Genomic DNA, 54,760 nt, shown 5'->3' with positions numbered 1-54,760 from the left:
CGCGCATTGCCGGCGCTCCCAGCCGGGTCGTCCACTGCGGCACGTCGCCGGGTTCGAGGCCCGTCGCGGCTCCGTAGATCGTGTCGAGCGTTTCCTGTTCGGCGGCCGAGCCCGTGTACGACACCGGCACGGTGCCGATGATCTGACCGACGTCGTCCGGAACCCCGGAACCTTCGGGGGCCGGGAAGAAGGGGATCGTCTCGGGACCGGGGTTGCGCGACGGCACCTGGTACGAACCGTCGTTGATCGAGCCGCCGGGGTACTGCGGGAACTTCCGGCCGGGCGCGGTGACGTTGTCGTAGCAGGCAGGTCCGCGATCGTCGAGCAGCCGCGGCTCGTCCTGGTTGGGCAGGTACCGGCCCTTCGGATTCGTGAACTGGATGTTGGCGCGCACGCCGGGGAAGGGGTCGTCCGCGGCGAGTACACCCGCGGCGGCGGGCGCCGCGTCGGCGAAGCCCTTCAGCATGCACGGGAACGACGGCGAGTACCGGGCCAGGAGCTGCAACGCCTCCTTCGAGTTCGCGGAGATGCTGATGATCGAGGCGGCGTTGGTCTCGAGCAGACCCGCGGTGGCCGACGTCGCATCGGTCGCGGACACCAGGAGGGTAGCGATCTGGTTCTGCTTCTCGACCACGGTGTTGCCGGTGGTCCGCAGGTTGTTCAGCGCGTTCACCAGGTCCGGCGCCGCCTCTGCGTAGGTCTGGGAGAAGTCGGCGAGACCGCGCAGGTCCTCCTGCAGGGTCGGCAGTTCGGTCCCGACCTCACGGAAGATCTGCTCGAGGTGATCGACGGTCCGGCCGAGAGTTTCACCGCGACCGCTCAGGCCCTGCGCGAGGGCACCGAGCGTGCTGGCGAGATCCTCCGGCGGAATGGCCTGCAGAAGCGGGAGGAGCCCGTCGAGAACCTCACCGAGCTCGACCGTCTGTTCGCTGGTGTCCTGGACCAGGATGTCGCCGCTGGCGAGCGGGCGAGCGGGGTCGTCGGGCAGCAGCAGCGAGACGTAGCGCTCGCCGAACAGCGTCTTCGGCAGCAGCTGGGCCGTCGCGTTGGCCGGGATCAGCTCGGCCTTGTCCGGGTCGATCGCCAGGTGCGCGGTGACCTCGCCGTTCTCGACCGACGTCGAGCGCACCTCGCCGACGATCATGCCGCGGACCTTGACGTCGGCGTTGTGCGGCAACGCGTTGCCGACGCTGTCGGTCACCAGGTCGACGTCGACGACCTTCTTGAAGGACTTGTTGTACATCGCGATGGTTCCGCCGAGAAACAGGATCAGGACCAGGAAGAACACCAGTCCCAGCACGCGCCGGCGGAGCACCGAGGGTGTCTCGATCATCCGGCCACCCGCACTGTCGTCGTCGTGCCCCAGATCGCGAGGCTCAGGAAGAAGTCGAGTACGGCGATGGTGACGATGGCGGTGCGGACCGCCCGGCCCACCGCGACACCCACACCCGCCGGTCCCCCGCTGGCATGGAAGCCGTAGTAGCAGTGGATGAGGATCAGCACGAACGCGAAGATCAGCACTTTCGCGAACGAATAGAGCACGTCCTCGGGTGGTAGGAACAGATAGAAATAATGGTCGTACGAACCGGACGACTGACCGTTGAACAACGTGCTGATCACCCGTGTCGCGAGGTATGCGGCGAGCAGGCCGATGATGTACAGCGGGATGACGGCGACGAAGCCGGCGATCATCCGGGAGGTGACCAGGAACGGCACCGACGGCACCGCCATCACTTCGAGCGCATCGATCTCCTCGCTGATCCGCATGGCCCCGAGCTGCGCGGTGAAACCACAACCGACGGTCGCGGACAACGCGAGCGCCGCCACGATCGGCGCGATCTCGCGGGTGTTGACGTACGCGGACAGGAAGCCGGTCAGCACGGACGACCCGAGCTGCTCGAGCGCCGCGTAACCCTGCAGGCCGACGACGACACCGGTGAACCCGGACATCATCGCGATGACACCGATGGTGCCGCCGATGACGGCGAGCGCACCGCTACCGAAGGTGACCTCGGCGAGGAGCCGGAGCACCTCCTTGCGGTAATGCACGACCGTCTTCGGAGTCCACGCAACCGCCCGCGCGTAGAACGACATCTGGTCGCCCGCGCGATCCAGGACGTTCAGGGGTGCGCGCAGCACCTTCCTGCCGCGGAGCAGGAAGAGATCTCCGCGGCCCTTGGCAATCGTCATCGGCTCAGGATCCCTTCGCAGGCACGATCTGCAGGTACACCATCGTCAGGATCAGGTTCGCGAAGAACAACAGCAGAAACGTGATGACGACGGTTTGATTGACGGCTTCGCCGACCCCCTTCGGTCCGGGGCCGGGGTGCAGACCCTTGTAGGCGGCGATGACTCCGGCGATGAGACCGAAAACCGCCGCCTTGAGTTCCGCGACGTACAGGTCCGGCAACTGGGCGAGAGCCGAGAACGAGGCCAGGTAGGCGCCCGGGGTTCCGCCCTGCAGGATCACGTTGAAGAAGTAGCCACCGGCGATGCCGACCACCGAGACGAGCCCGTTGAGCAGCACTGCGACGAGGATCATCGCCAGGACACGCGGAACGACGAGTCGCTGGACCGGATCGATGCCCAGGACCCTCATGGCGTCGATCTCCTCGCGGATCGTCCGCGAGCCGAGGTCCGCCGTGACGGCGGACCCGGCTGCGCCGGCGATCAGCAGGGCGGTCACGATCGGACTGCCCTGCTGGATCACCGCGAGCACGCTGGCGGCACCGGTGAACGACTCGGCGCCCAGCTGTTTGATCAGCGATCCGGTCTGGAGGGACACGACGGCCCCGAACGGGATGGCGACCAGAGCGGTCGGCAGGATCGTGACGCTCGCGATGAACCACGCCTGCTCGATGAACTCCCGGAACTGGAACGGGCGGCGGAACGTGTTCCGCACGACGTCGACGAACAGTTCGACGATGTTCCCGGCTTGAGTGAGTGCACCGTGTACCGGACGCACGAGCGAACTGTTACCGACCCCCATCTGGTCTCCTACTTCTGGCCGTACTGCTGATCGAATTCCTCGCGATAGACGGGGATCACCTGCGTGTCGTCCTCACGGACGTCGTATCCCGCCGGCACCGCGGCCGCGACGTGCGCGGCCTCTTCCTGGTCGTAGCTCTGGAGGATGGCGGTCTGCGCGCTCTCCGGCAGGGTGTGCAGGATCTGCCGCACCCGCTCGTGCCGGCGTCCGACGGCCTGCCGCTCGGGCATCCCCGGGGTGGCCTGCATCTGCGGGACGATGCCCTCGACATCGTCCACGCCGCCGGCATGGTGCCCGGCGTCGACGAGCGCCTGCTCGTGCGCCATCTGGGCTTCGTCCTTCTCCTCCGACATACCGATCGGACCGATCATCGTGCCGTTGAGGAACTGCTTGACCACCGGCTCGTCCGAGGTGAGCAGCACCTCGCGCGGCCCGAACATCACCAGCTCGCGACGGAACAGCATGCCGATGTTGTCGGGCACCGTGCGCGCCAGGTTGATGTTGTGGGACACGATCAGGATGGTCGCGTCGATCTCGGCGTTGATGTCGATCAATGTCTGCGAGATGTAGGTGGTGCGCACCGGGTCCAGACCGGAGTCCGGCTCGTCCACCAGGATGATCTGCGGATCGAGCACCAGCGCCCGCGCCAGGCCGGCACGCTTGCGCATACCGCCGGAGATCTCGCCGGGCAGCTTGTCCTCGGCCCCGAGCAGACCGACCAGCTCGAGCTTGTCCATCACGATCTTGCGGATGTCGGACTCGGACTTCTTGGTGTGCTCACGCAGCGGGAACGCCACGTTGTCGTACAGATTCATCGATCCGAACAGCGCGCCGTCCTGGAACAGGACACCGAACAGCTTGCGGATCTCGTAGAGCTCCTTGCTCGAACACTGCAGGATGTCCGTGCCGTCGATGACGATCGATCCCTGCTCCGGGCGGAGCAGACCGATCAGCGATTTCAGGAACACCGACTTACCCGTACCGGAGGGGCCCAGCAGCGCGCTGACCTCACCCGCGGGGAGCGTCAACGTGACGTCCTGCCAGATCCTCTGTGAGCCGAACGACTTCGTGAGCCCCTCGACCGCTACCTCAACTCCCACCGTTACCTCCACACCTCTCCGACACCGGTCCCACCTGTGGGTTGGGTCACTCTATCGCACCGGAGTGGTACCCGTGACACGGAATCCTACCCAAGAGTAAGAAAGGAGGTCAATGCGGGCAACATACCCTGACTTATGCCAGTGACCTGCACTGATACGACGCATGCGACCCTGTCGTCGACAACATATCGCCACTCGTTCGATTCCCGCAGCCCAACCGGCCGGACGGGGTGGAGACACGAAAAAAGGGGCCGCTTTCCGCGGACCTCACGGTCCACGGAAAGCGGCCCCTTCACACTCGAACGCCGGTCACCCGGCGAGCAGCGCAGGAACAGCCGTCATTACTTGACGGTGACCTTGGCGCCGGCCTCCTCGAGCTTCGCCTTGGCGGCGTCGGCAGCGTCCTTGGCGACCTTCTCCAGGATCGGCTTCGGAGCACCCTCGACGAGGTCCTTGGCTTCCTTCAGGCCCAGGCCGGAAACGATCTCGCGGACGACCTTGATGACCTGGATCTTCTTGTCGCCGGCACCCTCGAGGATGACGTCGAACTCGTCCTGCTCGGACTCGGCCTCGGCAGCGGCGGCCGGAGCGCCGGCAGCGGCAACGGCGACCGGAGCAGCAGCGGTGACCTCGAAGGTCTCCTCGAATGCCTTCACGAACTCCGAGAGCTCGAGCAGGGTCAGTTCCTTGAACGCGTCGAGCAGCTCTTCGGTGGTGAGCTTCGCCATGATGGCGGTCCTTCCTGTAAGTCCCTCGTCGCTGATCCGCGACCGTGGGATGGTGCGCGCCGGGGCGCGCGTGGATGTGTCAGTGATTCGCGGTGATGCGGATCAGCTTCAGGCGGCCTCTTCGGCCTTCTTCTCCTGCAGGGCGGCCGCCAGGCGAGCCACCTGCGAAGCAGGAGCGTTGAACAGGCCTGCGGCCTTTGCCAGGTTGCCCTTCATCGCGCCGGCGAGCTTGGCCAACAGCACCTCGCGGGACTCGAGGTCCGCGATCTTGTTGACCTCGTCCACGGACAGCACAGCGCCGTCCATGTACCCGCCCTTGACGACGAGTGCCTTGTTGTCCTTCGCGAAGGCCTTCAGAGCCTTCGCGGCGTCGACGGGCTCACCCGCGATGAACGCGATCGCGGTGGGTCCGACGAACAGATCGTCAAGGCCCTCGACGCCTGCCTCAGCGGCAGCACGCTTGACGAGGGTGTTCTTGGCGACGGAGTAGGTGGCACCCTCTCCGAGAGCGCGTCGCAGCTGGGTAAGACTTCCGACCGACAGACCGCGGTACTCCGTGATCACAGCGGCCGTCGAGTTCTTGAACTGCTCGGTGATCTCCGCGACCGCGGAAACCTTCTCGGGCTTTGCCATACTTCGCCTCCTCTCAGTAACAGTCGTTTTCCCGTCCGTCCCGTGCGGGACGTCCCACTTACGAAAACCGCACGGGCCTGGAAACGACGAACGCCCCGGGCGCAGGGCACACGGGGCGTACAGGAGAAAGCTCACATCCACTGCGCGTTTCCGCGCGAAATGTTCACATCTCCCCTACCTCGTCCTCCTGCGTGGGCCGCCGGATGATTTCCGGACCTTCAACCGAATCCGCACGCGGACCCGGTGACCAACGGTCTTGGGTAGAACATGATCGGGGTGAGATCGACACAATGCCGAACTACGCCGGAAACAGTACCGGACAGAGCCGCGCAAATGCAAAACGGGCCCGAAAACACCGAACGGCCGGCCCGGACCCGAGGTCCGCGCCGGCCGTCGTGCTGCTACGAGCGTGTCGCCGACCTTACTGGTCGGCATCCTCGAGGAGGTTACGCGTACGCGCCGGATCCACCGGGATGCCCGGTCCGGAGGTCGTCGCGATCGTGACCTTCTTGAGGTAGCGGCCCTTCGCGGAGGACGGCTTGGCACGCAGGATCTCGTCCAGCGCAGCCGCGTAGTTCTCCACCAGCTTGGCGTCGTCGAACGAAGCCTTGCCGATCACGAAGTGCAGGTTCGCATTCTTGTCGACGCGGAAGTTGATCTTGCCGCCCTTGATGTCGGTGACAGCCTTCGCGACATCGGGGGTGACCGTGCCGGTCTTCGGGTTCGGCATCAGGCCACGCGGGCCGAGGACACGCGCGATGCGGCCGACCTTGGCCATCTGGTCCGGGGTGGCGATCGCGGCGTCGAAGTCGAGCCAGCCGCCCTGGATCCGCTCGATCAGGTCCTCGGCGCCGACGACATCGGCACCGGCGGCCTCGGCCTCGGCGGCCTTCTCGCCGACCGCGAACACGATGACGCGGGCGGTCTTACCCGTGCCGTGCGGCAGGTTGACCGTGCCGCGGACCATCTGGTCCGCCTTGCGGGGATCCACACCGAGGCGCATCGCGACCTCGACGGTGGCGTCGTAGTTCTTCGACGACGTGTCCTTGGCCAGCTTCGCAGCCGCGAGCGGGCTGTAGAGGGCCGAGGCGTCGATCTTCTCAGCGGCGGCGAGGTACGCCTTGCTGCGCTTTGCCATGTTCTGTCCTAACTTCTCACCGTACGGTGAATGGTTCGGTCGTGGTTGCGGGCCTGGCAGGCCCTCCCACGGGTTCCTGCTGTGGGCGTCAGCCCTCGACCGTGATGCCCATCGAGCGCGCGGTGCCGGCGATGATCTTCGCGGCGGCCTCGACGTCGTTGGCGTTCAGGTCTTCCTGCTTGGTCTTGGCGATCTCGCGCACCTGGTCCATGGTGACCTTGGCGACCTTGGTCTTGTGCGGCTCGCCGGAGCCCTTCTGAACACCCGCGGCCTTGAGCAGCAGCTTCGCCGCCGGCGGGGTCTTCAGCTTGAAGTCGAACGTACGGTCCTCGTAGACCGTGATCTCGACCGGCACGACGTTGCCGCGCTGCGACTCGGTCGCGGCGTTGTAGGCCTTGCAGAACTCCATGATGTTGACGCCGTGCTGACCCAGCGCGGGACCGACCGGCGGCGCCGGGTTGGCCTGACCTGCCTGGATCTGGAGCTTGATGAGCCCGGCAATCTTCTTCTTCTTCGGGGGCATCTCTATTCCTAGTTTCTTGCTCGGTGTGGTTCTTGCGTACTGCTACTGCAAGTTTGGGAGGGGTCGGTCCCCGGAGCCGATCAGATCTTGGAGACCTGGTTGAACGACAGCTCCACGGGGGTCTCGCGACCGAAGATCGACACCAGGACCTTGAGCTTCTGCTGCTCGGCGTTGACCTCGCTGATCGATGCGGGCAGCGTCGCGAACGGTCCGTCCATCACGGTCACGGATTCGCCGACCTCGAAGTCCACCTCGATCGTGGGCTTGGCGGCGGCCACGGTGGCCTCACCGGTCGCCGCGGCACCGGCAGCCGGCTTCTTCTTCGACTGCTGCGGCAGCAGGAACTTGACGACCTCCTTGATCGTCAGCGGCGACGGACGCGAGGTCGCGCCGACGAAGCCGGTGACGCCGGGGGTGTTGCGCACCGCGCCCCACGACTCGTCGTTCAGTTCCATGCGGACGAGGATGTAACCGGGCAGCACCTTGCGATTGACCTGCTTGCGCTGGCCGTTCTTGATCTCGGTGACCTCTTCGGTGGGGACCTCGACCTGGAAGATGTACTCGGCGAGGTCCAGGTTCTGGACGCGGGTCTCCAGGTTGGCCTTCACCTTGTTCTCGTAGCCCGCGTACGAGTGCACGACGTACCAGTCGCCGGGCTCCAGGCGCAGCTGCTTCTCGAGCGCCTCGGCCGGATCGACCTCTGCCTCCGCCTCGACAGGCTCCGCCTCGGCGGTCTCGGACTCGACCGGAGCGTCCTCGACGGTCTCGGTGCCCGCCTCTGCCGACTCCCCGGCCGCTTCCGCGGTCGCGGCGTCGTCGACAAAGACCTCGTCCGAAACGCTCTCCTCGGCCGAAGGCTCGTATGAGTCGTTCTCGGGGGTGCTCACCGGGGCACTTTCCTCTCGTCGATCACAAATTCGCCGGCACGCGTACGTGCCTAGCCGAACAACCAGCTGACGCCCTTCACGAACGCCAGATCAATTCCGAAGATGAATGCGGTCATGACCGCCACAAAGACGACGACGACCGTCGTGTAGGTGACGAGCTGCTTGCGGTTGGGCCAGATGACCTTGCGCAGCTCGGCGATGACCTCGCGGAAGAAGCGTCGCAGACGCTTGAAGATGTTCTCGGGCTTCTTCGCTCCGGACTTTCCCGCGGACGGCTTCGTCGCGACCGCGGATGCCGACCGTCCCGACCCGGCCTCGCTCGGGGATTCGGGGGAACGTCGACCGGAACGCTTGCCACTCGGCCGGGTGACCGAAGAGGAAACATCGGGGGTTGCGTCGGTTGCAGTCCGGCCGTCGCGGGGACCCGGGGTCCCTGCGGTGTCGCCGTCGCGCGTACCGCGCTCCTCGCTCACATCGTTCCTCTCGGTCGCTGGCCGTCCGGGTGCAGGGGCGACAGGACTTGAACCTGCAACCTGCGGTTTTGGAGACCGCTGCTCTGCCAGTTGAGCTACGCCCCTTTGGCCGACCTCGCCGGAATCCGGCGTCTTCCGTCGACCCATCCGTGACCACATGACACGCGCGCTACCCAGTCGGTCTGAACAAGCACCGAAGAGCAGCGCGCTGCGCTATGCGATCCCAGAAGCCTTAGTGTACTTCATAGCCCCGGAACAAACCCAATCCGTCCGGCACTCAGGCCAGTCGGATCGTTGCGGTGGCCCGTCCGAAGATCTTACGCCCCTCGGACTTGGCCACGATCGCGACCACTGCTGTCTTGCTGGTCTCGTCCACCGATTTGATCTTGCCGGTGAACTCCACCTCGGCGGCCTTGTCGGCCTCCACGTATACAGGGCTGGTGAAACGGACGTTGTATTCCGTCACCGCACCCGGGTCCCCGAGCCACTCCGTCACGAAGCCGGCCGCGATGCCCATCGAGAGCATGCCGTGACCGACGACGCCGCGCAACCCGGCGAGTTCTGCAACCTTGTCGCTCCAGTGGATCGGATTGGGATCACCCGACACACCCGCGTAGTTGACGAGGTTGCCCCGGGTCAGCGTGACGACCCGCGTGGGCAGCTCGTCTCCGACCGAAACGTCCTCGAACCTACGAAGCGACATGCATCATCACATCCTTGACCGCGTGGGCGATGTTCGCGTCCACCTCGCCGCCGGTCCGTCCGACCAGCGTCGTCCACGTGGTCAGCACGAGGTTGTCGTGCTGGTCCGTGATGATGTTCTTGGTGGTGATGATGTCGCTGCCGGCAGCCTGACGGAAATCGTCGAGGTACACGTCGCAGAACAGTCGATCACCGACCTGGATCGGGCGATGGAACACGATCCGCTGATCGGTCTGCATGATCTGGCTCAGGTCGTATCCGACGATGATCTCGTCGAACATCTTGCGCTGGGCGATCATGCCGATGATCGAGACGAAGGTCAGCGGCGCGATCAGGCCGTCGTAACCGAGGCCCTTGGCTGCTTCCTCGTCGTGATGAGCCGGATGGGGATCCAGCACGGCGCGTGCATACTCGCGCACCTTCTCCCGGCCGACTTCGTAGAAGTCCTCGACCCGGTAATGGTGCCCGACCATGGACGCTGCGTGGGCTGCGACGTCGAACGGGATCCCGGCCTGTTCGGTCACGTCCACGATGTTCTCTTCACTCACCAATGTGTCCGTCATACGGAAAACCCCCCGCAAATCCACCCGGACGTCTGTGACGTGGGCGGTTCTGCGGAGAGCTCACGCGTCGACGTCGACCTGTTGACTACTTCGACTCGCGGTGTGCCTGGTGGCTGCCGCAGTTCGGGCAGAACTTCTTCAGTTCCAGCCGGTCGGGGTCGTTACGACGGTTCTTCTTGGTGATGTAGTTGCGGTGCTTGCACACCTCGCAGGCCAGGGTGATCTTCGGCCGAACGTCGGTTGAGGAGGCCACGGGATGCCTTCTTTCGCGTAAATCTGATCTGCTGTAGATCAGGTGGTTCATTCAACTTTGGTAGCGATGGCCGGACTTGAACCGGCGACACAACGATTATGAGTCGTTTGCTCTACCAACTGAGCTACACCGCCTCGGTGTCGAGTGCCGTACGAGCAAACCATTCGGCGGCACCACAATCCAGCGAGCCCCCTGACGGAATCGAACCGTCGACCTTTTCCTTACCATGGAAACGCTCTGCCGACTGAGCTAAGGGGGCGTGGCCGCCGTTCGCATCTCTGCTCCCTGCGGCCTCCAAAAGATTACACACACTCGCCCGCAGTACAAAATCAGCAGGTCAGAGCGCATAAATCGGACAATCGCAGGGTTCTCGGCGCGACCGGCGCCGAACTGCCGGCCCCACCCGCGGCGCCGGCCCCTCCCCCCGGTTTCCGGCGCGCTGCAACCTGCTGTGCCACGCGCCGCAGATCCGGCTCCGAAACGGGAGAACGGCCCCCGAAATGCAGAACGGCCCCGATCCGTGAAGATCGGGGCCGTTCCGGTGGCAGGTGTAGGATTCGAACCTACGTAGGCGTAAGCCGACGGATTTACAGTCCGCTCCCATTGGCCGCTCGGGCAACCTGCCTGGTGTGCGATCCGGGACCGTGTCCCTGACGCGTTGGAAGAATACAACGCACACCCCCCTGGAATGCAAACCGGGTGGATACAGGCGGTTGCGAACCGATAGCGTCGGCGTGGAAACCCCGTACACAACCCGATCCGAAGTGGAGTGCCTCGTGGCTGATTCGTCGTTCGATGTGGTGAGCAAGGTCGACCGGCAGGAGGTGGACAACGCTCTGAACCAGGCCGCGAAGGAACTCGCGACCCGCTTCGACTTCCGCAACACCGACGCCTCGATCGAATGGTCCGGTGACGAAGCCATCACCCTCACCGCGAACACCGAGGACCGGCTGCTCGCCGCCCTCGACGTGTTCAAGGAGAAGCTGATCCGCCGCGATCTGTCGCTCAAGTCGTTCGACGCGGGCGAACCGGCGCAGTCCGGCAAGATCTACAAGCTGACCGGCACCCTCGTGCAGGGCATCAGCCAGGAGAACGCGAAGAAGATCTCCAAGCTGATCCGCGACGAGGGACCGAAAGGCATCAAGGCCCAGATCCAGGGCGACGAGCTGCGCGTGTCCGGCAAGAAGCGCGACGACCTGCAGGCCGTGATCGCGCTGCTGAAGAACGCCGACCTGGACGTGGCGCTGCAGTTCGTCAACTACCGCTGAGCCCAGCAGTCCGCCGGACAGCCCGCGGCCTGCGCTGACGCGACTGTTCTCAGCGCAGGCCGGCCAGGCGCTCGAGCCGCTCGATCCGCTCCTCCATCGGCGGATGCGTCGAGAACAGCCGGCCCACCTTCTCACCGGCACGGAACGGGTTGGCGATCATCATGTGCGACTGGGCCGCGATGCGCGGTTCCGGCGGCAACGGTGCCGCCTGGGTTCCGCGTTCGAGCTTGCGCAACGCCGACGCCAGCGCCAGCGGATCGCCCGTCAGCTCCGCGCCCGACTGGTCCGCCTGGTACTCCCGGGACCGCGATACCGCCAGCTTGACCACCGTCGCGGCTATCGGGCCGAGCAGCGACACCAGCAGCAGCGCGAACGGGTTCGAACCTTCCCGGTTCCCGCCGAAGGCACCCGCGAACATCGCGAAATTCGCCAGACCCGAGATCACCGCGGCCATCGCCCCCGCCACCGACGAGATCAGGATGTCGCGGTTGTAGACGTGGGACAGCTCGTGCCCGAGCACCGCCCGCAACTCCCGTTCGTCGAGGATGTCCAGAATCCCGCTGGTGCAGCACACAGCAGCATTGCGCGGGTTCCGGCCGGTCGCGAAGGCGTTGGGGGCGTTGGTGGGGCTGACGTACAGGCGGGGCATCGGCTGGTGCGCCGTCGTCGCGAGTTCCCGCACGATCCGGTAGATCACCGGTGCCTGCACCTCCGTGATCGGCTGCGCATGCATCGCCTTCAAGGCCAGCTTGTCGCTGTTGAAGTACGCGTATGCGTTCATGCCGACGGCGAAGACGATCGACAGGATCAGGATCGTCGGGTTCCGGAACAACGAGCCGATGAACACGATCAGCGCCGACATGCCGATCAGCAGCACGGCCGTCTTCATACCGTTCGCGTATCCGTGCACGTAGCACCCCTTCCCGATCCGAACCCTGTGCCGTTCAACGAACGGGGGCACGCACCGGGTTCCCTGCCGGATTCCGGGCAGGGGGTGGACCCTGCCCGAATTATCCGACCCGGGCGATCGTGTAGTCCACCAAACGGCGCAAAGCGTCGTTCGCCGGACCCTGCGGCAGCGCAGCCAGCTCGGCGTGTGCGCGCTCCGCGTACTCCGCCAGCGTGCGCTTGGCCGCGGCCATCCCCGGGGACCGCACCAGCAGTTCCAGCGCCTCGGCGACGAGATCCTCGTCGACGACGGGCCCGACGAGGATCTCCCGCAGGCGATCCGCGTCCGGTCCGGACTCCCGCAACGCGAACAGCACCGGCAGGGTGTGCACACCCTCACGCAGGTCCGTGCCCGGGGTCTTCCCCGATTCGGTGGACACCGACGCGATGTCGATGATGTCGTCGGCGATCTGGAAGGCCGTCCCGACCGCGTCGCCGAGCCGCTCGAGCCGGGCGATGTGCTCGGCGTCGGCACCGGAGAACGTGCCGCCGAAACGACCGCACGCCGCGATGAGCGAACCCGTCTTCTCCCACACCACGCGCAGATAGTGCTCGATCGGGTCCTGTTCCTGCCGGGCACCGATGGTCTCGCGCATCTGGCCGGTCACCAGCTCGGCGAACGTCTCGGCGATGATCTGCACGGCGGACGGTCCGAGCGTCGACACCAGACGCGACGCGTGGGCGAACAGATAGTCGCCGGCGAGGATCGCGATGCTGTTGCCCCAGCGCGCGTTCGCGCTGGGCGCACCCCGGCGCATCGTCGCCTCGTCCATCACGTCGTCGTGGTACAGCGTCGCGAGGTGCACCAGCTCGACGACGGTCGCCGCGGTCACGATGGACGGGTCCGTCGGATCAGGGCCGAGCTGACCGGTGAGCACCGTGAACAGCGGGCGGAACCGTTTGCCGCCGGCCTTCGCCAGATGCAACGCGGCCTCGGTCAGAAAGTCCTCGCCGTCGGACAGTTCCTGCACGAGCAGGTCCTCGACCCGGGCGAGTCCGTCCCGCACGGTGGCCGCCAGGCCCGGATCGCCGAGATCGACCCCGGCCACCACGGTTCCCGACACCGCGCCGGACGAACCGGCGGTCTGCGCCGCCCCCTCAGTGCTCACGATGAAGTACCCATCCTGTTCTGTCGCCTCGGCTCCACCGTAGTGAACCTAGCCGCTCCCTCGGCCGGCCACCTCGTCGAGGCACCGAACCTACACCTGACAAGATGGGCACGTGGTGGAACAACCCTCCGCGCGCGCGTCGCGCCAGACCGACAGCTCCCTGCCCGAACGCACCGATGTGCTCGTCGTCGGCGCAGGTCCCGCCGGTTCGTCCGCGGCGGCGTGGGCGGCCCGGGACGGGCACGAGGTGCTTCTCGTCGACGCCGCGACCTTCCCGCGCGACAAGACGTGCGGCGACGGGCTGACCCCGCGAGCAGTCGCCGAACTCGACCGGCTCGGGCTCGGCGACTGGCTGCGCACCCACACCGTCAACCGGGGACTCCGCCTCGAAGGGTTCGGGCAGCGACTCGAACTGCCGTGGCCGGACGGGTCCTTTCCCACGCAGGGCAGCGCGGTGCCGCGCACCGAACTCGACGACCGCATCCGCCGCGCCGCCGTCGATGCCGGAGCGCACATGGTCGACGGGGCGAAAGCCGTCTCGGTCGAACGCGACGGCGATCGCATCACCGCTGTGACGATGCACACGTCCGCGGGGCTCCGAACCGTCGCCTGCCGGCAGCTCGTCGTCGCGGACGGTGTCCGCTCGCCCCTCGGCAAGATTCTCGGACGGACCTGGCACCGCGACACCGCCTACGGTGTCGCGGCCCGGTCCTACGCCACCTCTCCGCGCAGCGACGACCCGTGGATCACGTCGCATCTCGAGTTGCGCGACCCCTCCGGCGCCCTGCAGCCCGGATACGGCTGGGTGTTCCCTCTCGGAACCGGCGAAGTCAACATCGGCGTGGGGACCCTCGCGACATCGGCACGACCCGCATCCGGCTCGCTGCGACCGCTCATCGACCTGTACGCCGCGCAGCGCCGCCCCGAATGGGAACTCGGGGAGGTGACACGGGTGGCGTCCGCAATGCTGCCGATGGGCGGTGCCGTCAGCGGCATCGCCGGCCGCAACTGGGCTCTGATCGGGGACGCCGCAGCGTGCGTGAACCCGCTCAACGGCGAAGGAATCGACTACGGCCTCGAAGGCGGACGCCTGGTGGCGCGGGTCCTCGGCTCCGACGACCTCACCCACCTGTGGCCGACCCTGCTGCGCGAACGCTACGGACGCGCATTCTCGGCGGCACGGCGACTCGCGGGCCTGCTCACCGTCCCGCAGTTCCTGCCCGCCACCGGACCGATCGCGATGCGTTCGCGCGCGCTGATGACGGTGGCGGTCCGAGTGATGGGCAACCTCGTCACCGACGCCGACGCCGACCTCGTCGCGCGCGCGTGGCGGACGGGCGGGCGCACCTCCATGCACTGGGACCGCCGGCCCCTGTTCGCCTGACGCGCGCTGTGCAGCGCTCTACCGCACCGCGCTGTGCAGCGCTCTACCGCACCGCGCTGTGCAGCGCTCTACCGCACCGCGCTGTGCAGCGCGACGATCCCGCCGGTGAGGTTGCGCCACCGCACCGACTTCCACCCCGCCGCCTCGATCCGCAACGCCAGGTCCTTCTGGTTCGGCCAGGCACGGATCGACTCGGCCAGATAGACATACGCGTCGGGATTGCTGCTCACCGCGCGGGCCACACGGGGCAACGCCCGCATGAGGTACTCCATGTAGACGGTGCGCAACGGTTCGCGGACCGGAGTGGAGAACTCGGACACCACGAGCCGTCCGCCCGGCTTGGTGACACGCGCGATCTCGCGGAGCCCGGCATCGAAATCGGACACATTGCGCAGCCCGAAGGAGATGGTGGCCGCGTCGAAGACGGCATCGGCGAACGGCAGCTTCATGGCGTCCCCGGCGACCATCGGCACCTGACGGAAACTGCCGGCCTTCAGCATGCCCGTCGAGAAGTCGGTGGCGACGACCCACGCTCCGGAACGCCCCAGTTCCACCGTCGAAACGCCGGTTCCGGCGGCGAGATCCAGGACCCGCTCCCCCGGCTTCAGATCCAGTGCTGCGCGCGTCGCACGTCGCCACCCGCGATCCTGCCCGAACGACAGCACCGTGTTGGTCAGGTCGTAACGCTCGGCGACACCGTCGAACATGGACGCGACCTCGCGCGGATCCTTGTCGAGGGACGCACGCGATCCGTGAGTAGTTGCCACGGTCGAGACGTTACCCGCTACGACCGCCGGCGCAGATACAGCAGTATCGGCGTCGCGATCATCCAGGTGACGACGATCACCGACCCCGCGGGCACGATCGCGACACGCGCATCGCGGCCGGTGACCCGGACGAGGTCGGGTTCGCTGCGCGCGTACTCCACGGCGATGCGTTGCCCCACGGTCAGCCCGGTCGGATAGAGGACACCGAGTTCAGGGTTGTGGGTGACGCCGTCGGGTGTGACGAAGCTGATCGCGGACCGGAGGGAACCGGCCGAGAGCACCTCGGCCGTCGCCGTTCCGGTGTCCGAGCCGATGATCCGGTCGTTGCGCCATGCGCCGAGCACCAGGATCACGGCGAGCACCGAGACGGCGATCGCGACGGCGAGCACGGCTCGGCGGGCCCGGACCGTGGCGGTCGCGCCGGACGCAGCGCCGGACGGGGTGGAGGTCACGCCCGCGACCTCACAGTTGCGCCCGCACGGCCGCGTGGAGTTCACGCAGTCCGGCACGGTCCGTGGCAACCTCGAGCACGCGGATGCCGCCGGCCGGGACGACCGGGTCGGCGAGCGCGGCGGTCAGTGCCGGCAGGTCGACGTGGGTGTGCGGTACCCGGTAGGCGGCGCACAGCGCGGCCAGGTCCATGCCGTGCGGCGTGCCGAAGACGCGTTCGAACACACCGGCGTACTGGGGATCGCCCTGTTCGAGCAGCTCGAAGATGCCGCCGCCGTCGTCGTTCGCGACGACGATCGTCAGGTCGCGGGGACGCGGTTCGGCGGTACCGACCAGCAGCCCGGACGCGTCGTGCAGGAACGTCAGGTCGCCGAGGAGCGCGACGGTCCGGCCCTCCTCGTAGGCGAGGGCTGCGCCGACCGCGGTGGAGACGGTGCCGTCGATCCCCGCGACGCCTCGATTGGAGAGCACGGTCACACCCTGCTTCGGGTAGCTCACCAGCGCGGCGTCCCGCACCGGATTCGAGGCGCCGAGCAGCAGCTGGTCACCGGGCCGAAGAGCGTCGGTGACGGCCGCGGCGACGTGCAGGCCCGTCGGTTTCGGATGCCGGTCGAGCTGGGCGCGCACAGCTTTGTCGGTGTGCGCCGTGAGCCGGCGGCAGCGCTCGAGCCACGCCGGATCGGGGCTGCCGGTGACGACCGCGCGGGTACCCGTGGCCAGGACGTTGCCGGACACATCGGGCCAGCGCGGTCCCGTGGTGAGCGCGTACACCTCGACGGACGGGTCGGCGAGCAACTTCGAGACGGGCCGGTGCAGCGTCGGCCGGCCGGTGACGACGGCCTTGCGGGGCTGGAGCTGCGGCAACGCCATCGGATGCACGGGAATGCCGTGCATCGGGGCGGTGGGTTCGGCGACGGTGGGCAACCCCGCCAGTTCCGGCCGGAACGCCGAGCCGTGCCCGGAGATGACGACGGTGTCGTCGCTGACGTCCAGTTCGAGCGGCACGTCGAGGGTCGCGTGCGTCGTCGTCGTCCATGCGCTGCCGTCGGCGCGTCCTTCCGGCACGGGCCCCTGGACGTGGACGTCGGGTACGAGCGGTTCGCGCAGCGGAATGTCGAAGTGCACGGGACCGGCGTTGCCGGAGCGGGTGCCGCGGGCCGCGGCGAGCACGCGGCTGACGGCCGAGCGCCACTGGCTGTTCTGCTCGATGCCCTCGGCCAGCCCGAGGCTGATCGTGGCCCGGACCTGGCTGCCGAAAAGGCCGAGCTGCTCGACGGTCTGGTTGGCCCCGGAACCGAGAAGCTCGTAGGGCCGGTTCGCGCTGAGCACCACGAGGGGGACGCGGGCGTAGTTCGCTTCGAGAACTGCCGGTCCGAGGTTCGCGACCGCGGTTCCCGAGGTCATGACCACCGGGACGGGGCGGCCGGACGCGAGCGAAAGCCCGATGGCGAGGAATCCCGCGGTGCGTTCGTCGATGCGCATGTGCAGGCGCAGCCGGCCGGCCGTGTCGGCGGCCTGCAGCGCGAACGCGAGCGGCGCATTGCGCGAACCCGGGCACAGGACCACGTCGCGAACACCGCCTCGGGCGAGTTCGTCGACTACTGCGGTGGCCTGGGCGGTGGACGGATTCACGGCGTCCAGCGTAGTTCGGGGTCCGGCGCCGAGCGCCGCTCCCCCGGCCGATCGTGGGTGTCACGGCGGGAACCCTGCGGGCTGCGCGGTGAGAATGAGGGCATGCGCACAGTCTTCGATCCCGCCGAGCTCAGCGCCGGACGCTTCTACCGGCTCCTCACCGCAACCGTCGTGCCGCGTCCCATCGCGTGGGTATCGACGGTCTCGGCGCTCGGTGTGCCCAACGTCGCGCCCTACAGTTTCTTCACCGTCGCCAGCACGGCGCCGCCCGTCGTGCAGTTCACGTCGGTGGGCCGCAAGGACAGTCTCCGCAACATCGAGGAGACCGGCGAGTTCGTGATCAACATCGCCACCGTGCCGCTGATGGAACAGGTCAACGCGACATCGGCGGGATTCGCGCACGACGTGGACGAGTTCGCTCGGGTGGGCCTGCGGACCGAGGGCAGCGAACGGGTGCATCCACCCCGGGTCGCCGAATCCCCCGCGTCGATCGAGTGCACGCTGCACCGGGTCATCGAGATCGGCGACTCCTTCGTGGTGATGGGTGACGTCGTGGCGGTCACGGTGCGTCCGGACGTGCTCGCCGACGACGGAGCACCCGATTTCGCGGCGCTCGCCCCGGCCAGTCGTCTCGGGCGCACCGAATGGGGGCTGACACCCCAGGTCCGCCGCCTCGATCGTCCGGAGATCTGATCGTCCCGCCGGCACACTGCTCGTCGTGGACAATCGCGTCGAACTCGGAGTGCTCGCGGTCTTCGCGGGCCTGCCGGGCGGGGCGAGCTGTCGCGACTGCTCCGATTCGTCGGCGGGATCGGCGGATACGGCCTGCTCGACCTTCTCCCCGAACGGTGGAGCGCCCTCGCCACAGCGTTCGCGTGCGCCGCGGTGCCGCAGCCGTGCACCCGCGCGGCCGTCCACGCCTGTGAGTTAGGGTCGGCTGACCTCAGGAGGTGGGCATGGCCGAGCAAGCCCGGACCGCGACACGCAGGACGACGAAGTTCCTCAAACCCGTCACGCGCGAACTCGTGCGGGCGCGGGTACTGGCTTCCGAGCGGATCAGTCCCTCGTTCGTCCGCGTCACCGTGGGCGGAGAACGCCTGTCGAGCATCGCCCCCATGGGTTTCGACCACTGGTTTCGCATGCTGTTCCCGGAGACCGGGCAGAGCGAACTCCACCTGCCGACCGCGGCCGACGACCAGTGGTGGCCGCAACTCCAGGCCATGCCCGACGACATCCGGCCGTTGCTGCGCAACTACACGATCCGCCGCTACCGGCCGGCCGGCGCGGGACGGTTCGGGGACACCGCGGAGATCGACATCGATTTCGCCTCCCACGGCGACCTGGGTCCGGCGTCGGTGTGGGCCGACACCGTTCGGCCCGGCGAGGAGCTGGGATTGCTCGACGAGGGCATCATCTATCAGCCGTTCCCGGACGCGCGGTGGCAGCTTCTCGTCGGCGACGAGAGCGCCCTGCCCGCGCTGGCCGGGATTCTGGATTCGATGGAGTTCGGCCGGCCGGTCGAGGTCTTCGTGGAGGTGGCCGATCCGGACGACGTCACCGCGCAGGAGTTGCGGACCGGGCCCGGCGTGCGGGTGCACCCGGTCGTGCGGTCGGACCCGGACCTGCGACCCGATACAGCGGTGACCGAGGCGGTGCGGGCAGCGGTTCTGCCGGACGAACCCGGCTATGTCTTCCTGGCCGGCGAATCGGGCCTGGTCACCGGGGTGCGACGGCACCTGGTGCGCGAGCGCGGCCTGCCGAAGTCGTCGGTGTCCTTCACCGGGTACTGGAATTACGGGGCCGCCGCCTACTGAGCGGCGGCGAGTGGTGATGCCTTCCCGGACCGGTCCCCGTTCCGAAGCCGGAAAGGCATCTACTGCTCAGCTCAGCCGGCGTGCTTCTGGATGAGCTCGCCCAGGCGGGGAAGCGCCTCGGCGACGTGCTTCTTCGCCGACGGACGCAGCGTGTCGTACACCTTCTTGACGGCGGACTTCGACGACCCGGCGATGCGCTCGTCCGTCACACCCAGGAGCGCGTCGGCGACCTGGTCCTCGCGAGCGACGAGGAAGTCGGCGAACGATCCGTTGCCGCCGAATTCCTGCCAGAACGGCTGGATCTTCTCGACGAACTCGGGCAGCAGCCCCTCGACCGCGCCCGGCACGATCGACGGTCCGACCTTCTTCACCGCGGAGTATCCGCCCTTGAGGGCGAGACCCGAGGCGCCCTTCTTGTCCGAGACCTCGGCATCGATCAAAGCCTCGACGTCGGTGACGACTGCCGGGAACTTGTCGGCGCCGAGCAGAGCATCACCCAGAGCTGCAACCACTTTCACTGCCTCCATACATGGGACTTGTGTGACGATTGGGACGCCCGAACGATATACGACGCGACGGCGCCGCCATACCCCGAGTCAGCGGAGCAGGGCGTGGCACCGCCGGAGCCGCTCCGTCCACCACCGGACCCGCTCGCCGGGAGCGGCCAGTTCGGCCAGACGGGCCGGATCCGGGGTGATCGGACCGACCGGGACCATCCCGTCGCTCATCGCCCGTCCCGGTGCCACGTCGACGGTGAAGAAACCACCCGTGCCCAGGCCACAGGCGTACGGCAGGTCGGGCAACGCCGCCGCGGCGGCCAGACCCGAGCCCATCCCGACAGCCGAATCGAGCGCGCTCGACACCACGACGGGCACGCCGTGCTCGGCCAGTTCTCCGGCGAGGGCCAGCAGCCGCGCGGCGCCACCGAGCGGTGCAACCTTCACCACAGCCACGTCGGCTCCACCGGCCCGCACCACACGCAGGGGGTCCTCGGCGCGCCGGATGCTCTCGTCCGCGGCGACCGGGACTCCTGGCAGCCGGCGTCGTACCTCGACGAGCTCGGGCACGGTCGCGCACGGCTGCTCCGCGTACTCGAGCGGAGCGTCGACGGTGAGGGCGGTCAGCGCAGTGACCGCTTCGTCGACCGTCCAGCCGCCGTTCGCGTCGACGCGCACATTGTCGATCAGCTCACGGACCGCCCGCACCCGCGCGAGGTCCTGTGCGAGATCCTGCCCCTTCTCGGCGACCTTCACCTTCGCGGTACGTGCTCCGGGGAACCGCGCGAGGATCTCGGGCACGCGGTCCGGGTCGACGGCGGGGACGGTCGCATTGACCGGTACCGCCGCCCGCTGCGGCGCGGGATCCCCGAGCCAGGCGGATTCGATCGCCGAATGCAGCCAGTGCGCGGCCTCGTCGTCCCCGTATTCCGGGAAGGGGCCGAACTCACCCCAGCCGGCCGGGCCCTGGATCAGGACGACCTCGCGGGTGGTGATCCCCCGGAACCGGACCCGCATCGGCAGCGACACGACGACCGCGCCGGCGAGGACGTCGTCGAGCGGGGGCAGTACCGGGTCGGTCACGGCTGGCCGGGCAGCAACTGGATCATGAGCGCTTCGCAGTCGCACAGCAGGGTGCCGTCGGGGGTGCGCAGCTCCGCCGAGCAGAAGATCTTGCGGCCTTCCACCCGATCGACCCGGCCCTCGACGACGAGTTCGGTGCCGATCGGAGTGATCTTGCGGTAGTTGATGTGCAGGTAGCCGGTACGGGCGATGGGATGCCCGGAAGCGTGCACGATCATGCCGAACAGGTCGTCGAACAGCAGCGGGATGGTGCCGCCGTGCACGGCGTTGTTGCCGCCGCGATGGAACAACCGGAACGTGCCGCGTTCACGGACCCCGTCGGCGTCGAACTTCTCGATCAGCCACGGCGGCTGCAGCAGGCTGCCGCGGCCGGGCAGGTCGGGATTGAACCCGGCCGGCGACTTGCCCTCGCGAACCTGGTGCGGCTCGAGAAGGTCGCCGAGCGCCTCGGCCTGCACGATCGCCTGATCGACCACGTCTTCCGGCGGGTCGGTCGAGACCGCGAGGTCCTGCAGGCGACGCAGGGCTTCCACGAACCGGCCGTAGTTCGGCCCCGCCTTGACGGGGGTGTACACGGGGAAACCACCGTGGTGTTCGTGCTCCGCGTCTACCGACCGATCCGTTTGTTCACTCATACCCAGCACGTTATCGGCCGCTGACGATCCGGTCGTGTCGAACCCACCCTCTAAGGTGGCGACGTGACCTTCAATCCTGAGCTGTGGCGCCCCGTTCCCGGATTCGAGAACCTCACCGACATCACGTACCACCGGCACGTCACGCAGGGCACGGTCCGTGTCGCGTTCGACCGGCCCGAGGTGCGCAACGCGTTTCGCCCGCACACCGTGGACGAGCTGTATCGCACGCTCGATCACGCGCGGATGACGTCGGATGTGGGTGCGGTGCTGCTCACCGGCAACGGCCCGAGCCCGAAGGACGGCGGCTGGGCGTTCTGCTCCGGCGGCGACCAGCGCATCCGCGGCCGCAGCGGTTACCAGTACGCGAGCGGCGAGACCGCCGACACCGTGGACAAGGCGCGCGCCGGGCGGCTGCACATCCTCGAGGTACAGCGGCTGATCCGGTTCATGCCGAAGGTCGTGATCGCGCTCGTCAACGGCTGGGCCGCCGGTGGTGGGCACAGCCTGCACGTCACGTGCGACCTGACCCTCGCCTCGCGTGAACATGCCCGGTTCAAGCAGACCGACGCCGACGTGGGCAGCTTCGACGGCGGCTACGGCAGCGCCTACCTCGCGAAGATGGTCGGGCAGAAGTTCGCCCGCGAGATCTTCTTCCTCGGCGACACCTACACCGCCGAGGAGATGCACCGGATGGGTGCCGTGAACCGGGTCGTCGACCACGACGAACTCGAGAACGTCGCGCTGGAGTGGGCGGCGAAGATCAACGGCAAGTCCCCGCAGGCGCAGCGCATGCTCAAGTACGCGTTCAACCTGCAGGACGACGGGCTCGTCGGCCAGCAACTGTTCGCCGGGGAGGCCACGCGCCTCGCGTACATGACGGACGAAGCCGTCGAAGGCCGCGACAGCTTCCTGGAGAAGCGCGACCCGGACTGGTCGCCGTTCCCCTGGTACTTCTAGCAGTTCGCACCCGGTCCCGGGCTGTCGTTTCGTTCGTTGGAACAGTCGCGGCCCGTCCGGTCCGGCACACTGTGGACCATGACCGATCGCGATCATCCGGCCCCGGAGCACACCCGCCCGGACGGTGTCGACGACGCGACGATCGAGGCCGTCGGCAAGCTGTCCGAGGCGCTCGAGACGGTCGAGCAGGCCCGTGGCCATCTCTATGCGTTCCATCAGCTGATGGGCCGCGGCGATCTCCAGGCCGGGGACGCCGCCGATCTTCTCGACGCGGCGGGCCATCCGGAACTCGCTCAGCGGGTCCGGACCGAAATGGTCGGCCGCAACATCGCCGAAGGACGGTGGAGTTTCCAGCTCGTCGAGGAGTTCGACGACGGCTACTGGTCCGAGCTCCGGGCCCTGGATGCGGACGTGCGCAGCAAGCTCGTCGACGGTCGCCGGCACCTGTTCGAGGCCGAGATGAAAGAGGAGCGGCGAACCCACGGCCGGCGCGGTCACGAAGCGCGGCCCGGCTCGAACGAGTGAGGGAAGGAAACCGGACGTGGAGGTGCTGAGCAGCCGGACGATCCTGCGTCCGCGCGACTACGACGCAGCGCTCGAGTTCTACGGAACGACGCTGGGCCTGGCGATTGCCCGCGAGTACCCGGGCGGCACGGTGTTCTTCGCCGGTCAGGGATTGATCGAGATCGCGGCGCACGGCGGAAGCGACGAACCGATCCGCTTCCCCGGCGCTCTCTGGCTGCAGGTGCGGGATGTGTACAGCGCCGAGGCCGAGCTGGTCGTCGCGGGGATCGAGATCGTGCGGGACGCCCGGCAGGAGCCGTGGGGTCTGCACGAGCTGTGGATCGCCGATCCGGACGGCATCCCCGTCGTGCTGGTGCAGATCCCCCCGGACCACCCGATCCGGCGCGACACCCGTTAGATGGGACCGGCCGCACACACCGAACGTCGCCGGCGTCGAACGAGACAGCCATCACATCGCCGCTTCGAGTGACTCCCCCCACACGCTGCGGGCCGCGCTGCGCCGCGACCTCGCGTAACGGCTGGGAAACACTCCAGGTTCACAAGACGTTCGCTGTACTTTTACCTCCCCGCTACCGCACAATCTTGAGATGTGACCGCTGAGCTTGTTGTCCTCCTGGTAGTGGTCGTCACTGCCCTCGCATTCGACTTCACCAACGGGTTTCACGACACCGGCAACGCAATGGCCACATCCATCGCCACAGGCGCTCTGAAGCCGAAGGTGGCGGTCATTCTCTCCGCGGTCCTGAACCTCGTGGGTGCCTTCCTGTCCGTCGAGGTCGCGGCGACCGTCGCGAAAGGTGTCGTCGATCTGGGCAGCACCGGTGGTGAAGAACTCCTCACCATCGTGTTCGCCGGCCTCGTCGGCGGCATCCTGTGGAACCTCGCCACATGGCTGTTCGGCCTGCCGTCGAGCTCCTCGCACGCACTGTTCGGCGGCCTGATCGGCGCGGCCCTCGCCGCGATCGGCATCCACGGCGTCGTCTGGGACGGCGTGCTCGGCAAGGTCATCATCCCCGCGCTGCTCGCCCCCGTCGTGGCGGCGCTCGTCGCGACGGTCGGCACGTGGTCCGTGCATCGCCTCACGCACGATCTTCCCGAAGGTCACCGGACCCGCGGATTCCGGATCGGTCAGGTCGGCACCGCATCGCTCGTGTCGCTGGCCCACGGCACCAACGACGCCCAGAAGACGATGGGCGTGATCTTCCTGGCGCTGGTGGCGCACGGCAGCATCACCGCCGACGCCGAGATGCCCTTCTGGGTGAAATTCACCTGCGCGGTGGCCATCGCGCTGGGCACCTATCTCGGGGGCTGGCGCATCATCCGCACCCTCGGCAAGGGCCTGGTGGAGATCTCGCCGCCGCAGGGTATGGCGGCCGAGTCGTCGTCGGCGGCCATCATCCTCACGTCCAGCCACTTCGGTCTGCCCCTGTCGACCACGCACGTCGCGACCGGTTCGATCCTCGGTACCGGGCTCGGCACGAAGTCGGCGGAGGTCCGCTGGGGTGTCGCCGGCCGCATGGCAGTGGCGTGGTTGATCACGCTGCCGTCCGCCGCACTGGTCGGCGCCCTCTGCTGGGGCATCGCCCACGTGATCGGCGGCCTGCCCGGCGTCCTGGTGGTCTTCGCGATCCTGTGCGCGCTGGCCGGCTTCATGTACCTGCGCTCGCGCAGGCAGCCGATCGACGCCTCCAACGTCACCGACGAGTGGGACGGCGCGCCGGGCGGAAGCGCCCCGGGCACCCCCGCCGCTCCGGCGGACGCCGACGCCCGACCTGCGGCCGGTTCGAAGGAACGCCTGTGAATCTCCTGACCCACACCCTCAGCTCACTCTGGCAGGTCGTCCTCGTCGGATTGATCTTCGGAGCCGGCCTACCTGCGCTTTTCGCGCTCGGCATGCGTTCGCTGGCGGCGGGGACCACCGAGGAGAACCCCCGGGCCACCCCCGCCGGCATGGCCGGCGCAGCTGTCTGCTTCGCGGTGGTTGTAATTGCCATCATTGCGGGAATACTGCTGTTGACTGCGGGCTTCCTGTCCAGCAGTTTCGGCATCAACCTGTTCTGATCGCACGCCACGAAAGAAGCACAGTGTCCAAGTATTCGCTCCGCTCGGTCCTCGACTGGCTGCGCGCCGGCTACCCGGAAGGCATTCCGGCCAAGGACCACTTCGCACTGCTCGCGGTACTTCGACGGCGACTGACCGACGAAGAGATCGCGCAGGTGATGGAACTGTCCATCGCGACCGCCCACGAACATCCCGATCGCCACGTCGACTACGACCAGCTCAAGCAGATCATCGCGGGAGTCCTCCACGAGGACCCGTCCGAGGAGGACGTCGAGCGGGTCACCGAGCACCTCGCCGCGGGCGGCTGGCCCGTGGTCTCGGCCGAGGACACGGTGTCCGCCGACGAGACCGCGAAGGAGCTCGCCCCCGGGTCGGGCCGAGGGGCGCCGTGATTTTGCCCCCGTTCCTGTCCTCGATCATCGAATGGCTGCGCGCCGGCTACCCCGAAGGCGTCCCGGAGCAGGACTATGTCCCACTCCTGGCGCTGCTCACCCGTCGCCTGGGGGAGGACGAGGTCAACCAGGTCGCCGACGCCCTGATCGAGGCCGGGGACCTGCCCATCAGCAAGACCGACATCGCCGTGCTCATCACGAAGATCACCAACGAGATGCCGCTCGATCGTGACGTGGACCGGGTGCGTCGTCATCTGGAATCCGGCGGCTGGCCGCTGACGGGACACGGCTTGTGAGCGGTGTCCTCGAGACGCTGGCGGTTCCGTCCGGTCGAGACGTCGTCGCGGTGCTGCCCGCCCTGCGCCGCATGCTCGACGGCGACGGACCGGCCCTGCTTCCGGTGCCCGCCCACGACGACCGCGAGACCCGCCGGTTGACCGGTGCCCTGCATCCCGGTGAACCCGTCGCGGACGGGATCGGTCTGGTGATGGCGACGTCCGGCACCACCGGAACTCCGAAGGGCGCCCAGCTGACGGCATCGGCCCTGCGCGCCGGCGGCGACGCCACCCACGAACGTCTCGGCGGAACCGGATCCTGGCTGCTCGCGCTGCCCGCTCATCACATCGCCGGGATGCAGGTGCTGGTGCGCAGCCTGCTGGCGGGCACCGATCCGGTGGTCGTGGACGTCGCGAACGGATTCGATCCGGCGGCGTTGCCCGCCGCGATCGCCGCGATGGACGGGCCGCGACGGTACTCGTCGATGGTGCCGACCCAGCTGATCAAGACCCTGGAACATCCGGACGGCACCCGCGCCCTGGCCGAGCTGGACGCGATACTCCTCGGCGGTGCCGCGACCCCTGCGCCGGTGCTGCGGCGCGCCCGCGACGCGGGCATCACCGTCGTGCGGACCTACGGGATGAGCGAAACGTGCGGCGGCTGCGTGTACGACGGGGTGCCCCTGCGCGGGGTGGACGTACGGGTCGACGCCGACTCCCGGGTGTGGCTCGGCGGCGCGACCCTCGCGGCGGGCTATCGCGGTCTGCCCGGCCATCCCGCCTTCGCCGAACCCGGCTGGTTCCGCACCGACGACGCCGGAATCCTCGACGACGGAGTGCTCCGCATCCTGGGCCGGCTCGACGAAGCCCTGTCGACGGGCGGGCTCACCGTCGTACCGCAGGTCGTCGAAGCGGTCCTGATCGAGCATCCGTCGGTGCGGGAGGTCGCGGTGATCGGCCTGCCCGACGATCGGCTCGGGCAACGGGTGGCCGCGGTCGTCGTCGCGGTACCGGGCCGCTCCCCCGGCCTGGACGAGTTGCGCGACCACGTGTCGGCGGCCCTCGACCGCACCGCCGCGCCGCGGGAGCTGCACGTCGTCGACGCGCTGCCGCTGCGCGGGCCCGGCAAGGTCGATCGTCGCGCGCTCGTCGCCCGGTTCTCCTGACCCTCGGGCAGGGTGCGAAGATCGACCCATGGCAACCGCAGGTCAATGGCTCGAAGGCGCCCGCCCGCGCACCCTTCCCAACGCGATCGCTCCGGTCGTCGCCGGTACCGGCGCCGCCGCCGCGATCGACGGTGCGGTGTGGTGGAAGGCGCTGCTGGCGCTGCTCGTGGCGGTGCCGCTGGTCATCGGCGTGAACTTCGCGAACGACTACTCCGACGGTATCCGCGGCACCGACGACGATCGGGTCGGCCCGCTGAGGCTGGTGGGGTCGGGCCTGGCGTCGCCGGCGAGCGTCAAGCGTGCGGCGTTCGCGTGCTTCGGCGTCGGCGCGGTCGCGGGCATCGTCCTGGCGGCGACGAGCGCGTGGTGGCTGATCCTCGTCGGCGCGGTGTGCATCGTCGGCGCCTGGTACTACACCGGTGGTCGCAGCCCGTACGGCTACAGCGGCTTCGGCGAGGTCGCGGTGTTCGTGTTCTTCGGCCTGGTCGCGGTGCTGGGCACCCAGTTCGTGCAGGCCGGGCAGGTGACCTGGGCGGGTCTGGCGTGTGCGATCGCGGTGGGGTCGCTGTCGACGGCGGTTCTGGTGACCAACAATCTGCGTGACATTCCCACCGACACCGTCAGCGGCAAGCGCACCCTCGCGGTCCGGCTGGGCGATCCACGCACCCGGACACTGCACCTGATTCTGGTCGTGGTGCCGTTCGTCGCGACCCTCGCGCTGGTCGCGGTCACCCCCTGGGCCCTTGCCGGCCTGCTCGCGGTGCCGTTCGCGGTCCGTGCCAATGCCCCGGTCCGGGGCGGGGGCCGGGGTATGAGCCTGATTCCGGCGTTGCAGGATTCGGGGCTCGCGATGCTCGTGTGGGCGCTGGCGACCGCGCCGGCCCTCGCGTTCGGCTGAGGGCCCGGCGCGGCAGCGGTCAGTCTCCGTCCGGCACGAACACGCCGAGCACGAGGTTGACGACGGAGATGATCAGGGCGCCCCAGAAGGCCGCCCAGAATCCGCTCAGGGTCAGGCCGTAGTCGGTGAACGAGCTGATCCAGGAGGTCAGCCACAGCATCAGCGCGTTGATGACCAGCGTGAACAATCCGAGCGTCAGGATCAGCAGCGGGAGCGACAGCAACTTCACGAGCGGCTTCACGAGTGCGTTGACGATCGTGAAGATCAGTGCGAGGACCAGCAGCGCGAGGATTGTGCGACCGGTGATTCCGTCGTCGCCTTCCATCGCGCCGATCCGGACGCCGTCGACGAGGGTGGCGGCGAGCCACAGCCCGACCGCGTTGATGACCAATCGCAGGATCAGTGATGTCATACCGTCACTGTTACACACGGCCGCTCGTGTGACCGGTGGGAACGTGCCGTCGCGGCTCAGGCGGCGCGATCGAGGCGCGTGTGCAGCAGATCCCGCAGGCTTTCGCGGTCGACGTGGACTTCGACGAGCCGGAGCGCGGACGCGTCGTCGGAGCGCAGGATGCCCAGCAGAAGGTGCTCGGTACCGATGGTCCGTTCCCGGCGGGCGATCGCCTCGCGCAGGGCGAGCTCGAGCGATTTCCTGGCGCCGCGACTGAACGGGACGTGTCCCCAGCGTCCGTACCGGCCACCCCCGGACGACGGCCGGTCGAGGACTCCTTCTCCGAAGGTGCTCTCCATCCGTTCGCGGATCGCGTCGAGGTCGATTCCGATGGATTCGAGCGCCTCCGCATCGTCCGGTCCGAGCGGGTCGGCGTCGAGACCGGTACGGATCGCATCGGCGGTGAGGCCGACGCCGGCGAGTTCGTCGCGCAGCGAGACGTCGGCGGTGACGAGCACGCCGAGAAGCAGGTGCGCGGTACGGATCTCATCGGTGCGGAGCGCCCGCGCCTCGGTCTGCGCGGAGACGACGGCGGAGCGGGCACTGTCGGTGAATCGTTCGAACATCGTGGTCACCTGCGCTTCCGGTTGTATTTCTGGTGAACTGCCTGCCTGCTCACCTCGAGTGCGTCGGCGATGGCCTGCCAGGACCAGCCCTGGGCGCGGGCGTTCTCGACCTGGATCGCCTCGAGTCGTTCGAGCAGTCGCCGCAGCGCCCGCACGGCTCGTAGTCCCTCGGCAGGGTCGGGGCTGGCGGCGGAGGCGGCGAGTGTCGTTGCTTCACTCATGCTGTCAACATAGGTTGACAATCCGAAGCTGTCAACAAGTGTTGACAATTTGTCCCGGATCAGCCGATCCGATACGCGCGCCCAGCCGCGTCGAGATGCTCGCACAGCGCATCCAGGATCGGCCGTTGCCCCTTCACCAGCGCCGTCGCCGCGACGGGCAGCGTGACCCAGCGCGCATCGTCGACCTCCGGAAAGTCCTGCATCCGCCCCGATCGCGGCGGCCATTCGAGTTCGAAGGTGTTGCTGCGGACGAACGCGAAGTCCTCGGCGGCCTCCCCCACGTACGCGGTGACGACCTTGCCGGAGGGCTGCCGGAACCGTCCCAGGAGGGACGTCGGGACCGGCGGGGCCGGAAAGCCGCACTCCTCCTCGAATTCGCGAAGCGCCACGACGAGGGGATCCTCGCCTGCGGTGTACACCCCCTTCGGGATGGACCACGCCGCCTCGTCCTTCCCCTTCCAGAACGGGCCGCCGGGATGGACGAGCCACACGGTGAGCAGGCCGGACGGATCGATGCGGTACAGCAACAGGCCCGCGCTCGTCACCGCCATCGGTCGCGTCTCCTCGACTCCGTGCCGATCCCGGGCGGCGCCGTCAGTACCGTGCGACGGCGCCGTCGACCGCGCACTGCAACTCTTCCGCGACCCGCTGAGTGACCTCCCGCGGGCTCCCGGCCAGCTCCGGCACCGGCAGGGTGATGAAGACGCTCGCCGGTCTGCCCGGATCGTTGTCCGGCCCGTACGCGATGCCGACGGTCACCAGCGCCGGCTGCACACCGAGCGCGGCGGCACGTCGCACGATGTGACCGATGCCGCTGCCCACGGCCTGCACCTGCGCCGGATCACCGGTGTTGCACGTCCCTTCCGGGAAGATCGCCAGCGCGTCGCCTCGGCTCAGACGCAGCGCGGCGACGTCCATCATGCGGCGGCCCGCATCGGCGACGGCCCGCACCCCGTGATTCTTCGCGCGGAAGACGGGTATGCCGCCCATCATGTCCACCTCGCGGCGCTGCCGCGGTTCGCGGAACAACTCGTCCTTCGCGAGAACCCGGGTGCGGCCGATCAGGGTGCGCAGCGGCGACCGCCACGCCGTCGCGGCGAGCGTGTACTGGTCGCTGTGGGTGAGGTGGTTCGCGACGATCACCACGGGTGTGCCGGTGGCGATCATCTCCCGCACCGCATCACGCGCCCCCGCCCGGTAGTTCACGCGCGGGCGGTAGCGGGCCGCGAGCATCGCGTAGGCGAGCCGCGCGATCGCGCGGGGCTGCTGGTGGTCGCGGTAGAAGTCGTAGACGGCGTCGTAGTTCGCCAGGGTCACCTCGGGGCGATCCATGGGTTCACGGTACGCGCGCATCCGGCGTCGCCGGCGCGGTTCAGCTGCTCCAGGTCCCGGTCGCCGCGAATGCCGCGAGGGTGCCGGCCGGACCGGTCAGGTCCAGTCCTTCGGCCGCGACCCACGAGTCGGAGAAGTAGGTCTGCGCATACCGTTCCCCGCCGTCGCACAGCAGGGTCACCACGCTGCCGCGACGACCCGCGGCGAGCATCTCGGCGATGAGACCGAACGCGCCCCACAGGTTGGTGCCGGTCGACCCGCCCACGCGCCGGCCGAGGACCTCGCTCGCGTGCCGCGCCGCGGCGACGGACGCCGCGTCCGGCACGCGGATCATCCGGTCGACGACCTCACCGACGAAGGACGGTTCCACGCGCGGGCGCCCGATGCCCTCGATCCGGGAAGGCATCCCGGTCGTGTAGTCGGCCGATCCGGTCGCGTAGCCGCCGAAGAACGCCGAGTTCTCCGGATCTACCACCGCCAGGCGGCTGCGATGACGCTGGTAGCGCAGGTAGCGGCCGATGGTGGCACTGGTTCCACCGGTGCCTGCGCCGACGACGATCCACTCCGGGACCGGGTGCTCCTCGAGCTGCAACTGCGCGAAGATCGATTGGGCGATGTTGTTGTTGCCGCGCCAGTCGGTGGCGCGTTCGGCGTGGGTGAACTGGTCCATGTAGTGACCGCCCAGTTCGGCGGCGAGACGCTGCGCCTCGGCGTAGATCTCCGGTGGCCGGTCGATGTAGTGGCAACGGCCGCCCTGCGCCTCGATCAGCGCGACCTTCGCGGCGCTGGTGCTGCGCGGGACCACCGCCACGAACTCCAGTCCGAGCAGGTTCGCGAAGTAGGCCTCGCTCACCGCCGTCGAACCGGACGACGCCTCGACGATCGGCGTGTCCTTCCGGATCCAGCCGTTGCACAGCCCGTACAGGAACAGCGATCGCGCGAGCCGGTGCTTGAGGCTGCCGGTGATGTGCGTCGACTCGTCCTTGAGATAGAGCTGGATGCCCCAGTCCGCGGGCAGCGGGTAGCGCAGCAGGTGGGTGTCCGCGCTGCGTTGCGCGTCGGCTTCGATGAGCCGGATCGCGTTGTCGACCCAGTCCCGTGGGACGGACCTGTCGACGGCGACCGGCTCCCCGGAGTCGGTCACTTGCCGTCGCGCCCGCGCAGGCGGGCCTCGAGGTCGGCGCGGTCTGCGCGGCGGCGGGCATCGACGTCGGCGATGCCCTCGTTCACCCGCCGGCGCAGCGGCGCGAAGAGCACCAGAGACAGAGGCAGCGCGATGAGCACGGCGAACAGGGCGGCGATGATGAGCGGAACCTCGACCCCGAAGGCGCGCGGAACGTAGAGGATCAGGGCGGCGAGGACGACGACCAGCAGCATCCGGGCGAGCGAGTACAGGGCCACGTCGCGGGCGAGAGCTCCCTTGCCGGTGGCGGTCTGCGAGTCCTGGTCTGGGCGGTGGTCGGCTGCGTCGTTCACACATCCAGGGTAGCCGTCCCCCGCGGCGCGGAAATCCGTACCGCTCGTCCGTTTTGTCTATTACTTCCGCTTTACCAACCGTAGACCGTTCGAGCAACCGGGGGTTTCGGTGTCAACATGGCGGGGAACAACCGATCGAAACACCCGATCACGACGAAACACCCGGAGGACACAGCAATGAGTGCACCCACATTCAACGGCGCCAAGGAATCTCTGCTGACACCCGGTCAGGTCGCCGCGCTCTTCCATGTCGACCCCAAGACGGTGACCCGGTGGGCCCATGCCGGACGGCTGGGATCCCTGCGCACCCCGGGCGGGCACCGCCGCTTCCGCGAGACGGAGGTCCTGGCCTTGCTGCGCTCGCTCACCACCGAAGCCACCCACTGACAACCATCTCCGACGCAACGACACCGGTCGCCCTCGACATTCCGGCCTTTCGGACCAATCCGGCGGAATCGCCGACGGGGCGCCGGGGACACCTGACCGTGTCACCGCTGGTCGCGACGCATAGACTGGGTGGAAGAGTTCCCCACGGCCCGGTCCGGGCCGACGGGGCGCGTCCACGGCAAGGAGGTGCATCGTGCTCTATCTGCTGGCATTCATCGGTGCGGTAACACTCGCGGTTCTGCTGTGGAAGGCGTTCGGTCCCGGTGTGCGCCCACAGTCCGGCCGAGCCCTCGGCCCGGACGACGATCCCGAATTCCTGTGGAAGGTCGATCGCGAAGTGCACCGGCGCCGCACGGACGGCCCCGCCTCTCCCGACGGTCAGGACACCGGCGACTGAATTCCCGACCGCCGCGGGAAGTCCGCGGCGACATCCGCCGCGAGCCCCAGCAGTGCGCGGCGGGTCCGGTCCTGCAGACGGTCCGGATCGACCTCGGCGCCCTCCTCGAGGTGCGGGTCGAACGGCAGCACGTGTACCGCGCGGCAGCGCTGCGCGAAGTGCCCGACGAGCCGATCGATGTCGACCTTGCCCGACCGTGGACGCACCGCGTTGACCACCGCCACCGACCGGCCGACCAGCTCGCGATAGCCGTGGGCATCCAGCCAGTCCAGCGTTGCCGAGGCACTGCGCGCACCGTCGACCGAACCGGAACTGACGACGATCAGCGCGTCGGCGTTCGCGAGGATCGCCGCCATCGCCGAGTGCATCAGTCCGGTTCCGCAGTCGGTGAGCACGATGCTGTAGAACCGCTCGAGGGTGGACAGGACCCGCTCGTAGTCGCGCGCGCTGAACGCCTCCGAGATTGCCGGGTCGCTGTCGGAGGCGAGCACCTCGAGCCGGTGCCGGTTCTGTGACGTGTAGGCGCGCACGTCGCCGTAGGTGCGCACGTCCGATTCGTCCCGCAGCAGCGTGCGCACGGTCGCCGGGGTTTCCGACGGCACCTTCTGGCTCAGCGTGCCGCGGTCCGGGTTCGCATCCACCGCGATCACGCGGTCGCCGCGCAGCGTCGCGAACGTCGATCCGAGTGTGACGGTCGTGGTGGTCTTGCCGACCCCGCCCTTGAGACTCAGCAGAGCGATCCGATAGCAGCCGCGCAGCGGCTGCCGCACCTGGTCGCGGAGTTCGAGCCGGTTCCGGTCGCGGCTGTTGTCGCCGACGTTGAGGCGCCCGCCCGTGCCCTGATAGAGCGCGCGCCGCCATCCGCGCGCGGGCGGCGGCGTCACCCGCCGCACCAGCAGCGACGCATCGAGATCCTGCGCCGACGGTCCCCGCCTCGCTCCGTCCGGCATGGCCGGTCCCCCTGTTCTCGCCCCCACCTACGACCGTCGAGGACGATAGCAGGATCAGGTCAGGCCGGCGTACGAGTGCAGACCGGAGACCACCATGTTGATGATGAACAGGTTGAACAGCATGGCGACGAACCCGGCCACGTTGATCCAGGCCGCGCGGGTGTTCCGCCAGCCCGACGTCGCGCGGGCGTGGAGGTACGCCGCGTAGACGACCCAGGTGATGAACGAGACGGTTTCCTTCGGATCCCAGCCCCAGAAGCGGCCCCACGCCGCCTCGGCCCAGATCGCGCCGAGGATGATGCCGGCCCCGAACAGGGGGAAGGCGATGATCGTGGTGCGGTACGCGAGACGGTCGAGGGTCTGCGCATCCGGCAGACGCTGCGCGATACGGCCGAACACACCGCTTCCCTCGGCGTCCTGGGGGAATCGGATGCGCAGCAGGAACAGCAGGCTGGCCACACCGGACACGAGGAAGATGCCGCTGCCGATGCAGATGATCGTCACGTGGATCGGCAGCCAGAACGACCGCAGCGCCGGCACGACGGGCGCGGCGTCCGCGTACAGGACGGTCGCGGCGAGGAACATCAGGATCAGGACCGGAACCAGCAGGTACACCCACATGATGCGGTAGGCCGGCCTGCGCAGCGCGACCAGGCCGAACAGGACGGCCGCCGTGCACGCCATCGACACGAATTCGTACATGTTGCCGAGGGGGAACCGCTCGGTGGACAGTCCGCGCAGCACGATCGAGGCGACCTGCAGCGCCGCGACGACGACCACGAGGGCGCGACCCATGTTGCCGAGCCGTTCCGAGAGCGTCCGGGCGGGCGGGCCGTCGACCCTGCCCGGAACCTGCGTCCCGGCCGGCGGGCCCCCCGCGGTGACGAGTTCGCGTTCGGCGACGCGGTCCGCGCGGTGGGTGGCGTACTCGGCGACGAGCAGCACCAGGGCCAGCACCAGCACCGCGAATGCCGATTCGAAAGCCCAGTCGCTGTATCGCGCGAGCGTCTCGTGAGCAATCATGCGTTCTTCTCCTCTGCCGCACCGGCTGCGTCGTTACCGAGCAGGCGCGCAACCAGACGGTCGAACTCGTCACCCCAGCCCGCCTGATCCGTGCGGGCCAGACCACCGAGTTCTACTACGGTTTGTCGTTCGCCGTGTGCCACTGTACCGGCCGGATAGACCCGGACCCAGACGCGGCGACGCTTGACCAGCAGCGACACGAGCAGTCCCGCCATCATCGTCAGTGCCGACACGAGCACCCACCGCTGCGCCGGATCGTGCGAGACCTGCAGGTTCACGAAGTCGGTGGCGCCGTCGAACCGGACCTGGGTGCCGTCGGGCAGGGTGGCACTCTCACCCGGACGCAGGTTCACCCGATCCTGCTTGACCAGGCGACCCTGGTTGATCAGCTCGCCGTTGAGCGAGAACAGCGACTGCGGGCTGCCGGTGTCGAGACCGGAGTCGCCCTTGTAGATGTCGATCGCCACGGCCGGATCCAGCATCGCCGGGAACGCCGAGGACAACAGCGAGCCGTGCAGCGCGGCCGTGGGCGCGAACAGGCCCTCGATCGCGATCTGGTTCCGGCGCCGTTCGTCGGCGTCCGGGAACATGCCGCCGGGCGGGTCGAACCGCATCGCGCCGCTGCTCAGGAACGTCGTCGCATCGTCCGGGGCGAACTGCAGCGTCTCGGTGCGGGTCTCCCCGTTCGGCCAGGTCACCGTGAACGTCGGCGCGAATCCGTGCCCCTGCAGGTAGACGCGGTCGCTGCCGACGCGCAACGGATGATTCACCTTCAGCTCGGCCTGCTGCCAGGTGTTCGACGTGATGTCGTCGCCGTACTGGTAGTCGATGTTCGACGTGAACATCTCGGCCTGACCGTTGTCGAGGTAGTCGGCCCGGAAGTCGTTCACCCGGATGCACATCGGATTCAGGCCGGTGCCGTCGAGGGTGATCCCCGCCCGGAACGAATCGAACGACGCCGGAGAGGTCGTGCAGAACTCCTCCCCGTGCGCGATGAGGATCCGCTGCCCCTCGTAGCCGAACAGCTTGCCCATCGCGACCGTCGCGAGCAGCCCGACCAGCGAGATGTGAAACACCAGGTTGCCGAACTCGCGCAGGTACCCCTTCTCGGCGGACAGGGTCAGTTCCCCGTCCTTCGCGCGGGCGCCCCCGCTGCGTTCGGCGACGCGCCAGCCCTTCAGCTGCCCGCGGACCCGCGCGAGCGCCTCCTCGGGACTTCCGTCGACGGTCGTCTCGGCGTGGTGCGGCAGCCGGCCCAGATTCCGCGGAGCCGGCACCGGCCGGGTCCGCAGCGCCCGGTAGTGCTCCACGCAGCGCGGCAGGATGCACCCGACCAGGGAGACGAACAGCAGCACGTAGATCGCGGTGAACCAGAAGCTGCCGAACACGTCGAACAGTTCGAGCTTGTCCATGAGCGGGCCGAGGGTGGGCCGCGCCGCGATGTACTCGTCGACCTTGCCGACGTTCAGACTGCGCTGCGGCAGCAACGCACCCGGAATGGCGGCGAGTGCCAGCAGGAACAGCAGCACCAGCGCGGTACGCATCGAGGTCAGGCCGCGCCAGGTGTTGCGCACGAAGGCGACGGCCCGTCCGGCCGGGCCCTGTCGCGGCGGGGGCGCCGGCTGCGGCGCGGTCGTCGGAGTGTCGGTCGCGGTCACGTGTGGTCTCCCATGATGCTGCGGCCTCCCCCGGCGCTGCGGTCCCCCGCGCGGACCATCTGATCGGGCTGCATGTACTGCCTCTCGAAACGTTCGGAACTTGTGGCGATCGCTACCGTCAGATCGGCAGCGTCACCTCGGAGATGAAGGCGTCCCGCACCCAGGACACGAACACGTCCCACGCACCGGTGACCAGGGCGACCCCGACGGCGATCAGCATCACGCCACCGAAGATCTGCACGGTGCGGGCATGGGATCGCAGCCAGCCGACACCCCGCAGTGCGCGCGCGGACCCCAGGGCCAGCACCACGAACGGCAGGCCGAGGCCGATGCAGTAGAAGACGATCAGCGCGACCCCGCGCGCCGCCGTCGTGCCTTCGGTGCCGGCGGCCAGCGAGATCACTCCGGCCAGCGTCGGACCGAGGCACGGGGTCCAGCCGAGAGCGAAGACCCCACCGAGCAGCGGCGCACCGGCCAGGCTCGACAGACGACGCGGCTCGAGCCGGGTGTCGCGCTGCAGCGCCGGGATCAGGCCGACGAACACCAGGCCCATGACGATGGTGACGACACCGCCGACCCGCATCATGACGTCGCGGTTGACCGAGAGCAGGGAGATCGCCCCGAACACGGACGCGGTGGCCAGCACGAACACGACGGTGAACCCGGCGACGAACAGTCCCGCGGCACCGGCGACCCGCAACCGGCCGTCGTTGCGCAGCGTCGTCGTGCGCGCCTGCGCCTGCGCCTCGGTCACGGCGGGTGCCTCCGCACCGACGACACCGGCCAGGTACGACAGATAGCCGGGAACGAGCGGCACGACGCACGGCGACGCGAACGAGACGAGACCGGCGAGCAGACACGCCCCGGCCGCGAGCAGCAGCGGTCCCCCCGCGGCCAGCGACTGGAAGGTCTCGCCCACGCCGGACGCCAGGACCGTGTCGGTGGCGGTGAACGCCAGGACCGTGTCGGTGGCGGTGAACGCCGGGATGCTCGTCATCACTGCTGTCCGGCCGGTTCGGCGGCGATCCGCTCGACGACCGGTTGCAGGTCCTCGACGAGCAGTTCGGTGAGGAACACCGCGGCGACACGATGGTCGCGGTCGAGGACGACGGTCGTCGGCACCACCGACGTCGGATAGTTGCGGCCCAGCGCGAGCAGCGAGCGCATCGCCGGATCGTAGATCGACGGATAGCCGACCTTGTTGTCGACGACGAAGTCCTGCGCCTTGTCGCGCTGGTTGTCGCGGACGTTGATGCCGAGGAACTGCACGCCCAGGTCCTTGGTCGACTCGTACACCTGCTCGAGGTCGCCGACCTCGCTGCGGCAGGGCGCGCACCACTGACCCCACACGTTGAGGACGACGACCTGGCCTTCGTAGTCGGCGAGCGACAGCGTCCGTCCCTCGTTCATCAGGTCTTCGCCCGACAGGTCACCGAGGGTGCCGCGTTCGGACGGCGGATCGTAGAAGATGCGGGTCTGGCCGCCCGGGGAGACGAAGTCGAAGGTGCCGCCGGTGGCGACGGCGTCGTCACCGGTCGCGCACGACGTCAGAACCGCGACGCTGCACAGCAGCGCCGCGACCGCCGAGAGGATCCTTCTCATGCGCCGTGCACATTCGGATCGGAGGCTCCGGCCGGCTCGGAGTACACGATGTCGACGAGGGTGTCCCCGTCGTACACCAGTGACGTCAGAGACGCGAGGCTGCACTGCCGGTTCCGCGGGTCGTGCCACAGCCGCTCACCCTCGAGGAAACGGCGCAGCGTCCACACCGGGAGCTGGTGGCTCACGCACACCGCTTCGCGGCCGACGGCAGCCACCCGCGCGGCGTTGACGGCGGCGAGCATACGGTGCGCGATCTGCAGGTACGGCTCCCCCCACGACGGGGTGAACGGGTCGCGCAACTTCCACCAGTGCCGGGGACGGCTCAACGCGCCGTCGCCCACCGCGACCTTCAGTCCCTCGAACTGGTTGCCCGCCTCGATGAGATTGGTGTCCGTCACGATCTCGAGGCCGTGCTTCTCCGCGATCGGCGCGGCGGTCTGCTGTGCCCGATCCAGCGGGGACGCGACGACGTGCGCGATGTCGTGGTCGGCGAGTGCCGCAGCGACCGACCGTGCCTGCGATTCACCCGTGACGGACAACCGGTAGCCCGGCAGCCGGCCGTAGAGGATGCCGGTGGGATTGTGCACCTCGCCGTGCCGCAGCACGTGCACGATGGTGCGCTTCTCGGACGGGACGGATTCGGTCACGTGGGTATTCCTCGCGTCGGGCGGTGAGCAGATCGGGGTGAAAGGCGGATCGGGGCCGGTCAGGGTGCCGTCGCTGCCGCGGCGGCCTTCGCGGCGTGCGGCAGCGCGTCGGCGATACGCGAGAACGCGTCGTCGTCGAGGGCGGACGAGACGAACCACGTCTCGAATGCGCTCGGCGGGGCGTACACGCCGTGCTCGAGCAGAGTGTGGAAGAACGCCGGGAAACGCCAGGTCTGCGCGGCCTTCGCCTCGTCGTAGTTCGTGACGGGACCGTCGGTGAAGAACACGCTCAGCAGGGTTCCGGCGTTCTGGACGCGGTGCGGCACGCCTTCGGCGGTCAGGGCGTCGTCCAGCAGCCGGCCCAGGGTCGCGGCGTTGCGGTCGAGGCTCGCGTACACCTCGGCGTCGGCGGCGCGCAGGCTCGCGAGGCCCGCAGCGACCGCGACCGGGTTCCCCGACAGGGTGCCGGCCTGGTAGACCGGGCCGGCGGGAGCGAGGCGGGCCATCACGTCGGCGCGACCACCGAACGCGGCGGCGGGCAGGCCTCCACTCATCACCTTGCCGAAGGTGACCAGGTCGCCGGCGACCCCGTCGATGCCGTGCCAGCCGGTGGCACTGGCGCGGAATCCGGTCATGACCTCGTCCATGATCAGCAGGGCGCCGTTTTCGCGGGTGATCTCGCGCAGGCCCTCGTTGAAGCCGGGCAGCGGCGGGACGGTACCCATGTTCCCGGCGGCGGCCTCGGTGATGACGGCGGCGATCTGCCCCGGGTTGGCCGCGAACGCGGCCCGGACGGCCTCGAGGTCGTTGTACGGCAGCACGACGGTGTCCTCGGCCTGCGCGCCGGTCACACCGGGGGACGTCGGCAACCCGAACGTCGCGAGGCCGGAGCCGGCGTCGGCGAGGAGCGCATCGACGTGACCGTGATAACACCCGGAAAATTTGACGATCTTGCTGCGGCCGGTGAATCCGCGCGCCAGACGCACCGCGCTCATCGTCGCTTCGGTTCCGGAATTGACGAGCCGGACCTGCTCGACGGGCGCGATCCGCGCCACGATCTCCTCGGCGAGTTCGACCTCACCGGCGGTCGGCGCACCGAACGACAGGCCGGACGTCGCGGCGGTCCGCACCGCCTCCACGACTGCGGGATGCGCGTGGCCGAGAATCATCGGCCCCCACGAACACACCAGGTCCACATAGGTATTGCCGTCCACGTCGGTGAGCGTGCTGCCGGTGGCCGACGCGATGAACCGGGGAGTCCCGCCGACCGAACCGAACGCCCGCACCGGCGAGTTGACGCCTCCGGGCGTCACCCTCGATGCCCGGTCGAACAGGGCGGCGGAAGCGGTGTCGTGGGTGCGGGAGGCATCGGGGGTCGCAGTCACGACCTCCAGTGTCCCAGTTTCGGCGGATTTGCCAAAAGACGGCTCGGCGTGCGAGGAGCGCGCGCGTGACGACCGTCTCGCCCGGTCGCCGAACTCGGGATTCGCGGTGAGGCGGATTCCGAACGTCAGCGCTCGCGGCGGCACCGTCCTAGGGTCGGATTCATGGCGACCACAGCTGATCAACTCCGCGACACCCTCGACGGCGCGTGGCGGCAGGCACGCTCCCGTGCCCGCACCGACCTGGCACGGCAGGAGTTCGCCCCCCATCACATTCCCGATCTGGATCGGGCCCGCGCGACCGTCCTCGAGCAGATGCGCCTGCTCGCGTCGGCCGGCTACGCGTCGGCCGGTTTCTCCGAGGCGAGCGGCGGCACCGGGGACCCCGGCAGCGCTGTCGCGTCGATCGAGATGCTCGCCATGTCGGATCTGTCGCTGATGGTGAAGTCGGGTGTGCAGTGGGGCCTGTTCGGCGGCGCGATCGAGAACCTCGGCACGCAGCGGCACCACGACCGCTACATCCGCCCCCTCATCGATCTCGAGCTGCTCGGGTGTTTCGCGATGACCGAGACCGGCCACGGCAGCGACGTGCAGGCCCTGGAGACGACCGCGACCTACGATCCGGCCACCCAGGAGTTCGTCGTCGACTCCCCCACGCCGTCCGCGCGCAAGGACTACATCGGCGGTGCGGCGCAGCACGCGACGGTCGCCGCGGTGTTCGCGCAGCTGATCACCGGCGGCGCCACGGAGGGTGTGCACTGCTTCGTCGTGCCGATCCGCGACGAGGACGGCAACGACCTGCCGGGTGTGACGACCTCCGACTGTGGATACAAGGGCGGGCTGCCCGGTGTCGACAACGGCCGCATCACCTTCGACGGGGTGCGGATCCCGCGCGAAAACCTGCTCAACCGGTACGCGGACGTCGACGCGGACGGCACCTACCACTCCCCCATCGAGAACCCGAACCGGCGGTTCTTCACGATGGTCGGGACCCTGGTGCGCGGTCGCGTCACGGTCGGCGGCTCGGCCGGGGCCGCGGCGCGCGTCGCCCTGACCATCGCGACGCGGTACGCACTGCAGCGCCGCCAGTTCTCGGCCCCGAACGACGAGCAGGAGGTGCTGCTGCTCGACTATCTGGTCCACCAGCGCCGGCTGCTGCCGCTGATCGCCCGCTCGTATGCGCTCGGTTTCGCCCAGAACGAACTGATCACGGCGATGCACCGCATCCAGTCCAGTCCCGTCGACGAGGTCGACCCGCAGGAACAGCGCGAACTCGAGGGTCGTGCGGCGGGCCTGAAGGTCGCGAACACGGCGCACGCGACCCGCACCATCCAGGAGTGCCGCGAAGCGTGTGGCGGCGCCGGTTACATGGCGGAGAACCGGCTGACGGCGCTGCGGGCGGACACCGACGTGTTCACCACGTTCGAGGGCGACAATCATGTCCTCACCCAGCTCGTCGCGAAGGAACTGCTCACCGCGTACGCCGACGAGGTGCGCGGCATGAGCCCGGTCGAGTGGATGCGGTTCGCGGCGACCACGGTGTCCGACATCGTGAAGAAACGCACCGCCGCGCAGCAGATCATCCAGACGCTCGTCGACACCCGGCAGGACAACGAGGAGGACGGCAGCCTGTTCAACCGGGGCACGCAGCTCACCATGTTCGAGGATCGGGAGCAGTACCTGCTCTCGACGGCGGCGCGACGGCTGCAGGCGGCGGCGAAGCGGGAGGACAACCAGTTCGACGCGTTCAACTTCGTGCAGGATCACGTGCTGCACGCGGCCCGCGCGCACATCGACCGCGTCGTGCTCGAAGCGTTCGTCGCAGGTATCGAGTCGTGTGAGGACGAGACGGCCCGGGAACTGCTGTCGGACCTGTGCGATCTCTATGCGCTGAGCGTCATCGACGACGACAAGGCGTGGTTCATGGAGCACCGGCACCTGTCCGTGGAGCGGGCCAAAGCGGTGCTGCGCGGCATCAACGAGCGGTGCCGGTCGCTGCGGCCGCACGCCGCGACACTCGTCGAGGGGCTCGGCGTGCCCGAGTTCCTGCTGGGTTCGGCGATGCTCGACGGACCGGGGACCGACGCGGGACTCGCCTGATCGGTGCGCCGCGGGTCCGCGGAGTTCAGTTCGGCATCACCCGGAGGACGCGATCGTCGTTCCCGTTGTCGGTGGTGACCAGCAGGGAACCGTCCGGCAGCGGGGTCAGTGACCGCAGCCGCCCGTAGGTTCCTTCGAGCAGGGTGGTGGAGTCGACGACGCTGCGCCCGTCGTCGGACAGGCGCAACAGGAGCAGCTGCTCCTCCTGCTGACTGCTGACGGCGAGGGCTCCCGACCATCGTCCCCACGCGTCGCCGGTGACGAACGCCCCAGCCGGTGTCGCGATGGTCGGCGAACCGGAACTCCACACCGCGCCGATCGCGCCGGGAACCCGGTCCGGGTCGGTCATGGGTACCGATTCGTCGTAGCGGCCCGGTTCCCGGTCGGGCCGGTAGCCGTAGTTGCCGCCCGGTTCGAGCAGGTTGACCTCGTCGTCACGCCGGGTGCCCTGTTCGACGGCGTAGATGCGCCCGGTGCCGGGCTGCAGCGCCAGTCCCTGCACGTTCCGGTGCCCGAGCGTGTAGACGGCGCTGCCGGGTTCCGGGTTGCCGGCGGCGGGAGTTCCGTCCGGATTCAGATGCAGTACCTTGCCGCCGAGGCTGCCGCGGTCCTGCGGGACGGTGGGGCGTGTGCTGTCGCCGGTGCCCACGTAGAGGGTGCCGTCCGGGTGCGCGAGGATCCGGCAGCCGCCGTGGCGTCCACCGCCGGCGACGGGCATGCCGGAGATCACGGTGCGCGTGCGGGTGGCGGTGGTCCAGTCGGGGTCGACGGTCCAGGCGACCACCCGCACGTCGTCCGGGTCGCGGTGCCCCTGGCAGGTGTAGAACGTGCGGTCGGTGGCGAAGTCGCGGGACAGGGCGATCCCCATCAGTCCGGTCTCGCCGATCGCGTGGAGATCGGACAGGTCGGCCTGCAGCGTCGCGGCCTGCCCGTCCGGGTGGCGGACGACGAAACGGCCGCCGCGTTCGCCGGTGAGGACCGTGCCGTCGGGTGCCACCACGACGTCCCACGGGTGATCCAGACCGTCGAGCACGGTGTCGACGGTGACCGCCGGGGGCCCGCTCGCGGGGACGGTCGCGGAAGTCCCCGGCACCTGTGTCCGGGGCGGCTCGGTGTTCGTGCAGGCGGACGCGGCGAAGACGAGCGCCGCGCCCGCGACCAGCGACGCGGTGGCCGTGCGCACTCCGGCGGTCACGGTGTCACCCGACGAGGACGTATCCGGCTTCGTCGACGGCGTCCGCCACGGCCTGCCGGTCCAGTCCGGTCTCGCTGGTGACCACGACGGCACCGGTCTCGAGGTTCACGTCCACGTCGGAGACGCCGGTGAGCGCGGAGATCTCCTCTCGGACCGCGGAGACGCAGTGGCCGCAGGTCATGCCTTCGACACGGTAGGTGTTCTGCATTCGGGGGCTCCTTCGAGTCTCGACAACTCACACCACCATACCCCCCGGGGGTACCTTCCGCCACCGGGTCGTCAGCGCGAACGGCCACTCACGAGGCTGTCGAGACACGCGCGCAGCGCGACGTCGTCCTTCGCCCAGGCGCGGACGAACGTGCCACCGCACAACCGCAATCCGATCGCCGTGCGCTTCCGGGGCACACCGGACAGTTCCCCGAGGGTGCGCGCGTTCTCCCAGCGGGCCGGGTCCCGCGCCTCCGGATCCGCAGGCGCGAGAACCGCCTCGATGTCGGCGACCGGCAGTTCCTCGGTCCCCTGCCGAAGCACGGCCTCGGTCAGTTCCACGCTCACGTGCCGCCGGCCCGCGACGACCATGATGTAGGCGAACACGGCGAGCACCGCTCCCATGACCGGCAGCGCGATCCAGTGCACGACTGGGCCGGTCGCCAGTTCGATCACGAGCGCGACCAGGCAGAAGAGCGGACCGAACGCCACCGTCCGCCAGCGGGCACCGGGTTCGTGGAACAGCGGGGCGGGCAGACCGTCCGTCGTGGTCGAACCGTCGGTCAAGGGTGGACTGTCCGTCAGGCCGAGAGAGCGCCGGGAACGACCAGGAGCACGAGTGTCACGAGACCCAGAACCGCGATGAGGCCGATCAGAAGTGCCTCTCGCCGACGGCTGTAGGGTCGCGGTTCCACGTGCGAGTGTTCCACCTGCATGACGTCCTCACGCTCGTCGGGCACGGCCACAGACCGTTGGTCGAGCCCACCGTACCCCCCGCGGCCGCAACGTCAAATACCCGGAGCGAACGGGTGTCGAATCCTCAATTCTTAGGGATACGAAGGAAGTACAGATTTGATTCGCGGCGATGCATGAGTACGATCGCGCCCACCGTGAGCACCGACTGCAGGATCGCCACGATTCCGAGCACCCAGCTCTCGGCGCCGGTTCCGGCGCCCACGCCGAACAGCGTCGGCACGGTCGAGAGGGTCATGAACACTCCGACCAGCGTCAACAGCATTCGCGCCCAGTTCTTGCCGCGCCGGATCTGCCGCACGACGAGATAGAGCAGCCCGAGAATCACGAAGCTGCCCAGCGCCGCGACGCCCAGCCCCACCGGAATCAGTGCCAGCACGTCGTCACGGGTCAGCGTCTCCGAACCGGACATCGTGGACATCTGCTCCATCAGCAGATCCACGAATGCCTGACGATCCCGCCACATGACGACCAGGCTCGTGACCGTCGACACGATTCCGAAAATCAGTACTCCGCACCACAATTGGTAGGCGGTTCCGACGTCGACGGGCATCGGGCGAGGCTCGCCGCCGCCCGGACCGTGCGGCGGCGTCGGCATCGGCATGGGCCCCGGCGCGGTCACGACAGCCGGCCCGCGGCCTCGGCGGCCCAGTAGGTCAGGACGATGTCGGCCCCGGCGCGGCGGATGCTCATCAGCGATTCGAGGACGGCGGCGTCCCGGTCGATCCAGCCGTTCTGCGCAGCAGCGGTGATCATCGAGTACTCGCCCGAAATCTGGTATGCCGCAACCGGAACGTCGGAACGATCCGCGACCTCCCGCAGGATGTCGAGATACGACATCGCGGGCTTGACCATCACCAGGTCCGCACCCTCGGCGAGATCGAGGTCGACCTCACGCAGCGCCTCCCGACGGTTCGCCGGATCCTGCTGGTAGGTACGGCGATCGCCCTCCAGGGACGATCCCACGGCCTCCCGGAACGGACCGTAGAACGCCGACGCGTACTTGGCCGCGTAGGCGAGCTGCCCGACATCCTGGAAGCCGGCCGAGTCGAGCGCCTCACGGATCGTCGCGACCTGGCCGTCCATCATGCCGCTCGGACCGAGCAGATGCGCCCCCGATTCCGCCTGCGCCACAGCCATTTCCGCGTATCGAGCGAGCGTCGCGTCGTTGTCGACCCGGCCGGCGCCGGTGAGCACGCCGCAGTGACCGTGATCGGTGAACTCGTCCAGGCACGTGTCGGCCATGAGCACGGTCGCGTCACCGAGTTCGTCGCGGAGCGCGCGCAGCCCCCGGTTCAGCACTCCCTCGGGATCGGTGGCACCCGACCCGCATGCATCCTTGTCCTCCGGTCGCGGCACACCGAACAGCATCAGGCCGCCGACTCCGGACTCGACCGCGGCCGTCGCCGCGGCCCGCAACGAGTCCTGCGTGTGCTGGAACACCCCGGGCATGGACGAGATCTCGCGGGGCGCGTCGATACCGTCGGCGACGAACATCGGCAACACCAGATGCCGTGGCTCGAGCGAGGTCTCGGCCACCAGGCGTCGCATCGCCGGGGTGGTGCGCAGCCTGCGGGGACGGAATTCCGGATACACGGTCTACACCTTCCGATACGAGTCGTGCGCGGTCCCGGTAGCGGTGGCTACCGAAACCGCGCACGAGTGGAGTCAGCGCCGAGCTCGGGACTTCTTGCGCGGCGGCGGCAGGGCACCTTCGGCGCGCAGCCGGGCCGCGTGCTCGGCGAGCGCCTCGACCAGCGGACCGACCTGCGCGGACTCGGGCTGCACGTCCACCCGCAGGCCGAACTCGATCGCGGTCTCGGCGGTCTTCGGGCCGATGCACGCGACGATCGTGCGCGCGTGCGGCTTACCGGCGATGCCCACGAGATTGCGGACCGTCGACGACGATGTGAAGCACACCGCGTCGAAACCACCGGTCTTGATCATCTCGCGGGTCTCGGCCGGCGGCGGCGCGGCCCGGACGGTGCGGTACGCGGTGACATCGTCGATCTCCCAGCCGCGTTCGCGCAGGCCCTCGGCGAGCGTCTCGGTCGCAATGTCGGCGCGCGGCAGCAGGACCCGGTTGACCGGGTCGAACACGTCGTCGTAGGGCGCGAACTCGGCGAGCAGGCCCTCGCTGGACTGTTCCCCGGTGGGAACCAGTTCCGGGGTGATGCCGAACGAGCGCACCTTGTCCGCGGTGGCCTGGCCGACACACGCGATCTTCACACCGGAGAACGCCCGAGCGTCCAGACCGAACGCCTCGAACTTCTCCCACACCGCGCGCACCGCGTTGGTGGAGGTGAACACCACCCACTGGTAGCGGCCGTCCACCAGGCCCTTGACGGCCCGTTCCATCTGGGCGGGGCTGCGCGGCGGCTCGACCGCGATGGTCGGCACCTCGATGGGGATCGCACCGTGGGTGACGAGCCGATCGCTCATCTCACCGGCCTGATCCTTCGTGCGCGGCACCAGCACCGTCCAGCCGTACAGGGCACGCGACTCCCACCACGACAACTTGTTGCGATGCGAGACGATCTTCCCGACCGTGACGATCAGCGGGCCCACCAGCTCGGAACCGGCGTCGTTGAGGGTCGCGAGGGTCGCTTCGACGGTGCGCTGCTGGCGGGTCGTGCCACGGACCGTGATGGCGGCCGGGGTCTGCGGCGCCAGACCGTGCTCGACGAGGGCACTGGCCGTCTCGGCCAGGTGCCCGGAGGTGGCGTGCAGCACGAGGGGGCCGGGCGCGGCGGCGAGCGCAGCCCAGTTCACCTCACCGCGGACGTCGACCTCGGTGTGACACGAACCCAGCGCCATCCCGGCGTAGCTGGGGACGGCCGATCCGGAGGGCAGACCCGGCAGGACCTCGAACACCACCTGGGTGCGGGACACGGCGTTGACCTCGGCGATCACCGAATCGGTGGTCATCGGATCACCGGCGACCAGGCGCACCACGTCGTGGCCGTTCCTGGCCTCGGCGACCAGGGTCTTCGCGACCTCGGCGGGCTCGCCCAGGGCGGGACGGACCTCGGCGACCGGCTCCCCGGTCTCCGGGTCGTGGCCGGCGCCGATGCCGACGAGCGCGACGACGGCCTTGTCGACGTCCGGGTCGGTGAAGGCCATGGTGGCGCCTGTCAGCACGTCGCGTGCGCGTACGGTGAGCAGCGCCGGGTCACCCGGCCCGGATCCCACGAACAGGATCCGTCCGGGAGTGTGCTTGCGGACTCGGCTCATCGGTCATTCTCCAGTGCGATCAAATCTGCGGTATCGGGAAAACGGGAAGGAAAACGCAGGGCGTCAAACATCTGCGGCACCTTCTGTTGCCTGCTCGCCCGCGGTGCCTTCCTCGGTGACCATCAGGTCGCGGGCTCCGAGATCGAGGAGCTCACGGGCGACGGCGCGCCCCAGCTCGTCGGCGCGGTCCAGGGGCCCGACGGCGCTCGCGCGGATCGCGTCGGAACCGTCGATCGCGGCGGCGCAGCCCCGCACCGACAGCTCCTCGAACACCCTGCCGTCGTCGTCGAGGGATTCGACGACCTCGGCGAGGGCCCCGACCGGTGCGGTGCACCCGGCCTCGAGTTCGGCGAGCAGTGCGCGTTCGGCGACGACGGCGGCGCGGCTTGCCGGGTCGTCGAGCCCGCCGATCACGGCGATCAGGTCCGGGTCGTCGGCGCGGCACTCCACGGCGAGTGCGCCCTGAGAGGGCGCCGGCAGCATCTGCACCGGTTCGAGGGACTCGGTGATGCGGTCGGTCCGCCCGATCCGGGAGAGCCCGGCGCGGGCGATGACGATCGCGTCGAGTTCGCCGGATTCGACCTTGCCGAGCCGGGTGTCGATGTTGCCGCGCAGCGGCTGGATGTCGAGGCCGAGGCCCAGCACGGCCAGCTGGGCGCGGCGTCGCGGCGCGGACGTCCCGACCTTCGATCCGGGCGGCAGTTCGCCCAGCACCAGGCCGTCGCGCGCGACGAGCGCGTCGCGGGGATCCTCCCGCTCCGGGACCGCGGCGATGACCAGGCGCGGATCCTGCGCGGTCGGCAGGTCCTTGTACGAGTGCACGGCGAGATCGACCTCGCCGGCGAGCAGCGCCTCGCGCAGTTCCGCGGTGAACACCCCGACGCCGATGCGTTCGACCGGTGCCATCGACGTGTCGCCCTTGGTGGTGATGATCACGAGTTCGGCCGGATGTCCGGCGGCTGTCAGCGCGTCTCTGACGGTGCCCGCCTGCGTGGTCGCGAGGAGACTGCCGCGCGTTCCGATACGCAACGTGCGGCTGCCGGCCCGGTCGTCGCTCCGGGTAACCGATGCGGCCTCGGCGCTCATGCCTGCCTGTCCTTTCGTGGAGCCCGAAGCTCCGTTGTGAGGGCGGGATCGAGGGCTGCGGACAGGTCGGTCGCGCCGACCGGATCCGGCAGGGCGCCCGGTTCCTTCGCCGTTGGCATGGCGACGGCCTCGACCGCACCCGGGCGCAGTTCGAACAGTTCACGCAACGCCTCGGCGTACTGGTCGCCGCCGGGGGTGGACGCCAGTTGTTTCACACGCACCGTCGGCGCGTGCAGAAGTTTGTCGACCACGCGGCGGACCGTCCGCGCGACCTCGCCGCGTTCCCCGTCGTCGAGGTCGGGCAGGCGGGATTCGAGGCGCATCAGTTCGGCTTCGACGACCTCGGCGGCCCGCTGCCGCAGCGCGGTGACGGTCGGGGTGACCTCGGCGAGACGCTGCGCGGTCAGGTAGTCGGACAGTTCGGCGGCGACGATCGCGCGGGCGGCGTCCGCGTCGGAAGCGGCCGCGCCCGCGGCGGGATCGTTCTGCAGCGCCTCCATGTCGAAGACGGTGACGTCGGGCAGGCCCGAGATGGAGGCGTCGACGTCCCGGGGCAGCCCCAGGTCGCAGATGACGAGGGGGCGGTCCGCTCCGCGGCCGGGCTGGGCGAGCGCGCGGTGCGCGTCCGCGAGGGTCACCACGGTGCCGACCGCGCCGGTACAGGTCACCGCGACGTCCGCCTGGGCGAGCGCGGACGCGAGATCGCCGAACGGAACGACGTCGGCCTCCACCCCGTTGCCGCGGGCCGTCTCGGCGAGACGTTCGGCGCGGTCGCGGGTGCGGTTGGTCACGATGATCCGGCCGATCCCGGCGCGGGTCAGGTGCGCGACCGCGAGCCCGCCCATCGCTCCGGCTCCGATCACGGCGGCGGTGCGCCCGACGAGACCGCCGAGCCGGGCGCCGGCCTTGTCCAGCGCAACCGACACCACCGAGGCACCGGCCGCGTCGATCCCGGTTTCGCTGTGGACGCGCTTGCCGACGCGCAGCGCCTGCTGTGCGAGTTCGTGCAGCGCCCGGCCCGCGGCCTGCTGGGCGTCGGCGCTGGCGTAGGCGGTCCGGATCTGGCCGAGGATCTGCTGCTCGCCGACGACCATCGAGTCCAGACCGCTGGCGACCGAGAACAGGTGCTCGGCGGCGGCCTCGCTGTATCGCACGTACGCGTGCTGGTGCAGATCGGAGAGGGTCAGCCCGGAATGCTCGGCCATCAGGGCGCTGACGTCGGCGAGCGCCCCGTGGAACGCATCGACGACCGCGTAGATCTCCACCCGGTTGCAGGTGGAGACGATCATCGCCTCGGAAATGTGCCCGGAGGACATCATCTTGTCCGTCAGCTTCGGACGGTCGGTGTCGGTGACCGCGACCTTCTCGAGTACGGAAACCGGGGCACTCCGGTGCGAGATCCCGACGAGGAGAACACTCACGGTGCGATCACCGATCCGTTTCTTGTCACGGCCGAACCCAACGGGCCCGGCTTCCCGGACGAGGCCCGGTGCGGGGCGCTCGTTGCCTTCACCGCGGTTCCGAGGGGACCGCAGGGCTGCGCCATTCCGGCAGGCCGTCCGTCACCGGAAGCGTGGGCGAGTTCGTCGTTGCGGACGCTGTTGAAGGAGAGCACCTGCATCTCGACGGCGAGATCGACGCGGCGCACCTCGACGTGCTCGGGCACGTCCAGCGCCGTCGCGGCGAAGCTGAGCACGCTGCGCACCCCGGACCGGACCAGGACATCGCACACCTGCTGGGCCGCGTCGCCGGGCGTGGCGACGACCCCGATGGTCGCGCCGAGTTCGCGGGCTCCCGACTCCAGTCCGTCGACGTGACGGACGGTCAGCTCCCCCACGCGGGTGCCGACGATCCGCGGGTCCGAGTCGAACAGGCCGGCCATGGTGAATCCGCGGCGATCGAAACCCGGGTACCGGGCCAGCGCACGGCCGAGGCTGCCGACGCCGACCAGTACGACGCGGTGCCCGCGGTCCAGGCCGAGCGCGTTCTCGATCCGCGCCTGGAGGCGCAGCACGTCATATCCGACACCGCGGACACCGTTGGGCCCGAGGAACGACAGATCCTTGCGGAGCTTTGCCGATCCGACGCCCGACGCGGTCGCGAGTTCCTCGCTCGAGACGATGAGGGTGCCCGCGTCGGCGAGCCCACCGAGGACCCGCAGATAGGTCGCGAGACGGGTCACAGTAGCCTGGGGGATGTCACGCACCGGAACTCCGGGAGAGGCCCCCCCGCCGGTCCCGGCGGTGCCGCGGGCGTCGTCGCCCTGCGGTGGGTGCAGCTCTGTCACGTTCGTGGCTCCTCGTCCGGCCGACGGATACACGTCGGTCCTCACGGTGATCCGGGGTTTCGTTCACACCACGGTAACCGCTTGTGAAGCCATGCACAAAGTTGCTCCAAGGGCCTCGAATGTGCTCGCTACCTGCGCGACGACCCCGCCTGTCGCGGTCAGCGAGCGAGATCGGCCCTCAGCCGAGGTTCGTCGACCTCCCAGTAGCTGTGCTCGCGGCCGTCGAGCAGGACGACCGGCAACCGGTCACCGAACTCGGCTCGCAACTCGGGATCCGTTGCGGCAGCGTCGTCGACGTCGATGCACGTCACGGTCAGCCCGAACTCCTCGCACACCTGCTCGAGCTGTTCGCGTGCGGGTGCGCACGCGCCGCAGCCGGCGCGGACGAGAAGCGTGACTTCGTGGGCGGGTACGGATGCGCCTGCGGCGGCCGGACGAGACTCTGTCATCCCCCTACTGTGCGTCATCACCTGTCGAGATGAACGTCACACCCGGTCTCCGCGTTCGCTCCCGCCCGGAACCCTGCCCGGCCGCGGGCTAGGCTGGGCGCGTCGTCCGCTGCCCGCGGCGACACGGCCGTCGTGACACCGGAGGTGCGAGTGCCTGGACGTTCATTGCCGTACGGGGGAGGATTCGGCGAGTCTCTGTCCGCGCTCATCCGACCGGGACGCCGCCGGTTGTTCAGCAAGTTCGGTCCCAGCGAGGCCGAGGTGCGCGCGAACCTCGCCGGCGAGGCCAGCGCCGACGCCGCGCTGGCGCTGCACGAGGCCCGCACCGAAGCGGAGATCGGCATCGAGGCCGAGACCCCCGTCCCGCGCGACCTGACCGCCGCCGCGTTCTTCGATGTCGACAACACGATGGTGCAGGGCGCCTCGATCATCCACTTCGCCCGCGGGCTGGTCTCGCGCGACTACTTCCGCAAGACCGATCTGCTCGAGTTCGCGTGGCAGCAGGTGAAGTTCCGGATCACCGGCAAGGAGAACTCGAACGACGTCGCGAGCGGTCGCGAGAAGGCACTGTCGTTCGTGCAGGGCCGTTCGACGGAGGAACTGCGACGCCTCGGCGAGGAGATCTACGACGAGATCATCGCCGACAAGATCTGGCCGGGCACGCGCGCACTCGCGCAGATGCATCTCGACGCGGGACAGCAGGTGTGGCTGGTCACGGCGACGCCCGTGGAACTGGCCGACGTCATCGCCAAGCGTCTCGGCCTGAGCGGGGCGCTCGGCACGGTCGCCGAGTCGAAGGACGGCGTCTTCACCGGCCGCCTCGTCGGCGACATCCTGCACGGGCTCGGCAAGGCGCACGCGGTGCGCGCACTGGCGATCCGGGAGGGGCTGAATCTCAAGCGCTGCACCGCCTATTCCGACAGCCACAACGACGCGCCGATGCTGTCGCTGGTGGGGACGGCGGTCGCGATCAATCCCGACGCCGACCTGCGGGAACTCGCCAAGACCCGGGGCTGGGAGGTCCGGGATTTCCGGACCGCGCGCAAGGCCGCGAAGATCGGCGTGCCGACGGCGCTGGGGATCGGTGCGGCGGGCGGGGCGCTGGCGGTTCTCCTCGGCCGTCGCCGGGACCACGCCGCGTAGCCCCGGACCACACCGCGCAGCCCTGCCGCGGCTCAGCCCAGGAAAACGTTCCGGCGCCGGGTGAGCAGTTTGTACAACGTCTGCTGGATGGTTTCCCGCACGTGGTCGGTGACCTCGAACAGCACCATCGGGTCGTCGGCCGCCGCCTCGTCGTACACGTCGGTGGCGATCGGGGTGCCGAACTCGATGTACCACTTGGACGGCAACGGAACGAGCCCGAGCGGACCGAAGGCGGGGAACAGCGGCGTGACCGGCAGGTAGGGCAGTCCGAGCACACGCGCGAGCGAGGTGAGGTCGGCGATGTTCGGGTAGATCTCCTCGGAACCCACGATCGAGCACGGCACGATCGGCGCCTGCGTCTTCAGCGCCGCGGACACGAACCCGCCGCGGCCGAACCGCTGCAACTTGTACCGCTCACGGAACGGCTTGCCCAGGCCTTTGTAGCCCTCGGGGAACACCGCGACGACCTGGTCGTCGCGCAGCAGTCGCTCGGCGTCGGGGTGACAGGCCAGGGTGTGACCGGCCTTGCGCGCGACGGTGCCGATGACGGGCATGTCGAACGCGAGGTCGGCGGCGAGCATCCGCAACGGGCGGTCCGCCTGGTCCCACACCGCGACCGACGTCATGAGCGCGTCGATCGGGAGGGTTCCGGCGTGGTTGGCGACGACGAGCGCGCTGCCGTCCGCGGGGATGTTCTCGATGCCGCGGACCTCGACGCGGAACCACTTGTCGAACAGCGGCCGCAGCAGCGGCATCACGACGTTCTCGGCGAAGTGCGGATCGAAACCGAAGTCGTCGACGTCGTAGTCGCCGGTCATGCGCCGGCGCACGAACTCCGCGGTGCCGGTGACCTGGCCGATCAGGGACCGGCGGAGGTCGTCGAGGAAGCCGTCCGCGGCGGTGTGCCGGGTCGGCAGGTCGAAGGCGTCGACGTCGGGACCGCCCAGGTCGAGTCCGGCGGGATGCCCGCTGCCGGGTCTCGCGCCGCCGCGGCGCTGCGCGTTCGCTCCGCCGTGCAGGGGAATGACTTTTGCAACCTGTGTCATCGCGCCTCCGTCCTCTCTCCCAACGCGGAGAGCACCATCGATTCGGCTCGATCGACCCATTCGGTCTTCACGATGCGGTTCAGCCCGATACTGCGGGCGAAGTCGTCGAGTGCGTCCTTCGTCGTCCAGCGCGGTTCGAACCCGAGTTCGGCGCGCATCCGGGTGGTGTCCAGTCCGCAGCCGAAGTGGAAGTAGTCGAGTTCTTCCTTCGTGAACGACTTCATGACCGACCCCATGAGTGCGTGTCCGGCGGTGCGGAACAGCCCGTACGGCATCGGCACGGCGAGACCGCCCGCGCGGCGAACGGCCTGCGACAGCATCACGATGCCGTCCCCGGCGACGTTGAAGGTGCCGGGAGGCCCGGCGACCGTCGCCCGCTCGAGCGCGGACAGCGCGTCCTCTTCGTGCAGCAACTGCAACCGGGCGTCCCGCCCGAACACCGTCGGCACGAGCGGCGAGGTCAGGTACGGCGACAGCGATCCGGGCAGCCGGTTCCCGACGGTCGGGGCGAGCCGCAGGATCGTGGTGGACAGATCGCTGCGCCGGCGGGCCAGGCCCCGCAGATAGCCTTCGATCTCGATCATGTCGCGGGCGAAGGCACCGGTCGGACGTCTGCGCGCGCTCATCTCCTCGGTGAACTTCGCCGGGTCCTTGGCACTGGATCCGTACACCGCCGACGAGGACCGCAGCACCACGCGCCGAACGGACGGCACCTTCTGGCACACCGCGAACAACTGCATGGCGCCGAGGACGTTCATGTCCTTCATGGCCGTGCGGCTGCCGGACTTGGGGGCCTTGGTGACCGTCGAGGCATGGACGACCGTGTCGACGTCCATGTTGCGGATCACCTTGCCGATCAGCGGGTTCCGGATGTCGGCGAGGACGAACTCGGCGCGGCCCATGCGCCGCAGCATGTCCTTGGTGGGCGACTGGGTGTCGACCGCGATGACCCGTTCGATCGCCGGATTCTGCGCCAGCCGGGTGACGAGGTATCCACCGAGGAAGCGGCTGGCCCCGGTCACCAGAGCGACCTTCGGCGGCTCGACGTCCGCAGTCGAACTCACACGCAAACCCCCTGTCTCCAGACCTACCGTCCTGCGGCCCTACCGGCACTCCGGACAACCCGCTCGGCACGCCGGCACGTGTCACGTCGGTGGAGCGCCCCTCGCCGCGGCGACCGAGCCGGACTCGCATCCCTCGGCCGAGCCGACTCAGTAGTGCCCCATAGAGTGGTGTAACCCGGTGACCAGCACCACAACCGACAGCGTGTCGCTGCTGGACGTGAAACGGTCACCGCGTGATCCTTCGAGTCAACCTT

General features: G+C 68.9%; 65 protein-coding genes and 4 tRNA genes (1 of these 69 cut by a window edge). 17 read left to right on the top strand and 52 right to left on the bottom strand.

Features of this window, described 5'->3' with window-relative positions; translation table 11 throughout:
- The 17 genes from A8G15_RS05350 to A8G15_RS05270 form a co-directional block, all read right to left on the bottom strand.
- Positions 1-1,333: the 5' portion of an MCE family protein gene (locus tag A8G15_RS05350; RefSeq protein WP_068156211.1), read on the bottom strand. 23 nt of this gene lie to the left of the window's left edge; the window shows 1,333 of its 1,356 coding nt (coding positions 1-1,333); the start codon lies at positions 1,331-1,333; its stop codon lies off the left edge, out of view.
- A complete protein-coding gene (locus tag A8G15_RS05345) occupies positions 1,330-2,190 on the bottom strand; it encodes an MlaE family ABC transporter permease (RefSeq protein WP_068156208.1) in 861 nt (286 codons plus the stop codon). The genes A8G15_RS05350 and A8G15_RS05345 overlap by 4 nt, the downstream gene beginning before the upstream one ends.
- A 4-nt stretch (positions 2,191-2,194) precedes the next feature.
- The gene (locus tag A8G15_RS05340; RefSeq protein ID WP_068156205.1) at positions 2,195-2,989 is read right to left on the bottom strand and encodes an MlaE family ABC transporter permease; all 795 of its coding nucleotides are present in this window, start codon (positions 2,987-2,989) and stop codon (positions 2,195-2,197) included.
- 8 nt (positions 2,990-2,997) lie between these two features.
- On the bottom strand, positions 2,998-4,089 hold the full coding sequence (locus A8G15_RS05335; RefSeq protein ID WP_211270116.1) for an ABC transporter ATP-binding protein: 1,092 nt from the start codon (positions 4,087-4,089) through the stop codon (positions 2,998-3,000).
- 341 nt (positions 4,090-4,430) lie between these two features.
- Entirely contained in the window at positions 4,431-4,817 is a 387-nt protein-coding gene (rplL, locus tag A8G15_RS05330; protein WP_003937621.1) for a 50S ribosomal protein L7/L12, read from the bottom strand.
- 108 nt (positions 4,818-4,925) lie between these two features.
- Positions 4,926-5,450, bottom strand: a complete 525-nt coding sequence (gene rplJ, locus A8G15_RS05325) for a 50S ribosomal protein L10 (RefSeq protein ID WP_068156200.1) — start codon at positions 5,448-5,450, stop codon at positions 4,926-4,928.
- 421 nt (positions 5,451-5,871) lie between these two features.
- Positions 5,872-6,588, bottom strand: a complete 717-nt coding sequence (gene rplA / locus A8G15_RS05320) for a 50S ribosomal protein L1 (protein ID WP_068156196.1) — start codon at positions 6,586-6,588, stop codon at positions 5,872-5,874.
- 88 nt (positions 6,589-6,676) lie between these two features.
- Positions 6,677-7,111 (bottom strand): 50S ribosomal protein L11, encoded by a 435-nt coding sequence (gene rplK / locus A8G15_RS05315; protein WP_068156194.1) that lies wholly within the window; start codon positions 7,109-7,111, stop codon positions 6,677-6,679.
- 80 nt (positions 7,112-7,191) lie between these two features.
- Positions 7,192-7,998 (bottom strand): transcription termination/antitermination protein NusG, encoded by an 807-nt coding sequence (gene nusG / locus A8G15_RS05310; protein ID WP_068156191.1) that lies wholly within the window; start codon positions 7,996-7,998, stop codon positions 7,192-7,194.
- Between the two features lie 50 nt (positions 7,999-8,048).
- A complete protein-coding gene (gene secE / locus A8G15_RS05305; protein WP_068156188.1) occupies positions 8,049-8,471 on the bottom strand; it encodes a preprotein translocase subunit SecE in 423 nt (140 codons plus the stop codon).
- A gap of 32 nt (positions 8,472-8,503) precedes the next feature.
- Positions 8,504-8,576, bottom strand: a tRNA-Trp gene (locus tag A8G15_RS05300).
- Between the two features lie 172 nt (positions 8,577-8,748).
- Complete coding sequence (gene hadB / locus A8G15_RS05295) at positions 8,749-9,174, bottom strand: (3R)-hydroxyacyl-ACP dehydratase subunit HadB (RefSeq protein ID WP_068156185.1); 426 nt, start codon at positions 9,172-9,174, stop codon at positions 8,749-8,751.
- Positions 9,161-9,736, bottom strand: a complete 576-nt coding sequence (gene hadA / locus A8G15_RS05290) for a (3R)-hydroxyacyl-ACP dehydratase subunit HadA (protein WP_068156183.1) — start codon at positions 9,734-9,736, stop codon at positions 9,161-9,163. Before hadA ends, hadB begins: the two co-directional genes overlap by 14 nt.
- Positions 9,737-9,821: 85 nt before the next feature.
- On the bottom strand, positions 9,822-9,989 hold the full coding sequence (gene rpmG / locus A8G15_RS05285) for a 50S ribosomal protein L33 (RefSeq protein WP_068156180.1): 168 nt from the start codon (positions 9,987-9,989) through the stop codon (positions 9,822-9,824).
- Between the two features lie 58 nt (positions 9,990-10,047).
- A tRNA-Met gene (locus A8G15_RS05280) sits at positions 10,048-10,123 on the bottom strand.
- 52 nt (positions 10,124-10,175) lie between these two features.
- Positions 10,176-10,248 (bottom strand) — tRNA-Thr (locus A8G15_RS05275).
- 283 nt (positions 10,249-10,531) lie between these two features.
- Positions 10,532-10,614: transfer RNA gene (locus A8G15_RS05270), tRNA-Tyr, on the bottom strand.
- Positions 10,615-10,765: 151 nt separating this feature from the next.
- On the opposite strand from A8G15_RS05270, the gene A8G15_RS05265 reads away from it, so the two are divergent.
- On the top strand, positions 10,766-11,257 hold the full coding sequence (locus A8G15_RS05265) for a YajQ family cyclic di-GMP-binding protein (protein ID WP_068156278.1): 492 nt from the start codon (positions 10,766-10,768) through the stop codon (positions 11,255-11,257).
- Positions 11,258-11,306: 49 nt separating this feature from the next.
- Here the strand turns inward: A8G15_RS05265 and htpX are convergent, their stop codons facing one another.
- Together htpX and A8G15_RS05255 are read right to left on the bottom strand one after the other, a co-directional pair.
- Positions 11,307-12,167 carry a zinc metalloprotease HtpX gene (htpX, locus tag A8G15_RS05260; RefSeq protein WP_068156178.1) on the bottom strand — a complete coding sequence of 287 codons (861 nt, stop codon included), beginning with the start codon at positions 12,165-12,167 and terminating at the stop codon, positions 11,307-11,309.
- 100 nt (positions 12,168-12,267) lie between these two features.
- The gene (locus tag A8G15_RS05255) at positions 12,268-13,314 is read right to left on the bottom strand and encodes a polyprenyl synthetase family protein (protein ID WP_068156175.1); all 1,047 of its coding nucleotides are present in this window, start codon (positions 13,312-13,314) and stop codon (positions 12,268-12,270) included.
- 112 nt (positions 13,315-13,426) lie between these two features.
- On the opposite strand from A8G15_RS05255, the gene A8G15_RS05250 reads away from it, so the two are divergent.
- Entirely contained in the window at positions 13,427-14,698 is a 1,272-nt protein-coding gene (locus tag A8G15_RS05250) for a geranylgeranyl reductase family protein (protein ID WP_068156172.1), read from the top strand.
- 68 nt (positions 14,699-14,766) lie between these two features.
- Here A8G15_RS05250 and A8G15_RS05245 read toward each other — a convergent pair whose 3' ends face one another.
- The 3 genes from A8G15_RS05245 to menD are packed head-to-tail and all read right to left on the bottom strand — an operon-like array spanning position 14,767 to position 17,547.
- The gene (locus A8G15_RS05245) at positions 14,767-15,465 is read right to left on the bottom strand and encodes a demethylmenaquinone methyltransferase (protein ID WP_082899665.1); all 699 of its coding nucleotides are present in this window, start codon (positions 15,463-15,465) and stop codon (positions 14,767-14,769) included.
- A gap of 17 nt (positions 15,466-15,482) precedes the next feature.
- Positions 15,483-15,917 (bottom strand): DUF3592 domain-containing protein, encoded by a 435-nt coding sequence (locus A8G15_RS05240; RefSeq protein WP_068156276.1) that lies wholly within the window; start codon positions 15,915-15,917, stop codon positions 15,483-15,485.
- Positions 15,918-15,927: 10 nt separating this feature from the next.
- On the bottom strand, positions 15,928-17,547 hold the full coding sequence (gene menD, locus A8G15_RS05235) for a 2-succinyl-5-enolpyruvyl-6-hydroxy-3-cyclohexene-1-carboxylic-acid synthase (RefSeq protein ID WP_068156168.1): 1,620 nt from the start codon (positions 17,545-17,547) through the stop codon (positions 15,928-15,930).
- A gap of 102 nt (positions 17,548-17,649) precedes the next feature.
- Between menD and A8G15_RS05230 the strand changes: the two genes are divergently transcribed.
- Positions 17,650-18,240, top strand: coding sequence for a flavin reductase family protein (locus A8G15_RS05230; protein WP_068156263.1), 591 nt, complete (start codon positions 17,650-17,652; stop codon positions 18,238-18,240).
- A gap of 263 nt (positions 18,241-18,503) precedes the next feature.
- On the top strand, positions 18,504-19,361 hold the full coding sequence (locus A8G15_RS05225) for a siderophore-interacting protein (RefSeq protein ID WP_068156165.1): 858 nt from the start codon (positions 18,504-18,506) through the stop codon (positions 19,359-19,361).
- A gap of 71 nt (positions 19,362-19,432) precedes the next feature.
- Here A8G15_RS05225 and A8G15_RS05220 read toward each other — a convergent pair whose 3' ends face one another.
- The 3 genes from A8G15_RS05220 to A8G15_RS05210 form a co-directional block, all read right to left on the bottom strand.
- Entirely contained in the window at positions 19,433-19,873 is a 441-nt protein-coding gene (locus tag A8G15_RS05220) for a DUF6918 family protein (RefSeq protein WP_068156258.1), read from the bottom strand.
- An 84-nt stretch (positions 19,874-19,957) separates the two neighbouring features.
- On the bottom strand, positions 19,958-20,941 hold the full coding sequence (locus A8G15_RS05215) for an o-succinylbenzoate synthase (RefSeq protein WP_068156162.1): 984 nt from the start codon (positions 20,939-20,941) through the stop codon (positions 19,958-19,960).
- On the bottom strand, positions 20,938-21,576 hold the full coding sequence (locus tag A8G15_RS05210; RefSeq protein ID WP_068156159.1) for a PaaI family thioesterase: 639 nt from the start codon (positions 21,574-21,576) through the stop codon (positions 20,938-20,940). The genes A8G15_RS05215 and A8G15_RS05210 overlap by 4 nt, the downstream gene beginning before the upstream one ends.
- Before the next feature lie 63 nt (positions 21,577-21,639).
- On the opposite strand from A8G15_RS05210, the gene A8G15_RS05205 reads away from it, so the two are divergent.
- The 9 genes from A8G15_RS05205 (at position 21,640) to A8G15_RS05165 (ending at position 27,850) form a co-directional block, all read left to right on the top strand.
- Entirely contained in the window at positions 21,640-22,533 is an 894-nt protein-coding gene (locus tag A8G15_RS05205) for a 1,4-dihydroxy-2-naphthoyl-CoA synthase (protein WP_068156158.1), read from the top strand.
- 78 nt (positions 22,534-22,611) lie between these two features.
- On the top strand, positions 22,612-23,058 hold the full coding sequence (locus A8G15_RS05200; protein WP_068156257.1) for a hypothetical protein: 447 nt from the start codon (positions 22,612-22,614) through the stop codon (positions 23,056-23,058).
- A gap of 16 nt (positions 23,059-23,074) precedes the next feature.
- Complete coding sequence (locus A8G15_RS05195) at positions 23,075-23,455, top strand: VOC family protein (protein WP_068156155.1); 381 nt, start codon at positions 23,075-23,077, stop codon at positions 23,453-23,455.
- Positions 23,456-23,647: 192 nt separating this feature from the next.
- Entirely contained in the window at positions 23,648-24,859 is a 1,212-nt protein-coding gene (locus tag A8G15_RS05190) for an inorganic phosphate transporter (protein WP_068156152.1), read from the top strand.
- A complete protein-coding gene (locus tag A8G15_RS05185; RefSeq protein ID WP_068156149.1) occupies positions 24,856-25,119 on the top strand; it encodes a hypothetical protein in 264 nt (87 codons plus the stop codon). Before A8G15_RS05190 ends, A8G15_RS05185 begins: the two co-directional genes overlap by 4 nt.
- Positions 25,120-25,142: 23 nt before the next feature.
- Entirely contained in the window at positions 25,143-25,511 is a 369-nt protein-coding gene (locus A8G15_RS05180) for a DUF3349 domain-containing protein (RefSeq protein ID WP_068156146.1), read from the top strand.
- Positions 25,508-25,807: a DUF3349 domain-containing protein gene (locus tag A8G15_RS05175; RefSeq protein WP_068156143.1), complete on the top strand. Its 300-nt coding sequence runs from the start codon at positions 25,508-25,510 to the stop codon at positions 25,805-25,807. The genes A8G15_RS05180 and A8G15_RS05175 overlap by 4 nt, the downstream gene beginning before the upstream one ends.
- Entirely contained in the window at positions 25,804-26,952 is a 1,149-nt protein-coding gene (menE, locus tag A8G15_RS05170; RefSeq protein WP_068156142.1) for an o-succinylbenzoate--CoA ligase, read from the top strand. The genes A8G15_RS05175 and menE overlap by 4 nt, the downstream gene beginning before the upstream one ends.
- 28 nt (positions 26,953-26,980) lie before the next feature.
- On the top strand, positions 26,981-27,850 hold the full coding sequence (locus tag A8G15_RS05165) for a 1,4-dihydroxy-2-naphthoate polyprenyltransferase (protein WP_068156139.1): 870 nt from the start codon (positions 26,981-26,983) through the stop codon (positions 27,848-27,850).
- Between the two features lie 19 nt (positions 27,851-27,869).
- Here the strand turns inward: A8G15_RS05165 and A8G15_RS05160 are convergent, their stop codons facing one another.
- From A8G15_RS05160 to A8G15_RS05130, 7 genes are read right to left on the bottom strand one after another with little or no spacing between them, the layout of a single operon-like run.
- Positions 27,870-28,262, bottom strand: a complete 393-nt coding sequence (locus A8G15_RS05160; protein ID WP_068156136.1) for a phage holin family protein — start codon at positions 28,260-28,262, stop codon at positions 27,870-27,872.
- A gap of 56 nt (positions 28,263-28,318) precedes the next feature.
- Positions 28,319-28,867, bottom strand: coding sequence for a Clp protease N-terminal domain-containing protein (locus A8G15_RS05155; protein ID WP_068156253.1), 549 nt, complete (start codon positions 28,865-28,867; stop codon positions 28,319-28,321).
- A 5-nt stretch (positions 28,868-28,872) separates the two neighbouring features.
- Entirely contained in the window at positions 28,873-29,088 is a 216-nt protein-coding gene (locus A8G15_RS05150) for a hypothetical protein (RefSeq protein WP_068156135.1), read from the bottom strand.
- Positions 29,089-29,147: 59 nt separating this feature from the next.
- Entirely contained in the window at positions 29,148-29,639 is a 492-nt protein-coding gene (locus A8G15_RS05145) for an NUDIX hydrolase (protein ID WP_068156132.1), read from the bottom strand.
- 43 nt (positions 29,640-29,682) lie between these two features.
- Positions 29,683-30,420, bottom strand: a complete 738-nt coding sequence (locus tag A8G15_RS05140) for a lysophospholipid acyltransferase family protein (protein WP_068156252.1) — start codon at positions 30,418-30,420, stop codon at positions 29,683-29,685.
- A gap of 40 nt (positions 30,421-30,460) precedes the next feature.
- Positions 30,461-31,564, bottom strand: coding sequence for an L-cysteine desulfhydrase Cds1 (gene cds1 / locus A8G15_RS05135; RefSeq protein ID WP_068156130.1), 1,104 nt, complete (start codon positions 31,562-31,564; stop codon positions 30,461-30,463).
- A complete protein-coding gene (locus A8G15_RS05130; protein ID WP_068156127.1) occupies positions 31,561-31,896 on the bottom strand; it encodes a DUF4229 domain-containing protein in 336 nt (111 codons plus the stop codon). The genes cds1 and A8G15_RS05130 overlap by 4 nt, the downstream gene beginning before the upstream one ends.
- 177 nt (positions 31,897-32,073) lie before the next feature.
- Between A8G15_RS05130 and A8G15_RS05125 the strand changes: the two genes are divergently transcribed.
- Both A8G15_RS05125 and A8G15_RS05120 read left to right on the top strand, forming a co-directional pair.
- Positions 32,074-32,283: a BldC family transcriptional regulator gene (locus A8G15_RS05125; protein ID WP_068156250.1), complete on the top strand. Its 210-nt coding sequence runs from the start codon at positions 32,074-32,076 to the stop codon at positions 32,281-32,283.
- 193 nt (positions 32,284-32,476) lie between these two features.
- Positions 32,477-32,680 (top strand): hypothetical protein, encoded by a 204-nt coding sequence (locus A8G15_RS05120; RefSeq protein ID WP_068156124.1) that lies wholly within the window; start codon positions 32,477-32,479, stop codon positions 32,678-32,680.
- On the opposite strand, the gene A8G15_RS05115 is transcribed toward A8G15_RS05120, so the two are convergent.
- The 7 genes from A8G15_RS05115 to hemL all read right to left on the bottom strand — a co-directional run bounded on the left by A8G15_RS05115 (position 32,662) and on the right by hemL (position 39,945).
- Complete coding sequence (locus A8G15_RS05115) at positions 32,662-33,630, bottom strand: MinD/ParA family ATP-binding protein (protein ID WP_068156123.1); 969 nt, start codon at positions 33,628-33,630, stop codon at positions 32,662-32,664. The genes A8G15_RS05120 and A8G15_RS05115 overlap by 19 nt on opposite strands.
- A gap of 54 nt (positions 33,631-33,684) precedes the next feature.
- Positions 33,685-34,653 carry a c-type cytochrome biogenesis protein CcsB gene (gene ccsB, locus A8G15_RS05110; protein WP_068156121.1) on the bottom strand — a complete coding sequence of 323 codons (969 nt, stop codon included), beginning with the start codon at positions 34,651-34,653 and terminating at the stop codon, positions 33,685-33,687.
- Positions 34,650-36,311, bottom strand: a complete 1,662-nt coding sequence (resB, locus tag A8G15_RS05105; RefSeq protein WP_068156117.1) for a cytochrome c biogenesis protein ResB — start codon at positions 36,309-36,311, stop codon at positions 34,650-34,652. The genes ccsB and resB overlap by 4 nt, the downstream gene beginning before the upstream one ends.
- Before the next feature lie 118 nt (positions 36,312-36,429).
- A complete protein-coding gene (locus A8G15_RS05100; RefSeq protein WP_068156115.1) occupies positions 36,430-37,308 on the bottom strand; it encodes a cytochrome c biogenesis CcdA family protein in 879 nt (292 codons plus the stop codon).
- The gene (locus A8G15_RS05095; protein WP_068156112.1) at positions 37,308-37,913 is read right to left on the bottom strand and encodes a TlpA disulfide reductase family protein; all 606 of its coding nucleotides are present in this window, start codon (positions 37,911-37,913) and stop codon (positions 37,308-37,310) included. The genes A8G15_RS05100 and A8G15_RS05095 overlap by 1 nt, the downstream gene beginning before the upstream one ends.
- A complete protein-coding gene (locus A8G15_RS05090; RefSeq protein WP_068156109.1) occupies positions 37,910-38,560 on the bottom strand; it encodes a histidine phosphatase family protein in 651 nt (216 codons plus the stop codon). Before A8G15_RS05090 ends, A8G15_RS05095 begins: the two co-directional genes overlap by 4 nt.
- 59 nt (positions 38,561-38,619) lie before the next feature.
- A complete protein-coding gene (gene hemL, locus A8G15_RS05085) occupies positions 38,620-39,945 on the bottom strand; it encodes a glutamate-1-semialdehyde 2,1-aminomutase (protein ID WP_068156247.1) in 1,326 nt (441 codons plus the stop codon).
- A 162-nt stretch (positions 39,946-40,107) separates the two neighbouring features.
- Between hemL and A8G15_RS05080 the strand changes: the two genes are divergently transcribed.
- Entirely contained in the window at positions 40,108-42,042 is a 1,935-nt protein-coding gene (locus tag A8G15_RS05080) for an acyl-CoA dehydrogenase family protein (protein WP_068156107.1), read from the top strand.
- Between the two features lie 25 nt (positions 42,043-42,067).
- On the opposite strand, the gene A8G15_RS05075 is transcribed toward A8G15_RS05080, so the two are convergent.
- The 11 genes from A8G15_RS05075 to A8G15_RS05030 all read right to left on the bottom strand — a co-directional run bounded on the left by A8G15_RS05075 (position 42,068) and on the right by A8G15_RS05030 (position 51,253).
- Positions 42,068-43,135: a PQQ-dependent sugar dehydrogenase gene (locus tag A8G15_RS05075; protein ID WP_245687708.1), complete on the bottom strand. Its 1,068-nt coding sequence runs from the start codon at positions 43,133-43,135 to the stop codon at positions 42,068-42,070.
- A 106-nt stretch (positions 43,136-43,241) separates the two neighbouring features.
- Complete coding sequence (locus A8G15_RS05070) at positions 43,242-43,445, bottom strand: heavy-metal-associated domain-containing protein (RefSeq protein WP_068156104.1); 204 nt, start codon at positions 43,443-43,445, stop codon at positions 43,242-43,244.
- A 71-nt stretch (positions 43,446-43,516) separates the two neighbouring features.
- On the bottom strand, positions 43,517-44,011 hold the full coding sequence (locus A8G15_RS05065; protein ID WP_068156103.1) for a hypothetical protein: 495 nt from the start codon (positions 44,009-44,011) through the stop codon (positions 43,517-43,519).
- Positions 44,012-44,025: 14 nt separating this feature from the next.
- Positions 44,026-44,184: a hypothetical protein gene (locus A8G15_RS30420; protein ID WP_156665256.1), complete on the bottom strand. Its 159-nt coding sequence runs from the start codon at positions 44,182-44,184 to the stop codon at positions 44,026-44,028.
- A gap of 80 nt (positions 44,185-44,264) precedes the next feature.
- Positions 44,265-44,750, bottom strand: coding sequence for a hypothetical protein (locus A8G15_RS05060; RefSeq protein WP_245687707.1), 486 nt, complete (start codon positions 44,748-44,750; stop codon positions 44,265-44,267).
- Positions 44,751-44,815: 65 nt separating this feature from the next.
- Positions 44,816-45,793, bottom strand: coding sequence for a porphobilinogen synthase (gene hemB / locus A8G15_RS05055; protein ID WP_068156096.1), 978 nt, complete (start codon positions 45,791-45,793; stop codon positions 44,816-44,818).
- A gap of 72 nt (positions 45,794-45,865) precedes the next feature.
- The gene (locus tag A8G15_RS05050; RefSeq protein WP_068156093.1) at positions 45,866-47,431 is read right to left on the bottom strand and encodes a bifunctional uroporphyrinogen-III C-methyltransferase/uroporphyrinogen-III synthase; all 1,566 of its coding nucleotides are present in this window, start codon (positions 47,429-47,431) and stop codon (positions 45,866-45,868) included.
- Between the two features lie 63 nt (positions 47,432-47,494).
- Positions 47,495-48,517, bottom strand: coding sequence for a hydroxymethylbilane synthase (gene hemC / locus A8G15_RS05045; RefSeq protein WP_068156090.1), 1,023 nt, complete (start codon positions 48,515-48,517; stop codon positions 47,495-47,497).
- Positions 48,514-49,938 (bottom strand): glutamyl-tRNA reductase, encoded by a 1,425-nt coding sequence (locus tag A8G15_RS05040; protein WP_068156085.1) that lies wholly within the window; start codon positions 49,936-49,938, stop codon positions 48,514-48,516. The genes hemC and A8G15_RS05040 overlap by 4 nt, the downstream gene beginning before the upstream one ends.
- Positions 49,935-50,804, bottom strand: a complete 870-nt coding sequence (locus A8G15_RS05035) for a redox-sensing transcriptional repressor Rex (RefSeq protein WP_068156241.1) — start codon at positions 50,802-50,804, stop codon at positions 49,935-49,937. Before A8G15_RS05035 ends, A8G15_RS05040 begins: the two co-directional genes overlap by 4 nt.
- A 158-nt stretch (positions 50,805-50,962) precedes the next feature.
- Positions 50,963-51,253, bottom strand: coding sequence for a glutaredoxin family protein (locus A8G15_RS05030; protein WP_068156082.1), 291 nt, complete (start codon positions 51,251-51,253; stop codon positions 50,963-50,965).
- 150 nt (positions 51,254-51,403) lie between these two features.
- Between A8G15_RS05030 and A8G15_RS05025 the strand changes: the two genes are divergently transcribed.
- A complete protein-coding gene (locus A8G15_RS05025; RefSeq protein ID WP_068156080.1) occupies positions 51,404-52,396 on the top strand; it encodes an HAD family hydrolase in 993 nt (330 codons plus the stop codon).
- 32 nt (positions 52,397-52,428) lie between these two features.
- Here A8G15_RS05025 and A8G15_RS05020 read toward each other — a convergent pair whose 3' ends face one another.
- Positions 52,429-53,442, bottom strand: a complete 1,014-nt coding sequence (locus A8G15_RS05020; protein WP_068156078.1) for a lysophospholipid acyltransferase family protein — start codon at positions 53,440-53,442, stop codon at positions 52,429-52,431.
- Positions 53,439-54,506: an NAD-dependent epimerase/dehydratase family protein gene (locus A8G15_RS05015; RefSeq protein WP_068156074.1), complete on the bottom strand. Its 1,068-nt coding sequence runs from the start codon at positions 54,504-54,506 to the stop codon at positions 53,439-53,441. Before A8G15_RS05015 ends, A8G15_RS05020 begins: the two co-directional genes overlap by 4 nt.
- Positions 54,507-54,760 lie beyond the last annotated feature (254 nt).

The sequence above is a fragment of the Rhodococcus phenolicus genome (genome assembly GCF_001646785.1).
In the GTDB taxonomy this organism is placed as follows: Bacteria; Actinomycetota; Actinomycetes; order Mycobacteriales; family Mycobacteriaceae; genus Rhodococcus; species Rhodococcus phenolicus.
The sequence above is the reverse complement of the archived record's forward strand: the minus strand, read 5'-3'. Positions and strand labels throughout refer to the sequence as shown.

What these genes read in the sequence shown, in the direction of transcription:
- A8G15_RS05345 (WP_068156208.1), bottom strand. Translation starts at nt 2,190, where the DNA reads ATGACGATTGCCAAGGGCCGCGGAGATCTCTTCCTGCTCCGCGGCAGG.
- A8G15_RS05340 (WP_068156205.1), bottom strand. Translation starts at nt 2,989, where the DNA reads ATGGGGGTCGGTAACAGTTCGCTCGTGCGTCCGGTACACGGTGCACTC.
- rplL (WP_003937621.1), bottom strand. Translation starts at nt 4,817, where the DNA reads ATGGCGAAGCTCACCACCGAAGAGCTGCTCGACGCGTTCAAGGAACTG.
- rplJ (WP_068156200.1), bottom strand. Translation starts at nt 5,450, where the DNA reads ATGGCAAAGCCCGAGAAGGTTTCCGCGGTCGCGGAGATCACCGAGCAG.
- rplA (WP_068156196.1), bottom strand. Translation starts at nt 6,588, where the DNA reads ATGGCAAAGCGCAGCAAGGCGTACCTCGCCGCCGCTGAGAAGATCGAC.
- rplK (WP_068156194.1), bottom strand. Translation starts at nt 7,111, where the DNA reads ATGCCCCCGAAGAAGAAGAAGATTGCCGGGCTCATCAAGCTCCAGATC.
- hadB (WP_068156185.1), bottom strand. Translation starts at nt 9,174, where the DNA reads ATGTCGCTTCGTAGGTTCGAGGACGTTTCGGTCGGAGACGAGCTGCCC.
- hadA (WP_068156183.1), bottom strand. Translation starts at nt 9,736, where the DNA reads ATGACGGACACATTGGTGAGTGAAGAGAACATCGTGGACGTGACCGAA.
- A8G15_RS05230 (WP_068156263.1), top strand. Translation starts at nt 17,650, where the DNA reads ATGCGCACAGTCTTCGATCCCGCCGAGCTCAGCGCCGGACGCTTCTAC.
- A8G15_RS05225 (WP_068156165.1), top strand. Translation starts at nt 18,504, where the DNA reads ATGGCCGAGCAAGCCCGGACCGCGACACGCAGGACGACGAAGTTCCTC.
- A8G15_RS05210 (WP_068156159.1), bottom strand. Translation starts at nt 21,576, where the DNA reads ATGAGTGAACAAACGGATCGGTCGGTAGACGCGGAGCACGAACACCAC.
- A8G15_RS05200 (WP_068156257.1), top strand. Translation starts at nt 22,612, where the DNA reads ATGACCGATCGCGATCATCCGGCCCCGGAGCACACCCGCCCGGACGGT.
- A8G15_RS05165 (WP_068156139.1), top strand. Translation starts at nt 26,981, where the DNA reads ATGGCAACCGCAGGTCAATGGCTCGAAGGCGCCCGCCCGCGCACCCTT.
- A8G15_RS05160 (WP_068156136.1), bottom strand. Translation starts at nt 28,262, where the DNA reads ATGACATCACTGATCCTGCGATTGGTCATCAACGCGGTCGGGCTGTGG.
- A8G15_RS05155 (WP_068156253.1), bottom strand. Translation starts at nt 28,867, where the DNA reads ATGTTCGAACGATTCACCGACAGTGCCCGCTCCGCCGTCGTCTCCGCG.
- A8G15_RS05150 (WP_068156135.1), bottom strand. Translation starts at nt 29,088, where the DNA reads ATGAGTGAAGCAACGACACTCGCCGCCTCCGCCGCCAGCCCCGACCCT.
- A8G15_RS05145 (WP_068156132.1), bottom strand. Translation starts at nt 29,639, where the DNA reads ATGGCGGTGACGAGCGCGGGCCTGTTGCTGTACCGCATCGATCCGTCC.
- A8G15_RS05140 (WP_068156252.1), bottom strand. Translation starts at nt 30,420, where the DNA reads ATGGATCGCCCCGAGGTGACCCTGGCGAACTACGACGCCGTCTACGAC.
- A8G15_RS05125 (WP_068156250.1), top strand. Translation starts at nt 32,074, where the DNA reads ATGAGTGCACCCACATTCAACGGCGCCAAGGAATCTCTGCTGACACCC.
- A8G15_RS05115 (WP_068156123.1), bottom strand. Translation starts at nt 33,630, where the DNA reads ATGCCGGACGGAGCGAGGCGGGGACCGTCGGCGCAGGATCTCGATGCG.
- ccsB (WP_068156121.1), bottom strand. Translation starts at nt 34,653, where the DNA reads ATGATTGCTCACGAGACGCTCGCGCGATACAGCGACTGGGCTTTCGAA.
- A8G15_RS05100 (WP_068156115.1), bottom strand. Translation starts at nt 37,308, where the DNA reads ATGACGAGCATCCCGGCGTTCACCGCCACCGACACGGTCCTGGCGTTC.
- A8G15_RS05095 (WP_068156112.1), bottom strand. Translation starts at nt 37,913, where the DNA reads ATGAGAAGGATCCTCTCGGCGGTCGCGGCGCTGCTGTGCAGCGTCGCG.
- A8G15_RS05080 (WP_068156107.1), top strand. Translation starts at nt 40,108, where the DNA reads ATGGCGACCACAGCTGATCAACTCCGCGACACCCTCGACGGCGCGTGG.
- A8G15_RS05070 (WP_068156104.1), bottom strand. Translation starts at nt 43,445, where the DNA reads ATGCAGAACACCTACCGTGTCGAAGGCATGACCTGCGGCCACTGCGTC.
- A8G15_RS05060 (WP_245687707.1), bottom strand. Translation starts at nt 44,750, where the DNA reads ATGCCCGTCGACGTCGGAACCGCCTACCAATTGTGGTGCGGAGTACTG.
- A8G15_RS05050 (WP_068156093.1), bottom strand. Translation starts at nt 47,431, where the DNA reads ATGAGCCGAGTCCGCAAGCACACTCCCGGACGGATCCTGTTCGTGGGA.
- hemC (WP_068156090.1), bottom strand. Translation starts at nt 48,517, where the DNA reads ATGAGCGCCGAGGCCGCATCGGTTACCCGGAGCGACGACCGGGCCGGC.
- A8G15_RS05030 (WP_068156082.1), bottom strand. Translation starts at nt 51,253, where the DNA reads ATGACAGAGTCTCGTCCGGCCGCCGCAGGCGCATCCGTACCCGCCCAC.
- A8G15_RS05020 (WP_068156078.1), bottom strand. Translation starts at nt 53,442, where the DNA reads ATGACACAGGTTGCAAAAGTCATTCCCCTGCACGGCGGAGCGAACGCG.